Consider the following 57671-nt stretch of genomic DNA (forward strand, 5'->3'; position numbering starts at 1 on the left):
GTGTTGCCGTAAAACACGCGGCGCGGGCGGGCCCAGTAGATGGCGCCGAGGCACATCGGGCACGGCTCGCACGAGGTGTACAGGTCGCAGTCGGTGAGCTGGAAGGTGCCCAGCTCCCGGCAGGCCTTGCGGATGGCGTCGACCTCGGCGTGGCAGGTGGGGTCGTTGGTGCTGGTGACCTGGTTGTAGCCGCGGGCAATGATGCGGCCGTCCTTGACGACAACGGCGCCGAAGGGGCCACCGTGGCCGGCCTGCATCTGCTCGACGGAGAGGCGGATGGCCTCGCGCATGAAGTCGGGGTTGGGGGAATCCATAGGAGAAAGGGGAAATGAACCGGCAAAAATACGCTGCCGACGGGCAACTATCCGCGCCCGGACTCCGAGTTTGAAACTGGCACTTAAAACAGGCCGGCTGGTACTGCGCAAAGCAGCAGCTCGGCTGCCCCACAACCAAACCCCTTTCTTCCTCCCCAACCAAACATCCTCCGTTATGAACCAACCATCTACTCTCGGGCGACTGTTCGGGCTGGTCGCCGGGCTGCTGCTGAGCCTGGTCGCCCGCGCCGACCACCTGCGCCCCCACCTGCTGCTGGGCGCCCAGCTTACCGGCGACCAGGAGGTGCCGGCCGTTGCCACGGCGGCCCGGGGCGTGGCCAGCTTCACGCTCAACGCCACCCGCGACACCCTGTTTATCACGGGGGCCTTCAACGGCCTGAGCGGGCCCGTCACGCAGGCCCACGTACACGACGGAGCCCGCGGCGTGGCCGGCCCGGTCGTTACCAACCTGCTGCCGTTCATCACCGCCAACCGCCTGCGGGGCTTCCTCACCGGCGCCGACATCGACCGGGCCAAGCTCAGCAAGTACCTGCGCGGCGAGTATTACATCAACGTGCACACGGCCGCCAACCCCGCCGGCGAAATCCGCGGGCAGATCGAAGTGGAGTCGGATGCGGAGTACGCGGCCACCCTGAGCGGCGCCCAGGAAGTGCCGGCCGTCACCACCAGCGGCACGGGCCTGGGCACCTTCAACCTAAGCCAGGACCAGACCCGGCTGCGGTTCAAGGTGGTGGTGGCGGGTCTGGGCAGCGCCATCACCAACAGCCACTTTCACACCGGGGCCGCTGGGGTCAGCGGCCCGGTAATCGTCGGCACGGAGTCCTTCCGCACCGGCAACGTCATCGAGGGCGAAATCACGCCCACTGCGGCCTTCCTCACGGCCTTGGCCGCCGGGCAGATTTACTTCAACGTGCACACGGTCAATAACCCCGGCGGCGAGGTGCGCGGGCAGGTGCTGCCCACCGTCCGCTCCCTGCCCCACGACGCGCGCCTCACCGGGGCGCAGATGGTGCCGGCCGTCGTCACTGCCGGCCACGCCGTGGCCGTGCTGCGCCTCAACACCACGCTCGACACCGCCCGCATCGTGGTGGCGCACACGGGGCTGAGCGGCGCGCCCACCGCCGTCCAGTTTCACGCTGCCGAAGCCGGGCAGCCCATCAGCGCCAGCACCCTGTTTGCCTCGGCGGCCCTCACGCCCACGTCGGGCAACCTGCTGAGCTTCTTTCTGAGCGGGCTCACGCCGGCCGGGCTCAACCTGCTGCTCAGCGGCGGGGGCACGGTGGTGTTTACCACGGCCGCCAACCCCAACGGCGAAATTCGTGGGCAGATTTACCGGTTGGCGCGCGAGGGCTACAGCTTCGTCCTGAACGGCCAGCAGGAGGCGCCCAACCCCGTGAGTAGCAGCGGCTACGGCGCCGGCTTCGTCTCCATCGACCGCGACCAGACCAATGCCCACTTCGCCCTGGTGTGGGGCGGGCTGAGCGGCCCGGCCACCAACGCCCACTTCCACACCGGCCTGTTTCGGCAGGCTGGCCCGGTGGTGTTCAATCTACCGCCGTTCTTCAATAACACCACCAACCCCTTCGAGGCCAACGGGTTCTGGACCGCCGCGGCCGCGCAGCCCTTTAATCTGCGCCGCTCCCAGCAGTTCCGCCGGGACAGCATGTACGTGAACCTGCACACGGCCACCAACCCCGGCGGGGAGATTCGCGGGCAGGTGTTTCGCGGGGCCCGCAACCTGAGCCGGGTGCTGGCTACGGAGCCCGCGGCCCTGGTGGCCGGGTCGTTGGCGGCCTTCCCCAATCCCGTGCGCGAGCAGTTGCAGCTAATTTTTGAAGGCCGGGTTGCCGCGCCGGGCACTATTCAGGTGACGGATGTGTTAGGCCGCCGAGTTCTTTCGCAGACCGTGCGGATGCAACCCGGAGCCAATAATCCGACTCTTGGGGTTAGTGACTTGAAGGCCGGAATATATTTTGTCACCATAAATGTTTCTGGCACGAAGATTGTCACTAAATTTGCGAAAGAATAGTTTTTAGGTGTTTTGGTTGTGGAAAAGAGGGCGGCTGTTAGCTGCCCTTTTTTTATTGCTGATAATTAACACTTTAGCCGATTTGCGTGGTGCCCGGACGGGCTGACGGGCTGCTCCTGGCCGCGGATTCAGGCCTGCTTAGGGCTTGGCATAGAAGTACTCCTGCCGCGGGGCGGGGCTGCCGTGCTGGCGGAGTTGCGCTTCCTGCGCCCGCAGTTCCACCCGCCGGATTTTGCCGCTGATGGTCTTGGGCAGCTCCGCGACAAACTCCAGGATGCGCGGCATCTTGTAGGGCGCCAGCTGCTGCCGGGCAAAGACAAACAGCTCGGTAGCCAGGGCTTCGGAGGGCGAGGAATCGGGGTGCAGAATGACGAAAGCTTTGATTTCGTGGCCCTTGATGGGGTGCGGCGAGCCGACTACGGCCGCCTCCACCACGGCCGGGTGGTCAATCAGCGCGCTTTCCACCTCGAAGGGGCCCACGCGGTAATCGGAAGATTTGATGACGTCGTCGTCGCGGCCCACGAACCACACGTAGCCGTCGGCGTCGCGGTAGGCTTTGTCGCCGGTGTAGTAGAGGCCGTGGCGGAACACGGTGGTGGCGCGCTCCGGCTCGCCGAAATATTCCTTGAAGATGCCGTTGGGCCGGGCCGGGTCGAGGCGCACCGCAATGTGGCCTTCCGCCAGAGCGGGCAGTTCCCGGCCCTCGTCGTCGGCAATGACGATGTCGTACATAAACGAGGGGCGGCCCATGGAGCCGAAGCGCACCGCGCTGCCGGGCAGGTTATACACCATGGCGGTGCTCTCCGTCTGCCCGTACCCGTCGCGGATCAGCTGGCCGGTGCCGCGCTGCCAGGCCTCGATAACTTCGGGGTTGAGCGGCTCACCGGCGCTGACGCACTCGCGGAAACGGAAGCGGTAGGCCGTGAGGTCTTCCAGGATGAGCAGGCGCAGCACCGTGGGCGGGGCGCAAAAGGTGCTGACGCCCTCGCGCTGCAGGGCCCGCAGCAGGGGCGGGGCCGCGAATTTGCCGCCCTGCCGGTACACCAGCAGGGCGGCGCCCACGCTTAGCGGGGCAAAAAAGCTGCTCCAGGCAAACTTGGCCCAGCCCGCCTGCGAGATGTTGCAGTGCAAATCGTCGGGGCCGACGCCGATCCAGGCGGCCGTGCTCAGGTGCCCGACGGGGTAGGAGAAGTGGGTGTGCGTGACGACTTTGGGCAGGCCCGTGGTGCCCGAGGTGAAAAAGAGGAACAGCGGGTCGTCGGCGCGGGTGGGGGCGGCCGCGGCCGTGGCGGGCAGCTCCCGGGTTTCGGCAAAACCGACCCAGCCCGGCCGCGCGCCCGGGCCCACCAGCATTTTCAGCGGTATCTGCACATCCAGCGCGGCTTCGGCCTGGTCGATTTTGGCGGCGTTATCGGCATCGGCCACGACCACGGCGGGCAGCAGGCGGCCGAAGCGGTACTGCAGATCGGCCACCGTCATGATGGTGGCGGTGGGCACGAGCACCTGCCCGCCCTTGATGCCGGCCAGGTAGGTAAACCACAGCTCGGCCACCACGGGCACCATCAGCAGCACGGCCTGCCCGGGCAGCACGCCGCGCCGGCGCCAGTAGTTAAGCAGCCGGTTGGCGTGGGCGCTCAGCGCCGCGTAGCGGTAGCTTTCCACCGGCCCGGCCTCGTCGCCCACCAGGCGCAGGGCCTCTTTGTCGGGGTGCGCGGCCGCGTGCAGGCCCTCGAAGATGTCGGCGGTCCAGTTGAACAGTTCCGGCTTGGGAACGGGCAGCCGGGCCAGCTCGTCGTAGCGGCCGGCGGCGGCCAATTGCTGAAACTGCTGGAAATACGCTTTCATGCGAACGGGAAGGGAAGGCGCAGAACGAAACAGGGCGCGGCCGCCCGAAGCCGGCCGCGCCCACCGCGGGGGGGCGGCCCGGGGGGTTAATGTACGACTCGCAGGATGTAGTTGGGCGCGTCGGCGGGGCTGGCTTCGTCGCGGAAAGCGCCCACGCGGCTGGGGCCGTAGCCCAGGTTCACCTTTACCCATTCGTCGCGGGTGGGCAGCAGGGCCAGCACCTCCTGGCGCAGCGCGTCCAGGGCGGTTTGCAGGTTGTCGCGCTGCTGGGCTTGCTCGTCGGTGGTCTGGTCGAAGCTGCCGGTGGGCGGCCGCTGCTCGAAGGGGCTGGTGTCGGGGGCGGGCAGGGCGGTTTCGGCCTGGTGCGAGCGGGTGGCCACGGTCAGCTGGCGCAGCTCCTGCTCGGCGGCGAGGTAGGCAGTGACTTTCTCCTCCAGCGGGAGCAGGTTGGGGTCGAGGTAATCGAGGTTGGAGGCCATAGTTGAGAGAAAAACGAGGTCGGTAACTGAACGGAAGGCGCCGGTGGAAGGATACAGCGGGGGCCGGAGCACCCCGTCGGGCGGCTAGGGCGCGGGGTCGGGGCGGGGACGGTTGCGCTGGCACTTCTCGCCGCAGTACTTCACCTCGTCCCAGCTGCGGGCCCACTTCCGGCGCCACGCGAAGGGCCGCCCGCAGGTGGCGCAGATCTTGGTGGGCAGCGTGGCTTTGGTGTAGCGCGGAGTGGGGGGGGCGGGCATGGGCAGGCGCGGCTGGGGGCGTAATTCCTATACTCGGTGGCCGGGCGGCGCGTTGTGGCTACCTTTGCGGGCTTTTTCCGTTTCCCCACCCGCATGAATCGTTTACTCCTGATGCTGCTGGCCGTCAGCATGGGCGCGCTGCTGCCCGTGCAGGCCGCGCTCAATACGCGCCTGGCCCGCGCCACCGACGGCCCGGTGGTGGCGGCCCTGGCCTCGTTTGCCGTGGGCACGCTCACCCTGCTCGTCATTGCCCTGGCCGCCGGCATGCGCCTGGGCAGCATCGCCGAAGCCGTGCGCAGCCAGTCGCCCACGGTGTGGCTGGGCGGCGTCATCGGGGCCTGCTACGTGGGCTCCGTCACGGTGCTCACGCCGCGCCTGGGCGTGGCCCTCACCTTCGGGCTGCTCATTGCCGGGCAGCTGGTGCTGTCGGTGCTCTTTGATCATTTCGGTCTGTTCGGCCTGCCGATGCAGCGCCTCTCGCCGGGGCGCGTCGCGGGCGTACTTTTGCTGCTCATCGGCGTAGTCCTGATCCGCCGCTTCTGAGCAGATAACCCCGGACCACCGGCTGACCTGACCATGGCCGCCGGCGCTTGACCCGCCCACTGGCCCTACCAACTGACAACCCCCATGGCTTCCACTTTCGACCCCATCGGCGCCGCCCTGCTCGACTACGTGGCCGGCCAGACGGCCGCCACCATCACCGTGCACAGCAACGTGGCCGAGGACGAGCCGCTGCCCGCCAAGTATTTTTTTCGCACGCTCTGGGAGATGCCCGCCCTGGAGCGCACCGCCCTCGACCAGTGCCGCGGCCGCGTACTCGACCTCGGGGCCGGGGCCGGGGCCCACGCCCTGGAGCTGCAGAGCCGGGGCTTCCAGGTGAAGGCCGTCGACGTGTCGCCGGGCGCGGCGCAGGTGATGCAGCAGCGCGGCGTGCAGGAAGTGGCCTGCCACGACGTGTTTGAGCTGAGCACCCGCCACGACGAGGCCCGCTACGACACCCTGCTCATGCTTATGAATGGACTGGGCGTGGTGGGCACCCTGGAGGGGCTGGAGCGGTTTCTGGCCCTGGCGCACCCGCTGCTGGTGCCCGGTGGGCAGATTCTGGCCACCTCGGCCGACATCAGCTACCTTTACGAGGACGAGGACGGCGCCCTGGTGTTCGACCTGAACGCTCCGTACTACGGGCAGGTGGATTACCAGATGAGCTACCAGGAGCAGACCGGCCCCGCGTTCCACTGGCTGTTTGCCGACCCCACCATCGTGCAGGACTACGCCGAAGCCGCCGGCTACGAGGTGGAGTTTGTCGACGAGGACGAAAACCAGCAGTTTCTGGTGCGCCTCACGCGCCACTAGCCGCCCTGGCCGGCGAAACATCTGCTCCCGGCGCCGGTTACCTGCCTTTCGGGCGGGCGCGGGCCGGCCGCGCCCCCATTCCCTGCTGCATGATCTACGCCAAGCATTACCCCATTCGTTGGGCCGACCTCGACCCGAACGGCCACATGCGCCACTCGGCCTACAACGACTACGCCGCCCAGCTGCGCCTCGACTACCTCAGCGACGCGGGCTTTCCGCTGGCCCAGTTTGCCCGGCTCGGCATCGGCCCCATTCTGTTTCGCGAAGACACGCGCTTTCTGAAGGAAATCAGCCCGAACGAAACCATCCGCGTCGATGCCCAGCTGGCCGGCCTGAGCGCCGACGGCAGCCGCTGGCGCATCGTGCACACCGTCTATAAGCAGGACGGGCGCGAGTCGGCCACCATCACCGTCGACGGGGCCTGGCTGGATCTGCGCCAGCGCAAGCTGGCCGTGCCGCCCGCCGAGCTGGCCGAGGCCCTGGGGCAGCTGGCGCGCCACAGCACCTACGCCACTATCGAGCGGCGCCCCCCGGCGGAATAGGCCCGCCCCGGCCCGGCAGATTCGGCGCGCGGTTGGCTTACGCCGGGCCGGGCGGCTTTGCGGGAAGCCGGCTGCGGGCCAAAACGGGACGCGGGGTTCAGCTCGTGGCGGCCTGCTGGCCCTTGCGCACGGGCTGCGGCGCGGCCGGGGCGGCGCCCAGGGCCCGGGTGATGCGCGCCAGCTGCTGGCGGTGGTGCAGCACGTGGTCGAGCATGAAATCCAGCGTCTGCTCGATGGTGAGCATGCCGGCGCGCGGGTGCTTGAAGATGGCCCGGTGCGCCAGCCGGCTCGGAAACTCGTTGAGCAGCTGCTCCAGCTGCCGCCGGGTGGCGGCCCATTGCTGGCGCATGTCGGCCAGCGGGGGCAGGGCGGCGGCATCTGCCGGGGTCAGGGCGGCCACGCGCGAGGGGGCTTTGAAGCGCAGGCCCGGCAGACGCAGGGCCAGCCGCAGCAGCGTCGAGCGCAGCTTCATGCCGAGCGTGGCCTGGCCCAACTGCTGCTGCTGCTCGCGCAGCTTCTGCTGCAGGTACTGCCCGATGGCCACTTCCGAGGCCAGCAGGTGATGCACCACGTGCGCGGCCGACCACTGCCCGGCGGCCGGGGCCGAGTAGGCCCGCTCGCCCAGGTGCGCGGCGGCTTGCAGGAGTTGTTCGGTGGCACTTTCGAGCTGCTCGAAGCGCAGGTGCAGGCGGTGATTCATGGGAAGGCAGCGGGGGAGAAGCGGGGCGGGCGGGCAAAGCTCGGTCTAAAAGGTACACCTTTGCGCCCGAATGTCCCTGCAGTCGTCCTCCGCCCCCGAGCGCGTCGTCGTCCGGCGCCTGACCGGTGCCCTGTTTCTGGGCTACCTGGTCTACCTTTTCAGCACCCCGTACACGGCCCTGTACTACGATTCGCTGACGTACTGGGAGCTGGCCAGCCAGTACTACTACGCCACCAAGAGCTTTAAGCTGCTCTCGTTCACTTCCAGCGTCCGGGGGTATCTGCTGCCGCTGCTGCTGTTTCCGGTGCGGGTGGTGGCCTACCTCACGCTCATCCCCCCGATTCAGTTCACGCGGGTGCTGGGGGCCGCGCTGGCGGCGGGGCTGTTTGGCTGGGCGGCGCCGGCGGTCTGGCAGGCGGTGGTGGCGCCGGCGGCGCTGAGCTGGCGGCGGCGGCTGGCCTTTGCCGGGCTGGGCTTCGTGTTCTGGCGCGACTACTTCAACTTCCCGCTCACCGACTTTCTTTCGCTGGCCGTTATGCTGGCTGCGGTCTGGCTGCTGATTCGGCGCGGGCAGCGGCCGGGCTGGCTGCTGCTGGCCGGGGCGCTGTGCATGGCCGCCGTCAACATGCGGCCGGTGTACGCGGGGGCGGCCGGCCTGCTGCTGCTCGGCGGCCTGGGCCTGGCCCGCCGGCAGGGGCTGGGCTGGCCGCGCAGCGGGCGGCTGGCGGGGGCGTTTCTGCTGGGCCTGGCCCTGGTGGGCGCGCCGCAGCTGGTCATCAATGCCCGGCACTACGGCCAGTACACACCCCTGGTGCTGGCCTGGAAAAACCCCGCCGCGCCGCAGAGCCTCTACCTCTCGCAGCTGAGCTGGGGCCTGGCCGTGCAGAAGTACGAAACCACCATCGACCCGGCGTACCCCAACGCGCGTATCATTTACGTGGACGAGGTGGGCCAGCGCATCATGGACGAGGAGCAGATTTCCTTTGTCTACGGCCTGCGCGACCTGAACCACTACCTCCGGGCCGTGGCCCGCAACCTGCCCGACGTGGCCGCCCTCTACGCCCGGCACTTCTTCAACGGCCTCGACCTGAAGTACCCCACGCCCTACATTCGGCAGGTGTACGGCCCCACGCTGCCCCTCTCGCTGCTGAACTACACGGTGCTGTTTCTGGCCGGGCTGCTCCTGCTGGGCCGGCGGCACCAGCGCCCCACCGGGCCGCAGTGGCTGGTGCTGGCGGTGCTGGTCGGGCCCTGCCTGGTGGCCATTCCCACGGCCATCGAGTGCCGCTTTTTCATCCCGATCTACCTGCTGCTCTACGCCGTGCTCTGCTTTCAGTGGCCCGCCGACTGGCGACGCTGGCTGCGCTGGCCGGTGGCGCTGGCCTACGTGGCCTTCGTGCTGCTGTGCCTGGTCGTGTCCTCAAACTCGCTGTGGCACATGAGCAACGGCCCGCGCCTGCTCTGGCCTTGAACCACCAATCGATGATGCTCTAACAAATGGCCCGTCGAATATCCCGCTTGTTACAGCCCTGGTAACCAACCGGGGATTATTGAGCCCATTTGTTACAGCGTTAGCAACAAAGGGTATACTAAACAGCGAGTTTGTTCCCGGCGTAAGGGCTTGCTACCAACAGTCTTCCGCGCAAGCGCAGCCTCGGCTCCAGCTTGGTAACTTCGTCCGCCGCCCGTCATTTCCGTTGCGCTTGCCCGATTCCGCCATCCATCAGCCGAGCCGCCCCGCCTGGCGCCACTACCTGCCGCTGGCGCTGCTGGTGCTGGCCGGTTACCTTCTCTATCTGCCGCTGACCAGCTACCCCGGCCTGGTGTATGACGCCGAGCTGTACTGGTTCATAGCTATTTACTTCCACAAGGCGGGCAGCCTCTCGCTGCTGCACTTCCACGACGCCATGCGCGGCTACGTATGGCCGCTGCTGCTGCTGCCGGCGCGGGTGGCGCAGTTCTACTCGGGCCTGCCGCCGCTGCTCTTCACCCGCGTGCTGGGCGCGCTGACGGCGGCCGGGGGCTTTGGGCTGCTGGGGCCGCTGCTGTGGCAGGCCGTGCGGGCGCAGGCCGCCCCGCTGAGCTGGCGTCGCCGGTTGGGCTTTGCCGGCCTGGGCTTCCTGCTGTGGCGCGACCATTTCAATTTCCCGCTCACCGATTTTCCGGCGCTGGGAGCTTTGGGCCTCGGCCTGCTGCTGCTCTACCGCCGGCCCGGGCGCCTGGCCCCGGCGCTGGCGGCGGGGCTGTGCCTGGCCGCGGCCACCAACCTGCGCCCGATTTACCTGGCCGCGGTGCCGTTCTTCCTGGCGCTGCAATGGACGCTGCTGCCCACCGGGCTGAGCCCGGGCCGCCGCGCCGGGGCGGTGGCCGCGCTGCTGCTGGGCGCGGCGCTGGTATTGGGGCCGCAGCTGCTCATCAACCAGCGCCATTTCGGCCGGGCCACGCCGCTGGTGCTGGCCCAGGACGCCAACATTGCCCCCGGCACGCTCTACCGCTTCAAGCTGCTGCGGGGCCTGAAGTTTCAGAAGTACGAAACCAGCATCGGCGCCGATTACCCGCAGTCGGTGCTCTTCTTTTTCGACCCCGCCGGCCGCCGCTTCGTAGAGCGGGAGCACGTGCAGGAGTTTCGCTCCACCGCCGAGTACGCCCGCCTGGTGCTGCGGCATCCCGGCTTCTTCGCCGGCCTTTACCTGCGCCGCCTCTTCAACGGCCTCGATGTGCAGTACCCCACGCCCTACATCCGGCAGGTCTACACGCCCACCTGGGGCCTGGCCGCGCTGAATTATTCGGTCTGGTTTGCGGCCGCGCTGGTTGCGTGGCACCGCCGCCGCGGCCTCAGCCCGCCGTTGCGGCTGACCCTGGTCGTGCTGCTGCTGCCCTGCCTGCTGGTGCTGCCCACCGACGTGGAATGCCGCTACCTGCTGCCGTTGCACCTGCTGCTCTACGCGCTGGTCTGCTTCGGCTGGCCTGCGGAGTGGCGGCCGGCTCGCTTCAGCCGGCGCCGGTTGGGGCTGGTGGGTGCGGCTTACGCGGTATTCCTGACGTTGTGCTTTGCCACCTCGGCCGCCACGCAGGCGCAGTTGGAGTACGGCGGCCGCTCGTTGCTGGGCCAGCAGCTGCCCGCTCCGAAACCGTGAGTTTTGACCTCAGCCCTGGCGTCAGGTTCTCGCCGAGGGCGTAGAGGTTTGGGCAGACGATGCCGAGGTCTGCCGAACCCAAAAACAGAAAGGCCCGGAGCCGTAAAGCTCCGGGCCTTTAATCGTCCACAAAATCCGTGAAATCCGGAATAATCCGCCGAATCCGTGGGCTATTTGCGGTACAGCACGTCCTTCACCGCCTTGATCGTGCGGGCTACGTTCGGCAGCGCGGCTTCGATGAGGGTGGGGGCGTAGGGCAGCGGCACGTCGGCCGAGGTCACGCGGCCAATGGGGGCGTCGAGGTAGTCGAAGGCGTAGCGCTGCACGTGGTAGGCCAGCTCCGAGCTGATGGAGGCCAGCGGCCAGGCTTCCTCCACCACCACCAGGCGGTTGGTTTTCTTCACCGATTCCACCAGCGTAGCGTAGTCGATGGGGCGCACCGAGCGCAGGTCGATAACCTCGGCTTCGATGCCTTCCTTGGCCAGCTCGTCGGCGGCGGCGTACACCACTTTCATCATCTTGCCGAAGGACACCAGCGTGACGTCCTTGCCCGGCCGCACGATGTTGGCTTTGCCGATTTCGAGAATGTACTCCTCTTCCGGCACCTCGCCCTTGTCGCCGTACATCAGCTCCGACTCCATGAAAATTACCGGGTCGTTGTCGCGGATGGCGGCTTTGAGCAGGCCCTTGGCGTCGTAGGGGTTGGAGGGCACCACCACTTTCAGGCCGGGGGTGTTGGCGTACCAGTTCTCGAAGTTCTGCGAGTGCTGCGAGGAGAGCATGCCGGCGTTGCCGGTCGGGCCGCGGAACACGATGGGGCAGGTGTACTGCCCGCCCGACATCGACATCATCTTGGCGGCCGAGTTGATAACCTGGTCGATGGCCACCAGCGAGAAGTTGAAGGTCATGAACTCGATGATGGGGCGCAGGCCGTTCATCGAAGCACCCACGCCGATGCCGGCAAAGCCCAGCTCGGCAATCGGGGTGTCGATGACGCGCTCGGCCCCAAACTCGTCGAGCATGCCTTGGCTTACTTTGTAGGCGCCGTTGTATTCGGCTACCTCTTCGCCCATCAGGAAAATGCTCGGGTCACGGCGCATTTCCTCGGACATGGCTTCGCGCAGGGCTTCCCGGAATTGGATGGTCCGCATGTAGATGTCAGGAAAGAAAAAGTCGGGTCAATGAAAACTTGCGCCGGCTCATGGCTGAACCGGCTCGTAAAGCTACAACCCCCGGCGGGAGTGGGCAAATTCGGGCCGCCTCGCGGGAAATAGCAAACGTTTGCGGCGGGTAAAAGCCAGCTGCAACGGATGGAGCAGCTGCTAGGCTAAGGGTGCCAGAGCCCGGCAGACGGCCCGCCGCCGCAAAGCGTGGGCGTTACAGCTTCTCCAGTCGCAAGGCGTCGCCCGCCCCGGCTAGCCGGTACACGTGGCCGGCACATTTGATAAAGCGGACTGCGGGAGCCAGCTGCACGGTATTGCCCGGCGACGTGAAGGCGCCTGTTTTGTACCAGATCAGCAGCGTGTCGCCGGACAAGGCTTGGCGGACAATCCGCGTCTGCTGGGCCGAGTTGAGGGACCAAATCTTTAATTGTCGGCCCGACAGATCCATTTGCAAGGCCGTATCGGCGCTGCCGGGGGCTTTGTGGGCGGCTAGGCAGCTGGTCAACACAACTGGAAGGAGCAGGCAGAAATGTCGCATCAGCGGAAAGGTTGTCTGCGCGGTTGAACGCCCATACAGCGCCTGACATTGCTCGGCTGGTCCGCTTACTGCCGCAGCGCCTCGGTAAACACCTTGTTGGTGGCGTAGTCGCGGAATTCCAGGTCCTCCACGGCCCGTTGGGCGTAGCTGCGGTCGAGCTGCACGGCGCGGCGCAGAAACTGGCCCACGTCGCCGGGGCGCTGGGCGCGGGCGGCCACCACGGCCAGGCAGTAGTAGGCCTGGGCATCGTTGGGCTTGAGGGTGAGAGCCTGCTGGTAGATGTCGGCGGCGCCCTCGTAGTTTTCCTTCATCAGGTAGATGAGGGCCTTGTTCATCACGTTCTGGTAGGCCTGCGGGTCGCCGAAGGCGAGGCTGCGCAGGGCATCGTCGGTCTGGCCGATTTCGATTTCCAGGGCGGCTTTGTCGGCAAACACCTTGTCGAGCACCAGGCGCGGGCCGCCGAGCTTAATGGCGTAGTCGTAGTTCTGCAGGGCTTCGAGCCGGTCGCCGGCGCGGTGCCAGGCCGTGGCCACGTGGTAGAACATTTCGGCCGTAGGGTTGCGGTGGGCGGCCAGGGTGAAGTTGGTGGCTGCCCGGCGCTGGTAGGCCTTGCGCACCCGGTCCGACACTTCCTTGTCGGCCCGCTCCAGCAGCACCACCCCGAGGTTGTGGTAGGCTTCCCAGCTGCCCGAGGTGGCCACGGCCGTTTCGTAGATGCGCTGCTTTTCGGCCAGCAGCGGCGTGAGCGTGGCCGAGTAGCGCAGCTCCTCGGGCGTCAGGGCGTCGGCCTCCACTTCCTTCTCCACGATTTTCTTGGAGAGAATATAAATCTCCGACTGCAGGCGCTTGGGCGCCGAGTACTTCACGGCCACCGTGCCGAAGCGCATCACCGGGTAGATGTACTGCTCCAGGTAATCGAAGTAGCTGAGGCGGTGCAGGGCTTTTTCCTTGCCGGTCCAGCCACCGGGCGCGTCGTTGATGATGTCGATAACCGAGTCCTGCTGGGCCGGCTTCAGGGCCGAGGCCTGCACCTTGCTCACAAACAAATCCCAGCGGCGGTGGTAGGCCTGCGTCTCGAAGCGCACCGACCGCAGCGAATTCAGGTAGGAATCGGTGTCGAGGCGCTTCTGGTAGTACTTCAGCAGCGCCTTCACGCGCTTGTCGGCCAGCTGCGCGTCGTGTGAGTCCAGCGAGTCGGGTGAGTGGCCGGCCACAATCATCACCCGCTCGGTGCGCTGGTTGGCCTCGATAAATTCTTCCAGGGCGGCCACGTTGGTGCCCAGGTAGTTGCGCACGGCCGACTGGCCCTGGTCGAAAAAGAAGGGCAGCACGCGGGTGCCGCCGCCCTCCAGGCTGGCCGCTTCGGGCAGGTACTGCACGGGCAGCACCTCGCGCACCACCAGGCGGCTGGGCTGGGCCACACCCCGCGCCAGCACGATTTCCTGCTCGGCCTTGAGCACCTTGCCGTTGGGCTTGAGCTGGCGTACCTGCGGGCGGGCCAGCAGCTGGCCGGGGTTTTTGCGCGGCTCGAAGCGGAAAGCCACCGGCTTGCGGATGACCAGCAGGCTCTTGTCGGCGTCGTCGTACACGTACTCGCCGAGCTGAAAGCGCACGGTGCCCACGGTGTCTTCGCGCAGGCCGTTGTCGTAGCGGTAGCGCAGGGGCAGCTCGTACACGGCGCCCTTGTGCAGGTGCGCGGCGGGCACTTTAATGGTCAATTCCCCGAGCACCTGGTCGCCGTTGGCCTCGAGCACCGGCGGGTGAGGCTGCACTTGCTGGCCGCTCTGGGCAACCCGTAGCATGCGCGGCAACGTACAAGCAGGAAGCCAAGCCGTTGAAATAAGCGTAATTAGCGGGACCAGCGCGCGGCGCGAAACATTCATGCAACTCAATTCAGACGGCAAAATCAGCACCCTTAACGCAGATTGCGGCGGCTCGGACACGTAACCAACGAACTTTACGGCGTCCGGGATTTGCCCGAATGCCGGCAGCAAGTTAACTTTTCAGCACCACTGCCCTGAACCCCACCCGGCTATGAAACGGATTACCGACTTTATCGAACAGCAAAGTTTCGGCGTGTGCAGCGCCATGGGCAACCGGCTGGGCTTCTCCACGCGCAGCGTCCGCCTGTCCTTTGTCTACGCTTCGTTCTTCACGTTTGGCTCGCCCATCGTGCTCTACTTCGCGCTGGCGTTCTGGATGAACATGCGCCGCGCCTTGCGCCAGCAGCGCAGCACCGTGTGGGATTTGTAAGCCCCGCGGCTTTCGACCTTGACCCTGGGCCCGGCTGGCTGACGTTGTTACGTCGTCCGGCCGGGTTTTTCGTTGCGCCCCGGCCTTTCAGCCGACAACTTGACCCGCCGAGGGCGTCGAAGAAACGCTGAAGGCGCCGCGTGCGGACGCTTTAGGGCAGCAGCTCGCTGAAGCGGCGCTTGCCCTGCGCGAAGTAGGCCCAGACCAGGCTGCCATTGTAGGTGCCGGGCCGCTGGGCGGCGCGCAGGTGCGGCTTGGCCAGGGCGCGGCGCTGCCGCCAGTAGCCCAGCTTCTGCCAGAAGTGCCAGTGGGCGCGCAAAATGGCCTGGAAGTCGCCGGTCTGGCCTTTGGCCAGCAGCTGCGCGGCGGCGGCGAGGTCGAGCAGCGTGCGTTGCAGCAGCGTGGGCCACAGCTCGCCGGGCGCCAGGTTTTTGTAGAGCAAGGCCAGGCCGTTGCGGAAGTTCAGGTAGGTTTTGCGCGGGTTCGACTTGTGCAGCGTGCCGCCGCCCACGTGGTACACCGTGCTCCCGCCGTGGTACCACACCTCGTGGCCGGCGTTCCAGAGGCGCCAGCACAGGTCGATTTCCTCCATGTGGGCGAAAAACGCCGGCTCCAGGCCTTGCAGCGCGTGCCAGGCTTCGGCCCGCACCAGCATGCAGGCCCCGGTGGCCCAGGCCACGGGGCGCGCATCGTCGTATTGTCCCTGGTCGGTTTCCAGCGTGTCGAAGAGGCGGCCGCGGCAGAAGGGGTAGCCCAGGCGGTCGAGGTAGCCGCCGGCGGCGCCGGCGTACTCAAACTCGGTTTTGGCGTGGAAGGCGCGAATCTTGGGCTGCACGGCCGCCGCGGCGGGGCGCTCGGCCAGCAGCTGCAGCTGCGGGCGCAGCCAGCCGGGCGTCACCTCCACGTCGGAGTTGAGCAGCACGTAGTACGCGTAGCCGGGCAGCTCGCGCAGGGCATGGTTGTAGCCCTGGCAGAAGCCAAAATTCTCCGCCAGGCGCAGCACCTGCACCTGCTCGGGATAGTGCGCCCGCAGCCAGGCCACCGAGTCGTCGGTGCTGGCGTTGTCGGCCACCACGATGCGGGCCGCGTCGGAATGGGCCAGCACCGACGGCAGAAACTGCTCCAGCCAGCGCCGCCCGTTCCAGTTCAGGATGACCACGGCCACGCCGGCGGCGTAGCCGGTGGCCGGCAAGCTGCTAGAGGCCAAATCCGCTCAGGTCGAGGCCGGGAATGTTGGGCAGCAGGCCCTGGGTGCGCGACTTGAGATGCTCCTTGCCCTTGTCGCCGGCTTCGTCGAGCACCTTGTTGACGGCAGCCACCACCAGGTCGGCCAGCATGTCGCGGTCCTGCGGGGTGAGCAGCGTTTCGTCGATTTCCAGCTTGAGCAGCTGGCGCTTGCCGTTGGCGGTGGCGCGCACCATGCCGCCGCCGGCTTCGGCCGTGGCCGTAATGTGCTGCAGCTCGTCCTGGGCTTGCTTTACTTTTTCTTGCAGGTCTTTCAGGCGACCCATCATGCCCATCATGTCGAACATTGCGGAAGTGATTTTCGGGGAAAAGCAGGAAAACAACGGCGCCGGGCCCCGGCCAACCCGCGGCCCGGCGCTGTCTTGGAGGCGCAAAAGTACGCCACGCCGCCCGACTGGCCTACGGGCCCCGCCTCAGCGCAGCAAGGTGACGGTGGCGCGCTGCACGATGCGCTGCCCCGTTTCGTCGACGGCCTCGAAGCGGTACGAAAACACCTGCGGCGCGGCCAGCGTGCCGCGGATGCGGCCGTCCCAGGTCTGGGCGCGGTCGGTGGCGCGGAATACTTCCACGCCGTTGCGGTCGTAGAGCGTGAAGCTGAAGGCCTTCAGGAAGCGGCCCTTGATTTCGAGCACGTCGTTCAGCCCGTCGCCGTTGGGGCTGAAGGCCGTCGGAATGGCCACCAGCAGCTTGCGGGTGACGACGACGACGTTGCTGAACACCACCAGGCCCGCGGCCGAGGTAGCTTCGAGGCGGTAGCGCAGCACCTGCCGGTCGGCGGGCGGGGCGGGGGCCTGCACGGGCTGGGCAGTGGCGCTTAGGGCCGAGCTGCTGAGTTCCTGGCCGGCCTCGTCGAGCAGGAGCAGGCGGTAGCGCCAGCCGCTGCCCTGCCCGGCCGGCTCGGCCCAGGTCAGGTCGATGCGGTTGCCTTCGCGGTCGGTGGCCACGGCGGCCAGCACCGGCGGGCAGGCGCTGGGCCCGTCGGCCGAGGCATTGCCGCAGGGGTCGGTGAGGCGGCCGGCGTAGCAGGGCACCTGCGCGGGCGTCACCAGCCCGGGCTGATCCACCACCGGGCGCTGGCGGGTGAAGGGCAGCTCCGTGGTGGTGGTGCCCACGGTGCGGCGCAGCAGCAGGCGGCTGGCGGTATCGGCGGCCGCGCTGAGCGGGGTGATTTCAACGCTGTTGTCGGGGCGGAACGAGGCCGTCAGGCGCGGGGCGGGCGCGGCCTGGGCCGCCACCGTTGTCACCGGGCGCTCGGCCGAAACCGACGCGGCCGCCCCGCTGCGGGCAACCACCTGGTAGCGATAGGTCACGCCGCAGGTCACCGTCTGGTCGATGTACTGCCGGGCCGTAGCCGCCACGGTAGTCAGCGGCTGCCCGTCGCGCAGCAGGTCGTAGGCCGTGACGGTGCTGCCGGCGGGCTGGCTCCAGCTGAGCGTGTTCTGGCGGTCGGCCGATGTCGCCTGCAGATCCACGGGGCACAGCACCGCCGAGGACTGGTTGAGCAGGTTGCAGGCATCGGTGAGGCGCAGGCGGTAGCAGCTGCTGAGCGGGGCACCGGACAGCTCAAACGTGGTGCTGGTGGCAGGTACGGGCGTACCGGCGCCGGCATCGGGTTCCAGCACGTAGCGGAAGCTCGGGTCGTTGACCAGCCCGCTGAACGTGAAGGCCAGGCCCGTGGGCAGCACCGCCAGCCGCTGCAGCACCGGGGCGCCGGCGGTGGGCGGCGCGCTGAACGTCACTGGGGTGCTGCCCTCGCAGAGCAGCACGTCGGTGTAGTTGGCGTACACGGTGAGGCCGGTGGCCCCGGCCGGCACCGTGTACGCCGCCCCGGTGGGCTGCGTCAGGGGCTGGCGCGGGCCGTTGCCCAGCTGGATTTCGTAGCGGATGTTGGCCTGGGCGTTGGTAACGGCCACGAACACCTGCGTGAACGGCGCGCCGCAGTAGCGCACCTGCACGGCCGGCACCGGCGGCGTGCGCACCTCGAAGGAGCGGGAGTACTGCAGGCCCAGGCGGGCCGGCGGGTAGCCGTTGCCGCCCGCCGGAAAGGGGTTGGGCCGCTGCTGCAAAATGACGAAAGGCCCCGCGCCGGGCACCGTCAGCGTGGTGACGGTGTCGGTATTGGTGCCGGTGCAGCCGATGCCGTAGCGGATGTTGGTGCGCGGAATGCCCTCGTTGCCGCAGTAGCGGACGCGAATCTGGGTGCCGGCGCAGAGCACCGTGGGGCCGCTCTGGCCATTCAGGTCGAGCCGCTGGCCGCTGGTGCTGTACACCTGAAAGCAGTTGCCGGGCACGCCCACGTCGTCGAGGGAGCATACCTGGCCACGGGCGGCCCCTGCGGCCAGCGCCAGCAGGCACCCCAGCAGTCCGAAACGGCGAAGCATCATGGCGAGACCAACGCGGGCTGGCCGAATTTCATATATCATCAGCGGCAATCTAGACGAAAGCGGGCCGGCGCCGGGCGCGGCTAGGCCCAGGCGTACGCGCGCACAAATTGTGCCGCGGCGTGCAGGTCGGGGTAAAGCACCCGGTCGCGGGCAATAAAGGGTGTCTGGGCCTGAAACGCGGCCACCACCGCTTCCAGGGCCGCGGACGAGCGGGCCGGGCGGCGGAAAGCCAGGGCCTGCACCGCGTTGAGCAGCTCGATGCCGAGCACCTGCTCGGTGTTTTCGATGACGCGCAGGGCCTTGGTGGCCGCGTTGGCGCCCATGCTCACGTGGTCTTCCTGCCCGTTGCTGCTCACGATGCTGTCGACGGAAGCCGGGGTGCACAGCTGCTTGCTCTGGCTCACGATGCCGGCCGCCGCGTACTGCGGAATCATCAGGCCGGAGTTCAGGCCCGGCTCGGCCACCAGGAAGGGCGGCAGGCCGCGCTGCCCGCCGATGAGCTGGTAGGTGCGCCGCTCCGAAATCGAGCCCAGCTCGGCCACGGCAATGGCCAGGAAATCCAGCGACAAAGCCAGGGGCTGGCCGTGGAAATTGCCGCCGGAGAGAATGGCGTCGCTTTCGGGGAAGATGTTGGGGTTGTCGGTGACGGCGTTGCACTCGGTCTCGACCACGCCGGCCACGTGCTGCACCGCGTCGCGGGAGGCGCCGTGCACCTGGGGCATGCAGCGGAAGGAGTAGGGGTCCTGCACGGCCGTTTTCACCTGCTGCTGCAGCTCGCTGCCGGCCAGCAGCTCGCGCAGGTGGCGGGCCACGGCCAGCTGCCCGGCGTGGGGCCGGATGCGGTGCAGGCGCTCATCGAAGGGCTCGGGGCGGCCGTCGAAGGCTTCGAGGGAAAGGGCGCCGATGACGTCGGCGGCTTCGAGCAGGCGGCGGGCCCGCAGGGTGCAGTGCACCGCGTAGGCCAGCATAAACTGAGTGCCGTTCAGCAGGGCCAGGCCTTCCTTGGCCTGCAGCTCGATGGGCTGCCAGCTGAAGAGGTGCAGGGCGTCGGCGGCGGCGAGGCGGTAGCCCTCAAACTGCACCTCGCCCAGCCCGATGAGCGGCAGGCAGAGGTGGGCCAGCGGGGCCAGGTCGCCGCTGGCGCCCAGGGAGCCTTGCTGGTACACAACGGGGTGAATACCGCGGTTGTAGAAATCGAGCAGGCGCTGCACGGTGCGCAGCTGCACGCCGCTGTGGCCGTAGCTCAGGCTCTGGGCCTTGAGCAGCAGCATCAGGCGCACCAGCTCGGCGGGCACTTCGCCCCCCGTGCCGCAGGCGTGCGACATCATCAGATTGGTTTGCAGCTGGCCGCGGTCCTGGGGCGAGATGCTGGTGTTGCAGAGGGCTCCGAAGCCGGTGTTGATGCCGTAAATGGGCGCGTCGGAGCGTTCGAGGCGGTCTTGCAGGTAGTGGTGGCAGTGCTCGATGCGCCGGCGGGCGTCGTCGCCGAGGGCGAGGGGGCGCTGCTCGCGGAGCACCTGCTCCAGGGTCGGCAGGTCGAGGTAGGTGGCGGGGCTGAGGGTGAACGTGTCGGGCATGGATGGGGCCGGGGTGGGGCAGGGGCGGGGAAGGAGCTGAAAAAGGCCGGGGCCGGGGTGGGCGGCGAAGCGGGCCTGAAACTACTGGTTTCGCGGCAAACCACCGCCGCGGGCCACTGCTGCCGGAGGGCGTAGCTCCCGGGCAGCTCATCGAAAGGTGCAATTCGGAGCCGAGCGGGCAGAAGCCGGGCACGGTACCAAATCAGTATGGGCACGGTATAGGCACTCCCTACCCAGAGCGAATCTGCCCCGGACGACTTTTGCTAGGAAAGTACAGTTTCAGGGAGCCGCCGGCGGCACTGCCCCGGCGCGGCCCCGCGCGGCCGGGGCAGTGCCGCCGACCTGCAAGCGGCCCGCCGGCACAATACCCGGAAGTGGGTATTGTGGGCCGCCGCCCATGGCGCCACCTTTGCCGGTTGCTTTGTGCGGAAGCACTGGATATCTACCTCATTTTTGTTTGTATGGGCAATTTTTCCTCGCTCCAGTCCACCAAGGGCGGGCGCTTACTGCGTCGACTCCGGGGATGGATATTACCCGCGCTGCTGGGCGCGGGCGCGGCTTCGGCGGCGCAGGCGCAGTGCAATTTTACGGTGAGTGCCACCCTGGCCGGGCCGCTGACCCTGTGCCCGGGCAGCAGCACCACGCTCACGGCCGCGGCGACGACGCCGGGCTTCAATGCGGGCGGCAGCGGCTTCGTCGGACTCGTGCGCGCCGTGCTGCCGCTGCCCAACGGGAAGACCATGGTGGGCGGGACTTTTCAGGAATACAACGGGGCAACGGTACCGCGGGGACTGGTGCGGCTAAATGCCGATGGCAGCCGTGATGCCAGCTTTAACCGGGGCCCTATCGGCTTCGATGGCAGCGGCCAGGTACTGACGTTTGCCTTGCAGGCTGACGGGAAGGTGTTGGTGGGCGGCTCGTTTATGACGTACGACGGGCAGGATGTACCGGACCACCTCATTCGCCTCAACGCCGACGGCAGCCGGGACCTGAGTTTTAACGGCACCAACATCGGCCTGGGTAACACCGGCGGCACCGTGGAGGCGCTAATCGTGCAGCCCGACGGAAAGATATTGGTGGGCGGCGGATTTAACACCTATAACGGTGTGGCCGTGCCCTCTGGCGTGATTCGCCTCAACGCCGACGGCAGCCGGGACACCGGCTTTAACGGCAACAATTACGGTGCGAGCGGCAGCGTACATGCGTTGGCGCTGCGGCCCGATGGCAAGGTGCTGGTGGGGGGCAGTGTCAGCGGATACAACAGCCCCACGGTGAGCAACGTGACACGCGGCCTTATCCTGCTGAATGCCGATGGCAGCCACGATGCTACCTACAACACTCACACCGGCATTGCCCCCGGTTTTTACTACGGGGAGGTGTACAAGCTGCTGTTGCAGTCCGATGGAAAGCTGCTGGTAGGTGGTGCTTTCAGCTATTATAACAGCGAAGGGGTACCCAGTGGCCTGGTGCGCCTCAACGCCGACGGCAGCCGCGACCCGAGCTATACCGGAGCAAATCAAGGCTTTACGGCCAATTTCGGCAACGGCTTGGGCATCGTGTATACCTTGGCGCTGCAACCCGATGGCAAGGTGCTCGTGGGTGGCGCGTTTCATGACTACAACCTCGCCGAAGCAAATAATGCGACCGTGGTGCCAAACCACCTCGTGCGCCTGAATGCCAACGGTAGCCGTGACCTGAGCTTTAATGGCACCAACAGTGGCTTCGACAATTACGTGTACGGCGTGGCAGTGGGGCCGGGCGGAAGCGTGCTGGCCGCGGGCTATTATACGAGTTACAACGGGGCGGCGGCTGCCCCCGATTATTTAGTTAGCCTTACCTCGAATGGCAACCTTAATAACGCTGCCGCTCCCGTAGCCGGCGCTACCTACCGCTGGAACACCGGCGCCACCGGCGCCAGCCTCACCGTAACCCAGCCCGGCACCTACACCGCCACAGCCACCACCGACAGCTGCTCGGTGGCCAGCAACGCGGTTACGGTGGGGGCGGCGACGCCCGTGATGGTGACCGTGACGCCCGCCGGCCCCCTGGCCCTGCCCGTGGGCGGCAGCGCCACGCTGACGGCCTCCGCCACGCTGCCGGGGTTTGCTTCGGGCTTCGCCAACGGCACCCAGGTGACAACCAGCCTGGTGCAGCCCGACGGCAAACTGCTGGTCGGCGGCTTTTTCTTTGCCTACAACGGCGACGATGCCGCCCCCAACTATTTGCTGCGCCTGAACGTGGACGGCACGTTGGACAAGACGTTCAACTACGTACCCGGAAGCACCACCACCGGCGGCAACAACTACGTGCAGGCCCTGGCCTTGCAGCCCGATGGTAAAATCCTGGTGGGGGGAGACTTGTCGGCCTACAACGGCGACGCGGCCGCGCCCAACTACGTGATGCGGCTCAACGCCGACGGCACGCTGGACACCAGCTTCAACTACAACGGCGTGGGCGTCGACGGGTCCGTATTCGCGCTGGCCGTGCAGCCCGACGGCAAGGTGCTGGTGGGCGGCGGCTTCGACCGCTACAACAGCAACACGGGGGCGCCCAACCGCCTGCTGCGCCTGAACGCCGACGGCACGCTGGACCAGACGTTCAACTACGTGGCCGGCAACAGCACCAACGGCATTGCCGGGGGCGTGGTGCGGGCCCTGGCCCTGCAAGCCGATGGCCGCATCGTGGTGGGCGGGGCTTTCACCTCCTACAACACGCTGGCAGGTGCCCCGAACAACCTGCTGCGGGTACTCAGCGACGGCACGCTGGACCAGACGTTTAACTACGTGGCGGGTAGCACCACCACGGGGGCCAACAACGAAGTGTTTACCCTGCTGGCTCAGCCCGACGGCAAAACCGTCGTCGGCGGCTTCTTTACGGGCTACAACGGCGCCGATGATGCTCCTAATTACCTGCTGCGGCTCAACGCCAACGGCTCGCTGGATACGGGCTTCAACTACGTGGCGGGCAGCAGCACCACCGGCCCCAGCACCACCGTTTCCAGTTCCTCCGTTTTCGTGCTGGGCCTTGGGCTGCAGCCCGATGGTAAAATCGTCGTGGGCGGCCTGTTTACCGGGTACAACGGCTCGGAATCGGCGCCGAACCGGCTCATGCGCCTGAACGCCAACGGCAGCCTCGACACCAGCTTTAACTACGCCGCCGGTAATACCACCAACGGCGCCGACCTGGGCGTAGACGAAGTGGCGCTGCTGGCCGACGGCCGGATTTACGCCACCGGCGTTTTCACCAGCTACAACGGCGTGGCCACCCCGTACGTGCTCCGCGTCAACGCCGACGGTACTTTGAACAACACGGCGCAGGCAGTGCCGGGCACCATCACCTACGCCTTCAACCCCGGCAATACCAGCGGCAACACCCGGGTGGTAACGTCCAGTGGCTCGTACACGGCCACCGTCACCACGGCTGACGGGTGTTCCTACACCTCGGCGCCGGTAGTCGTAACGGTTGCCACGGCGCAGGATCTGGTCGTGAGCACCGCCGCGGGCATTCCGGCCGGCACCTACAACAACGTGACCGTCACCGGCACCGGCGCGGGCACCCTGCAGGGCGACATCACCGTCAACGGTGCGTTGCTGGTGCAGGCCGGCGGGCAGCTGGCCTCGGGCTGCTTCGCAGTCACCGGCAGCGGCAGCTTCACCGTGGCCGATGGCGCCACGCTGGCCATCTGCTCGCCCCAGGGCCTGAGCAGCACGGCCGGCACGGGCCTGGTGCAAACCACCGGCGCCCGCTCGCTGAGCCCCAACGCCACCTACCTCTACAATGGCACCGCGGCGCAGGTAACGGGCAACGCCCTGCCGGCCACGGTGCGCGAGCTGGCGCTCAGCAACGCCGCCGGCCTGACCCTGACGCAGGGCGTGCAGGTGCGCCGGCGCGTGAACCTGATCAGCGGCAACCTCGCCCTGAACGCCCAGCCCCTGACGTTGCTGTCGGACACCAGCGGCACGGCCCTGGTGGCCAACACCGGCGGGGTGGTGACGGGCAGCACGGCCACCATGCAGCGCCACATCGAAACCAACCCGGCGGCCAACGGCTACCGCCACTACAGCAGCCCGGTCGGCAACGAAACCCTCGCCACGCTGGCCACCGCGGGCTACACGCCCAACTTCAGCGGGGCGGCGGCCTACAACAGCAGCCCCACGCCGGGCCTGGTCACGCCCTTCCCCACGGTGTTTGCCTACGAGCAGGACCGCATTGCCACGACCGTTTCCACCTTCTCGGCGTTCGACAAAGGCTGGGTGGCTCCCACCAGCGGCGCTACGCCCATGGAAGTCGGGCGCGGGTACTCGGTGAATGCCCCGGGCGCGGCCCTGGTTGATTTCACCGGCACCCTCACCACGGGCGCCGTCACGCGCAGCGGCCTGGGCCGCACGGGCGCCGACGGCGGCTGGCACCTGCTGGGCAACCCGTACCCGTCCCCACTCGATTGGAGCACCCTCACGCTGGGCGCGGGGCAGAACCTGGAAAACATGGACGGGGCGATGTACGTGTTTCAGAGCAGCGGCCCCTACAGCGGCTCGTACCGCACGTACCTGGCCGGCGCCCCCGGCGGCAGCTCGCCGCTGATTCCGGCCGGCTCGGGCTTTTTCGTGCACACCACCACCGCCGGCACCCCCGGCACGGTGCGCCTGACCAACGCCAACCGCACCACCACGTTCGGCGCGCAGCCGGCCTTCGGGCGTCCCACGACCGATACGCGGCCGCAAGTGCTGCTCACCCTGGCCGGCGCCGCCGGTGGCCCGACGGATGCCGCTCTGCTGTACGCCGAAAACCGGGCCACGACGGGCCTGGACGCGGCGTACGACGCGGTGAAGCTGCCCAACCCCTCGGGCCTGAACCTGGCGACGCTGGCGGCCACGGGCGACGCCCTGGCCATTGATGGCCGTCCGGCCTTTACGGCCGCCACCGTGGTGGCCCTGCGGGTGCAGGTGCCGATGGCCGGGGCATACACGCTCCGGGCCTCGCAGCTGCTCAACCTAGTGCCCGGTACGCAGGTATTCCTGCACGATGCGCAAACCGGCCTGGACACGGAGCTGCTGCCCCAGACGGTGTGCCCGTTCGTGCTCAGCGGCCTGACGTCGGGCCCGCGCTTCACGCTGGTATTCCGCCCCGGCAGCGTCACGGCGACGGGCCGCGCCCAGCTGGCCGCGCAGGTGCAGGTGTACCCGAATCCGGCCAGTGGCAGCTTCCAGGTGCAGCTGCCCCTCGGCACCACCGAGCTGGGCCTTTACAACGCGCTGGGCCAGCGGGTGCGGGTGCAGGCGGTGCACGGCCGCCACGCCACGATGAACGTCACGGGCCTGGCGCCCGGCGTTTACACGCTGCGCGTACAGGCCGGCACCACGGCCATCAGCAAGCGCGTGGTGCTCAACTAATTCTTCGCTTGTTCACCCGCTCACCGCTCCGCCGGGGGCGGGTGGATGGGCCTTGTTCCAACTCTTATTGCAGCCCATGACCCGCTTTCTGTTCTTCCTGTTTGCAGTTGCTTTGCTCACTTTGCCCGCCCGGGCCCAGACGCCCGGCTCGGGCGGCCCCGAGCCCGGAGCGCCCGAACCAACAGCGGTGCCCCTGGATGGCGGCGCCTCGCTGCTGCTGGCCGGTGGCGCGGCCTACGCCCTGCGCCGTCTGCGTCGCCGCCGCTAACTCCCGCTGGCGGAGCGGCCCGGGGCTGCGTCCGAAGCCCGGCCGGGCGGAAGACGGGCGCCCCGGCGGGTCGCGCACGGCGGCCACCTTTTTTCGCCCAAAAAAGCCCAACAACCGCGTGGTTGTTGGGCTTTTTGCATAAACCACTCGGGCTATCGGCGCGCCGCTACGCCAGGGCCTGCAGCACCGCCACCACTTCGGCGGCGGGCACGGTCTGCTCGGTGCCGGCGCGCATGTCGCGTAGCTTCACCAAGCCGCCCGCCCGTTCCTCCGAGCCGGCCAGAATCATAAAGCGGATGCCGCGCTTGTCGGCGTATTCGAACTGCTTTTTGAGCTTCGAGACTTCCGGGTACAGCTCGGCCGAAAGGCCCGCGTCGCGCAGCTGGCGCAGCAGGGGTAGCACGGTGCTGCGGCCCTCGGCGTCGAAATTGGCCACCAGGCAGAGCGGGGCGGCCACGGCGCCTTCGGGAAACAGCTGCAGCTCCTCCAGCACATCGTAGATGCGGTCGACGCCGAAGGAAAAGCCTACACCAGAGAGGCCGGGCAGGCCGAAGGCGCCGGTGAGGTTATCGTAGCGGCCGCCGCCCGAGATGCTGCCCATCTGCACGTTGTTCACCTTCACTTCGAAGATGCAGCCGGTGTAGTAGCTCAGGCCGCGGGCCAACGTCACGTCGAAGTCGAGGCGCTCGAAGTGCTGGAAGCCGAAGTCCTGCAGGTACTGCTGCACCTCGGTCAGGTCCTGCAAGCCCTTGGCCGGGCCGGCGGTGGCGTCGCTCAGCACCCCGTCCTGCCCGAAGGCGGCGCGCAGGGCGGCCAGCTTCTCGTCGAACGAGCCGCCGACTTCCAGGTAGCCGAACACCTTGTCAATGGCCGCCTGCGGAAAGCCGCGCTCCAGCAGCTCCTTGCTCACCCCGTCGCGCCCGATTTTATCGAGCTTGTCGATGGCCACGAACAGGTCCGACTCGCGGCCCACGCCGCCCAGGGCCTGGTAGATGCCCGAAAGCACGCCGCGGTGGTTGATTTTGATGGTGAAGTCCGTCAGGCCGAGCGTGCTGAGCACCTCGTTGATCATCAGCACGATTTCGGCCTCGCAGAGCAGGGAGTTGGTGCCCACCACGTCGGCGTCGCACTGCACGAACTCGCGGTAGCGGCCCCGGGCGGGGCGGTCGGCGCGCCACACGGGCTGAATCTGGTAGCGCTTGAAGGGCAAGGTGAGCTGGCCGCGGTTCATCACCACGTAGCGGGCGAAGGGCACCGTCAGATCGTAGCGCAGGCCCTTTTCGGCCACTTTGGGCAGGATTTTCTGCGAGCCAGCGGCCAGGTCCTCGGCCGTTACGTCCTTGGCGAAGTCGCCGGAGTTCAGGACTTTAAACAGCAGCTGGTTGCCTTCTTCGCCGTACTTGCCCATCAGCACCGACAGGTTTTCCAGGGTCGGTGTTTCCAGCGGGGCGAAGCCGAATTTCTCGAACACGCGGCGGATAACGCCGAAAATATAGTTGCGCCGGGCCACCTGCACGGGACCAAAGTCGCGGGTGCCTCTCGGGGTACTGGGTTTCTGAACGCTCATTCGTCAGTCAGGGGAAGCTCAAAATGTGGGCGCGAAGGTACGGCCCGCCGGGCACAGGGCCACTGGGTGGCGGGCGGGCCGTAAACAAACCAGGCCCGCCGGTACGCCGGCGGGCCTGGTTTGGCGGCAGTTCGGAGCGTTATTGGATAACAAGCTTCTGCTGGACCACGCCGGCGGCCGAGCGCAGCTCCAGGGTGTAGAGGCCGGCCGGGTAGCCGCTCAGGTTTAACGACCGGCCGGCGGCCTGGGCCGCCTCGGCCAGCGGCAGCTGCTGGTGATGCACCTCGCGGCCCAGCGCGTCGCGTACGCGCAGCTCGGTGGCCGTGGCCGCTTCGGGACCGGTGCCGAGGTGGAATATACCATCCGCGCTCGGGTTAGGGTAGGCCAGTTGCGCATGGCGGGCCGCCGACGCGGCCGTGCCCAGCACGGTGGTGCTCAGGCGGTGTACGCCCAGCGGAGTGCCGGTGCTCAGATCGAGAGCCCCCGACCAGGCGGCGGTGGGGCTGTACACGCACAGGGTCAGGTGGTTGAGCTGGGTTTCCAGCGGCACCCAGGTCTGGCCGTTGTCGCGCGAGTAGGAGGAGCCGCGCAACCCGCTGCCTAAGCTCCCGCCCACCGAGAGGTACTGCCCGGTGCCGGGCACGGCCTGCATCGCGGCGCCGTGCAGCGGCCCGCTGAAACCGGTGACGGCCGTCCAGGTGCTGCCGCCGTCGGTGGTGCGGAACAGGCGCGTGGCCCCGCCGCTAAACGGATCCTGGTAGGAGGCCAGCCCGTGTTGGGCGTCGCGGAAGGTGAGGTTCCAGAGCGGCGTGCCGGCGCCGGAGTTGCTGGCCGTCCAGGTGCGGCCGCGGTCGGGGCTATGGTACACGTACCCGTCGAAGGAGCTAAACCACAGGTGCGAACCCACCACGGCGGGCGGGTTCTGCACCGCCGAGCCCGAGGTCGTAACGGGCACCGCCGCCACGGTTGTCCAGGTGGCGCCGCCGTCGGTGGTGGTGTAGATTTCCGGGGCCGCGCCGGGCGTGAGGGCCGGGGCATTGCCCATGCTCACGCCCTCAGTGGCGCTGAAGAAATGTACGAAGTTGGGGTAGCTGTTGGGCCCGCCGAACTGCTGGCTGCTGGTTTGCTGCTGCCAGGTCAGGCCGCCATCGGTGGTGCGCAAGATGCGGCCGCCGGCCTGTCCGTACCGGGTCGCAATCCAGGCCGTGGTGGGGCTGATGGCCGTCAGAGCGTTTATTTCTTCGGTAGCGTTGAGCACCGAGGGGTTGCGGATGGTCCAGCTCGTGCCCCCGTCGGTGCTCCGGGCCAGGGTGCGGGTTGCCCCGCCGTTTTCGGCGGCGGCCACCCACAGCGTATTGGCATCAGCGGCGTGCAACGCAACCACGTACGAGGGAGCCACAAAGTTGATGGGCTGCGTGACCCACTGCGCCGAAGCCAGCAAGCTGCTGCCGAGGAAACCAAGTGCGAGAAGCGCTGTTTTCACGAAACTGGATAAGCTGGAAACGCCCAATAAGCCGCGCTGCCCCGACCAGGAGTCGGGGCAGCGCGGTTGAGCTTACTGAATGACGAGCTTCTGCTGCGCCACGCCCTTATCCGAGCGCAGCTCCAGGGTGTAGAGGCCGGCCTTGTGCTGGCGCAGATCCAGCATGGCGCTGCTGGCCCGCACGCTGGTGGCATTGAGCGAGGTGCGGTACACTTCGCGGCCCAGCGCATCGGTCACGCGCAGCGCGGTGGCCTGGGGCAGGCTGGTGGCCAGGTTCAGCGTGAACACGCCGTCGTGGCTGGGGTTGGGGTACACCGACAGGGCCTGCTGCAGGACCGCGTCGCGGCGGTTGCCGAGCACGGAGGAGCTGAGCTTGTTTACCCCCGTCCCGGAAAAGGTCGTGGGGTTGATGCCGCCCGTCCAGCCCTCGGTGGCGCTGACCAGGTCCAGGCTGATGTGCTCGGTGGTCGTTTCCAGGTTGGTCCAGGTGGCGCCGTTGTCGAAGCTGTAGGAGGAGCCCGCCTGGCCAAACAGGGACGTGCCCGCCGATACGTAGCCCGTCTTGCCGGGAATGTTGTCGAGGGCCAGGCCCCGCAGCGTGCCGGTGTAGGTGACGGTGGTCCAGGTGACGCCCCCGTCGGTGGTGCGCTTCACTTGTTGGGCCCCGCCCGAGGTGCTGACCACGGCCAGCCCGGCGGTAGCGGAGGCAAAGGAAATGGCCGAAATTTCGTCGTTCAGCCCGGTGTCGCTCACGCTCCAGGTCAGGCCCTTGTTGGTGGAGTAGTACACCCGGCCTTCGGTGGTCGGAAACCAGATGCTGTTGCCGAACACGGCGGGCGGCGTGGTCATGCCGGAGGGGTTGAGCGCGCCCAGCTCGGTGCCCAGCGCCGCCGGAATGTTGGTCGCGCGCGTCCAGGTGGTGCCGCCGTTGGTGGTGGTGTAAATCTCCATGCCGGGCGTGGCGCCGTCGGGGTCGCCCAGGGCCACGCCTTCGGTGGCGTTGAAGAAGTACACGAAGTTGGGGTAGCTGTCGGCCCCGCCGAACTGGGTGGCGGTGGTCTGGGTGGTCCAGGTAGCGCCGCCGTCGGTGGTCTTCAGGATCTTGCCGCCCGCCTGGCTGATGGTGCTGACCCAGGCCGTGTTGGCGTCGAGGGCGCTGACGAAAGTGACGAACTGGCTGGTGCCCAGGCTGGTGCCGGCTCCGGCCGTCCAGGTAGTGCCGTTAGTGGTCCGGGCCAGTTCATAGTCGCCCGTAAACGGGTCGATGGCCAAGCCCCAGGCCGTGGTGGCGTTGACTGCATCCAGCTGCACCACGCCCATGGTGCTGTTGGCAAACGTAATCGGCTGATTGACCCACTGCGCCTGCGCGGCGAGGGTAACGAGGCCGAGGGTGGCCAGCGTCAGTAGTGTTTTTTTCATAGTGAAAAAGAAGATGGAGTTGGTGTTGGGGGGGCACTCAGGACCAGCGGCGGCAATAGTTCGTTGTTCGGTAAGAGTGCGAAGGAGCGAAATTGGTTGTTTCAGACCAATAATTTTTTCGACGTTGAACAGTATTTTATTTGTATTCGGCCCGGGCCATGCCCGCGCCCCGGCCCCGCCCAGCGTTGGCCGGCCGGCTACCGGGCCGCGCCCCGGCGGGCCTGGTAAATAACCGAGGCGGCCAGCGGGGCCTTCAGCGCCGCCCGGATGCCGGAGCGGCCCAGGGCCTGGTTGGTCCAGTCGTTGCAGGTGCGCAGGGCGTGGTAGCGGCCGCGGGCGCGGAAGAAAAAGTCCTCCGACGAATAGCCCGCCGCGTTGCGCAGCTGCCAGCGCCCCGCCGAATCGGGCGCGAAGGACTGCTCCACGTAGCCCGCGAGGCGCTGGTACTGGGCCACCGAAATGCGCAGCGGCACCACCCGCGGCCCCGCTTGCGGCCCGTGGCGGTAAAAATCGACGTGGACCAGGGTGCGGCCGGGCAGCAGGGCCCCCAGCACGGTGCCGGCCTTGGGGAAGTGGCCGCCGTAGGACTGCAGGTAGAACTGCTCGTTGCCCCAGCCGAAGGCCACGTATTCGTACTGACCGAACCGGGCCTGCCACTGCGGCTGGCCCAGGCGCTGCAGCCAGTCCTGCCCGGTGCGCGGCTCGCGCAGGGGCAGCACCACGTCGGTGTGGAAGCCGTTCGACACCACGTAGATGGGCACGCCGTCCGGGGTCGGGCGAAAATCGGCGTGGCGGGGCACCAGGGTGCCGCCCAGCAGCAGCAGCACGAAAACGGCAAAAGCGGGCATCAGCAGGCGAAAGGCGCGGCTCAGCAAACGCATACGCAGCGGGGTGAACGGCTCGCCGGTGGTGGCGGGCCCTGTTCATCCGCCGCGGCCGGCTTCGTAACCCACCTTACCGCAAACAGCCGGGCCCCGCACCACGATGGGCGGGGCCCGGACCGGCGGGCAAACCCGGAAATAACGGTGGCGCTAGAGCTGCACCGGGCGCGAGGCCGTCAGGCGCTGGCGGTGGGCTGAGGTCAGCACGAAGCGGCCGGCGTTGCCCACCTTGGCCACGCGGCTGGCCGGGGCCGGCTCGGGCGTGCCCAGCAGCTGGCCGGCCAGCGGGGCGCCGTAGGGCATCAGTTCCACGGTGCCCAGGGCCAGGTGCGGCTGCCGGGCCGATACGGCCACCACCGGGCGCATGGGCTCGTAGCCGAGCACGGTGGGCTGCAGGCGGTAGCGGCCGAAGGGCACGTGGTGGAAGGCAAACGAGCCGTCGGCGCGGGTGGCGGCGGTGGCTACGTAGGCCCCGTCGGCGGCGCGCAGCAGCACCACGTTGGCCTGCGGAATGGCCTCGTGCGAGCCGCCGTCGCGCAGGGTGCCGGTGAGTTGGCCGCGGGTGGGGGCTTCGGGAGCCGCGGCGGGGGCGTAGAGGGCCACCGAGGCCAGGGCCAGCACCGAGAGGAATAAGCGGAAAGGAGCGAAGGTTTTCATAGCAGCAGAAAGGGTCGGAAAGGCGGGTTGGGAAACGGAGCGAATCAGGGGCCTGGGCGGGCAGCCGCGGTACTGCCTCGGCGGGGTCGGATGATTCGTGGATGGCTTGGCAATCAGGGTATTGGCGGCAGCCGGGGTGTTGGTCATCCAACGCTACAAAGGTAGCCCGGGCCCCCGGTGCGGATCAATCGCACGATGATGTGGGACGGCTCGAAACCAGCGTTTGCAGCGGCTGAAGGCGGTTTTTCGGGGCTGCAAAACGGCTGGTTGCTCGTTCTGTCACCAAGTCCCGGGTTGGGCCTGACATGCTTGGGTGATGCCCGGCCACAAAAGAAGCCGCCGGAGCAAGCATTGTCGGGCACCTCCACTGCCAAGCCTGGGTTACACTCATTCACCAGCACCCGGAATCCTACGTGTAAGGCGCCGCGACGATGCTCAGTCCGGCAGCTCTGTGTTTATGGTTATCAGTGGCGGGTTGTCAGTTGTCTGGGCGGGCAACAACCCGGCTACGATGCGTCAGCGTATCCTCTGACAATTGACAACGAACCACTCCATTACCCGCCGAAGCCGCCCCCGCCGCCCTGCGGCTGGTTGTCGATTTTCTTGGAAGGCTTGGTGTTGCCCAGGAACCAGGAGAAGCCCAGGTAGCCCACCCGCGACTCCCACTTGTTGTAGGACGTGGCCGCGTACTGCGTCTCGGGCGTTTGCACGAAGGATTCGGAGCGGTTGCGCAGGGTGTTGAACAGGTCCGACACCCGCAGCGTCAGCGCGGCCCGGTCGTTGAAGAGGCGCTGGCGCAGGGCCAGGTCAATCGAGCCCTGCGGGGCGAAGCGGCCCTGCGAGGTCAGCACGGCGGCGCGGTAGTTGCCGGTCAGCTGCACGTCCAGCTTGGGCGTGGGCGTGAAGGAGTTCATCACCCGGGCCGTGCCCGACACGGTGCGGCGGCTCGATTCGTTGCCCGTGGCGGCCGTAACGCTGGTCTGGAACAGGGAGCCGTTGGCCGTGAGGCGCCACCACTTGGCCAGCGGCTGGTTGATGCTCATCTCCGCGCCGTAGCTGTACGCCTTGCCGAAGTTGTCGGCGTACTGGGCCGTAATGAGGGCGCCGTTGCCGTAGAGGCGGCTGGCCATGCTGTCGATGGCCGTCAGGCGCTGAATGGCGTTGGTGGTTTGGCGCACAAACAGGGTCGAGGTCACGTTGGCCTGGCCCAGGGTCAGCTGGTGGCCCAGCTCCAGGGCGTTGATGTACTCGGGGCGCAGCGTCGGGTCGCCGATGCGGTAGCTGCGCTGGTCCTGCCACAGCGGGAAGGCCAGCAGCTGCATAAAGTTGGGGCGGTTCAGGCGGCGCGAGTAGCTCAGCTGCAGGCGCTGGTCGTGGGCCTTGATGTTGCGCACGAGCGTGCCCGAGGGAAACACGTTCAGGTACTCGAGGCGGAAGGGGCCGCGGCCGTTTTCCACCTCGCCGCTGGTGTTGGTGTACTCGGCCCGCAGGCCGCCCTGCACGCTCCAGGGGCCCATTTCGTGCTGGTAGGTGGCGTAGCCGGCCTGGGTGTACTCGCTGAAGTCGTAGGCGTAGGAGCGGGGCGCCACGCGGTCGAAGCCGCCGTCGGGGCGCTGCTGCAGGAAGTCCCCGGTGCCGCTGTTGGTCTGAAACTGGCCCTTCAGGCCGGCGTCGATGCGGGTTTTCTCGCCCAGCGGGTGCACGTAGTCGACTTGCCCGGCCACCCCGTGCAGGTTCACCAGAAACTGCTGCTTCCACTGCAGCAAATCGGTGGTGGCGCTGCCTTCGGTGTTGCGCTGGCCCACTACCACGTCGGCGTGCAGGTAGGTATAGGTGGTGCTGGCCGTCAGCTCCCGGCCCTTGTGGGCCTCCCAGGTGCGGCGGTAGTCGGCCGATGCGTCGGTGTTGTCGACGTTTTCGCGGCTGGTGAATTCGCTGTTGATCTGGCGGGTGCCCTCGGCGTTGGTGATGGTGGCGGCCTGGGTGCCTGCGTTGAGGCCGCGGTTGAAGTTGGGCTGCACCGCCACCGTCAGGCTCTGGTTGGCCGGCAGCGTCAGGTCGAAGCCCAGGCGGCCGCCGTAGTTGCGGTTGTGCCGCACGTTGGTGCCCCGCTGAAAGGTCGTCACCCGCTCGCCGAGCAGGTAGGCGTCTTGGTCGGTGGTCGAGCGGCTGCGGAAAATCATGTCCCGCCCGTCGGCCGAGGCGAAGTAGTTCAGCTTGCCGGCCCGGCGGTTCAGGCTCAAACTGCCGTTGTACTTGTCCTGGGTGCCCAGGGTCAGCGCCGCCTGGCCATTCCAGCCGTCTTTCTTCTGCTTTTTCAGGATGATGTTGATGACCCCGCCGGCCCCGGCCGCATCGTAGCGGGCCGAAGGGTTGGTCACCACTTCCACTTTCTCGATGCTGCTGGCCGGAATCTGCTCCAGGCGGTTGCCGCCCCCCCCGTTGGCCGCCCCCGAGGGCTTGCCGTCGATGAGGATGGTGATGTTCGAGGAGCCGCGCATGCTCACCGTCCCGTCGGCCGACACGGCCACCGAGGGCACATTCTGCAGCACGTTCACGGCCGTGCCGCCCACGCTCGTCAGGTCCTTCTCCACGTTGATGACCTTTTTATCGAGGTTGTCCTGCACGGCGGCCCGCTCGCCGGTCACCGTCACGCCCTTCAGCTGCGTGGTGGTGGGCTGCAGGGCCACGCTGCCCAGGTCCAGCGTCCCGGTGGGCCCCACCGTCACCGGCCGGCGCAGGGCCTGGTAGCCTAGCACCGTGGCGCGCAGGGTGTAGGTGCCGGCGGCCACTTTCTCCAGCCGGAAGCGGCCGGTTTCGCCGGTCTGCGCGCCCGTCACCAGGGCCGAGTCCTGGGCCCGAAACAGCACGACGTTGGCGAAGGGCAGCGGCTGTTGGTTGCTGCCGTCGAGCAGGGTGCCGCTGATGCTGCCCGTGGTCTGGGCCTGTACCGCCAGCGGGGCAGTCAGGGCGAAGGAAGCAGCGCAGCAGGTTTGGAAGAAGGAGAGCGTATTCATGGCGAGGAGCGGAGAGTAAGTGAGCTGACGTTACGTCGCACGAAAGGAACCTGTGAGTGGCTAGTACTGTGCAAAACAAGGTACATGGCCGAAAAAAAGGCGGATAAATCCGCGGCAAGGCAATCAAGGACTATCCGAGGGCGGGATAGGAGCCGCCCGGGGTCCGGCGGAGTCAGCTGGCCAGCGAGGGGCAAGCCGGACTCCACCGGAGAGAAGAAGCAGCGGAGAAGACCCGCTGACGGCCGGGAATGCGGGGGCGGCACATGGCGCGGGCGGCTTAGGGCTGGGTAGCCAGGGCCACCATGGTCGCCGTTTTGGTCGAGGCCGTGGCGCTCAGCGGAATCAGGGCGTAGGTGCCCAGGTCAATCAGGTCGCGGCCGGCGGCCAGCGTTACGGTTTCGTGGAGCGGTTGGTAGCCAGGTACTTCCACGTGCAGGGTGTAGTGGCCGAAAGAGGCGCGGTCGAGGCGGAATTCGCCGTTATCGGCCGACATGGCACCGGAAATCAGCTGCTCGTTGTCCTGGCGCATCAGGGCCACGGTGGCTTGCTGCAGCGGGCGGCCGGTGTACTGATCGAGCAGCACGCCGGTAAACGAGCCGGTCAGCTGCAGGGTGGGCCGCACCGGGTTTTCGGCCAGATTGGCCGTGGCGGGTTGGGAAACGGAAGCGGCGAGGAGGCTGGCGCCCAGCAGGGCGCGGTTCAGCAGGGAGAACAACATGGCTTTGGAAAAGGAAAGGTTACACGAACGGGTAAGGCCGTCGGGCAGCCGTGGCCGCGGATCCACGTGTTGCTGTCAGGTAGGCCGACTGCGGCAGAAAAACAGACGAGTCGCTGGAAGTCAAGGGGCTGGCAGGGCTCATCACCGGGGCCAGGCGGGGTTGGCAGCGGGCTTTGGGGGCCGGCGCCGCCCGGTTCAGAACCGGGCCTCGCGCTGGTGGGATGCTTTCAACGGTTCAAAGGTAATTACAGGTACTTTGTAAAGCAAGGTACTTGGTAAGTTTTTTTGTTGGCAGGTTTCAAAGCTCAGAAAGGCAGGGGAAGCGGGCGTGTGCAGGGGTAGATGGAAGCGCAACAAAGACCGTTGCCCGGCGTCGGAAAAAAGCCGGCGGAACCCGCGACGCGCAGCCGGGGCTGCTGGTCGCACGAGCGGGAGGGAGTCGGCCGGCGGCCGCGGTTCCGCCGGCCTTTCACTCACTCATTCACTCGGGTTACTGACTACGAAACGATTCGTAGGTTGCACGAAGTATTGAACGAGCTGAATATTTTTTTCGGGCTCGTTCCGGCGGCCCCGGCAGGGCCACCCAAAAGCAGTGTCAGCGAGTGGCTAAGCGGCTTTCGGGGGTATAGATGGCGGCCGGAAAGCAGGCGTTGCCTGGAAACAAAAAAATAACCGCCGGCCCCTGCAGGGGCCGGCGGTTCAGTGAGTTAGCGGCGAAAATTATTTGCTGCCCGCGGGTACTTCCTGGCCGTTGCGGAAAGTCTTTTTCTGCTGCACGGTTTTGCCGTCGGCCGCGAAGTAGCTCCACACGCCGGTTTCGCGGTTGCTGCGGTACTGGCCCTGCACTTCCGCGGTGCCGTCTTCGCGCAGCTGGCGGTAGGCGCCCACCTTGTTGCCCGATTTCCAGGTGGTTTCGCTGCGCAGCTTGCCCGAGGGGTAGTATTGCTGCTCCAGCCCGCTGGCGCGGCCCCCCTCGTACAGGAGCTTGCGCTGCACCTGCCCGTTGGGGTGATACGTCAGCTGCTCGCCCAGCAGGCGGCCGTTGGCGTAGGTTTCCTTGCGCTGCAGCTGCTTGCCGCCGGGGAAAAACGTGCGCCAAGTGCCGCTGCGCTGCCCGTTTTTGTATTCCTGCTCCTCCTTGGTGCCGCCCTCCTCAAAGTATACCGTGACCTTGCGGTCCTTGCCGGCATTGGCGTATACCACGTCCTGCTCGGGCTTGCCGGAGGCGTAGAAGTAGTGCGCCGTGCCGCTCAGCACGCCGCCTTTATAGGTCTGGGTGCTCTTGACGGTACCGGTTTCATAATAGGTCTTCACCGGGCCTTCCAGGTTGGCGGTGCCCGGGGCCAGCTGCTGGGCCCGCTTGGTCAGGTCGTCGCCCAGCTGATTGGTTACGGCGCGGGTGGCGGCCGCGGCGGGCACGTAGTTGCCTTCGCTGCGCAGCTTGCCCGAGGGGTAGTAGGTGTTGATGGTGCCGCGGCCGGCTTTGTCCATGCTCACGTCGGTTTCCAGCTGGCCATTCGAGTACCAGGTTTTGTAGCCGCCCGCCAGCAGCCCGTTGCGGTAGGTGCCTTCGCTTTGCACCTGCCCGTTGGGGAAGTAGGTGCGCACGAGGCCGTTGGGCTGGCCGCCGGCGTAGGTCATTTCCACCTGCGGCTTGCCCGAGGCGTACACCTGCCGCACCACGCCCGTGGGCTGGCCCTTTTCCAGGGTGGTTTCCAGCTTCAGCTCCCCCGAGGGGTGGTACATTTTGATCGTGCCGCTGGGCTGGTCGTCGAGGTAAGAGCCCTCCTGCGCGAGTTTGCCGGTGGGGTAAAAGGTGCGGAACGGCCCCTGCCGCTGCCCGTCGCGGAAGGTCACTTCCAGCCGCCGCTGCCCGCTCTCGAAAAACTCCACGTAGGCGCTGTCGGGCTTGCCGGCGCGGTAGCCGGTCTGCACTTCCAGCTTGCCGGAGCGGTAAAAGCGCTTGTAGCCGCCTTCCAGCACGGTGTCGCGGCCCACCAGGGCGTGGTATACCTCGCGCCGCTTGGTGCGGGTAGTGTCGTAATACGTCGTCAGAAGGCGCGGGCGCTGGGCCAGCGCCTCGTGGGCGCCGAGCGTGAGCAGCGTCAGCAAAAGCAACAGGATTCGATTCATGCCCGCAAAAACGCAGAAATTCTGCCAAACGTGCGAACCACGGATTTTACGTCGGTTCCCCCCCGCCGTCATTGCGAGCAGGAACGACCAAGCAACCGCCGGAAGGCGTAACCAATGCTTCCTCCAGTAGTGCTGCCGTGCCGATACCAACCAAAAACAGCACCGCCCGAACCTGCAGACGCAAGTTTCGGGCGGTGCTGTTTGTAGAGTAGTAGGGACGTCGTCCAGGACCGATTGCCGCGCTTGACTACGTCGACCTTCGGTTCGCTCGCCATGACTGCCAGTGCAGCCATGGGCTCAACTCAACGGAACCCGGTATTACAATTTCTCAAACACCAGCGAGCTGGCGCCGCCGCCGCCGTTGCAGATGCCCGTCACGCCGATTTTGCCGCCTTCGTTCTTCATCACGTTCAGCAGCGTAGTCACGATGCGCGCGCCCGAAGCCCCCAGCGGGTGGCCCAAGGATACGGCCCCGCCGTACACGTTTACCTTCGTGCCTTCCAGGTTCAGCAGCTTGTTGTTGGCCAGAGACACCACCGAGAAGGCCTCGTTGATTTCGTAGAAGTCCACTTTGTCGGCCGATACGCCGGCGTTTTTCAGCGCCTTCGGAATGGCCAGCGACGGGGAGGTGGTAAACCACTCCGGCGCCTGCTCGGCGTCAGCGAAGCCCAGCACCTTGGCCAGGGGCGTGAGGCCCAGCTCCTCGGCCTTTTCCTTGCTCATCAGCAGCACGGCGGCCGCGCCGTCGTTCAGGGTCGAGGCGTTGGCGGCCGTCACCGTGCCACCCTCCTTGATAAAGGCGGGCTTCAGGCCGGGTACTTTGCTGAAATCAACTTTCAGGTACTCCTCGTCGTCTTCCACCACCACGGTCTTGCCGCGCTGCTCGATGCTGACGGGAATAATTTCGTCCTTCTTCTTGCCGGCTTTGGCCGCGTTGGCGCTGCGGGTGTAGCTTTCGATAGCAAAAGCGTCCTGCTCCTCGCGGGTGATGCCCATTTCCTTGGCCGTATTCTCGGCCGCGTTGCCCATGGCGTAGTTGTGGTACGGGTCCCACAGGCCGTCCTTCATCAGGCCGTCAATCATCTGCCCGTGGCCGTACTTGGCACCGAAACGGGCTTTGTCGAGGTAGTACGGCACGTTCGACATGCTTTCCATGCCGCCGGCCAGCACCACGTCGGCCTGCCCGAGCATGATGGCCTGGGCAGCCATCATAATAGCCTTCGAGCCCGAGGCGCACACTTTATTCACGGTCGTGCACTCCACCTCGTAGCCGAGGCCGGCCTTGAGGGCCGCCTGCCGGGCCGGGGCCTGGCCCAGGTTGGCCGAAATCACGTTGCCCATGATGACCTGCTGCACGTGCTTGGGGTCCACGCCGGCTTTTTCCAGCGCCCCTTTCAGCGCGATACCGCCCAGCTCGACGGCCGTCAGCGAAGCAAGGCTGCCCCCGAAGGAGCCGATAGGCGTGCGTACGGCCGAAATGACGTAGACTTCTTTGGTCTGCATGATGGTAAGTAGGGTAGGGTTGGGAATGAGTTCGGGGCTGGAAACCGGGCGGCCCGTCGGGCCGGCACCGCACCAAAAGTAGCAGGATTTTTCGGCCCTGCGGCGAAACTGCCTAACGTTTGTTTGCCTGCTGATAACCGCAAAACTACCAAGCGGGTTTCCGCGGATCGGGGCGACGGGTGGCGCGGTGGGGCAGCTGCTGCAGATACTGCTGCTCGGCGGCCTGCAGCGCGTCGAGCACTTGGCGGGCCTGCGCCTCGTTGAGGTTGCCGGCCGGCTCGCGCTGGCGGGTACCCAGGCGGTTGTCCTCGGCGGTAGCGGCTTCGGCGCTGGGCGCTTTGCCGGGCGCGGTGCCGCTGCTGCCCGCGTCCAGGCCGCGGGTGGTGCCGCCGGCCGTGCCCTGGGCCATTTCCTGCGAAGTGCCCTGCCCCGGCGCCCGCCCGCCGCCGGCCGGGGCCGTGGTGGTGCCGCTGGCATCGGGGGCGGTCTGGGCTTTTTGCTGCGGCTGACTGCCCGGTTTGGGCTGGTTTTGCCGGCTCTGGCCGGGCGGCGGGGGAGGGGGCGGCAGCTGCGGCGGCAGGCGGCGGCCGAGCAGCGGGCTCAGCAGCTCGTAGTTGTAGCGCGCCGCCGCGTTGGCCGGGTTGTCCGTCAGGGCCTGCCGCAGCAGCGCCACCGCCTGCGGGTAGTTGCCCTCAGTAGCAGCCAGGACGCCCAGCTGCTGCCGGGCCACGCTGCGCAGCGCAGCCGAAGCGCTGCCCAGCACTTGGCCGTAAGCCTCCCGGGCCGCCGCCGATTGGCCCGATTGCGCGTACGCGTGCCCGAGGTCGAGCTGCAGTTGCGCGGAGCGGCTGCCCAGCTCCCGTGCCCGGGCAAACGCGGCGGCGGCCGCCTGGTAGTCCCGGCGGCGGAAGGCCGCCGTGCCCCGCTGCTGGGCCTCGTTGGCGTGCTGCACGCGCTGAAACGCCTCCCACCAGCTACCAATAAAGAGTAGCAGTAACAGCAGGGCCGGCCGCATCATGGCTTGATAACGGTAACGGTGAGGACCACGTCCAGCGCCAGCAGCAGCAGCGCGGCCGCCAGGGGGTAGGTGTAGCGGTTGTCGGCCACCGTCACGGTGCGCACCTGCTGGGCCTGGCCCTCAAGGCGGCTCAGGGCGCGCAGCAGCAGCGGCATTTCGTCGCGCTGGTCGGTCAGCTCCACGTAGATGCCACCCGTCGCTGCGGCCAGGCGGCGCAGCGGGGCGGCCTGTAGGCGTGTGACGACGGGCTTGCCCTGGGCAGTGCGCAGGTAGCCGCCCGGCCGCGGAATGCGGCCGCCGGCCGCCGTGCCCACGCCCACCGTGAACAGGCGTTGCCCGCTGCGGGCCAGGTCGCGCAGCACGGCTTCCTGGCTTTCCCCGAAGTCTTCCCCGTCGCTGACGAGCACCAGCGCCGTGGCGCGCGGGGCCGCCCCGGCCGAATCGGCGCCGCTGGCGGCCGCGCGTGCGAGGGCCAGGTTCAGCGGCTGGGCCAGGTCGGTGCTGCCCGGGGGCACTAGGCGGGTATCGAGGGTGCTGAGCAGCAGCAGCAGCGCATCCTGGTCGTAAGTAAGCGGGCAGTGCACGTAGGCTTCGGAGCTGAACACGATCAAGCCGATGCGGTCGGCCGGGAAGCGGCGCACCAGCTCCTCCAGCTCGGCCCGGGCTTTTTGCAGGCGCGAGGGGGCCACGTCGTCGGCATCCATCGAGCGGGAAAGGTCGACCAGCAGCCACAAATCCTTGCCGGCGGTGCGCACAGCCCGCTGGGTGAGGCCGTAGGCGGGGCCCAGCAGCGCTGTCAGCAGCAGGGCAAAAGCCAGCAGGCGGGGCAGCAGTTTCCAGCCCACGCGCCAGCCCGACTGACTCAGGGGCCGCGCCAGGCGAACGGTGCGCTGCACGTAGCCCAGGTACAACAGCCCCGCCGCCACGGCCAGCGCAGCCTCCCATTGCGACCAGGAATACAGCCAATTAAGCATAGCGGGCAGCCGATGGTTGGGCCGGCAGGAAGTCAAAGATAAGGCCCTGGCGAGGCCGTAGGGCATAATTTTTTTTGTGGGTGGGGTTGGTTTGGCAAAAGTCGCTTGTATATTTGCTGCCCCGAAGGGTAAACGGCCCACGGGATAACGCCTCAAATACGGAGAGGTGGGTGAGTGGCTTAAACCAGTAGTTTGCTAAACTGCCGTAGCTCTAAAGGCTACCGGGGGTTCGAATCCCCCCCTCTCCGCTCTTGGAATTCTGAATTATGAACGCTGAATTCTGAATTGACTGGATTACCCACAATTCAGAGTTCAGCATTCATAATTCAGAATTTTTTTTCGGGGTGTAGCGTAGCCCGGTATCGCGCCTGCTTTGGGAGCAGGAGGCCGCAGGTTCGAATCCTGCCACCCCGACCACTTGTGTAAGCCGTCTGCCCGCCCTGCCGCGGTGGGCGGCTTCTGCTGTTTTTGGGCCCCGTTAGCTCAGTTGGATAGAGCATCCGCCTTCTAAGCGGACGGTCAGGAGTTCGAATCTCTTACGGGGTACTGCAAGGCTGCTCTTTGGAGCAGCCTTTTGCATTTCCGGGGCCACCCTACGGCCCGCCCGCAGCGCCGCCGACCTACCGATAGTTCGACGCCCGTGCAACCAATCCGGCTCCCGGCCAGTCTACTTAACTAGCCGGCGGCAGGCTTTGCTTTTGTTGGGAAAACAGGGGTATTGTGCCCGTTTACCGTTTTTAAAGCAAAGTCATTACCTTGCGGTGCCTCACACCCAGGCAACACCATCCTCAGATTCCTTCCACTCAACACCTTCACCATGAAGAAAACCCTACTCACCCTGGCCTGCGCGATGCTACTCGGGGCCGCTGCAAATGCCCAAACGACGCCGCCGCAACCGTGGACTATTGTTTCGGTTGGTTCAGCGGTGCCTACCAACTACATCACGGAGGACATCGTGACGGTAAACCCGGCTACGGTATGGGTACTGTACCGCGAGGTTTCCTCGGGGACGACGGCCCTGCCGGTGCGCACGTACGCCCGCACCATTGACGGGGGCACGACCTGGACGGGCGGCGCCCTCAACATCCCGACCGACCTGAACGTGTCCAACATCACCGCTATCGACGGCAACACGGCCTGGATTGCGGCTTTCTCGACGACCAGCAACAAAACCCAGCAGGGCGTTTACAAAACCACCGACGGCGGCGTAACCTGGACCAAGCAAGGCACGGCCACCTACTCCCAGGCTGACTCGTTCCCGAACGGGGTGTATTTCTTTGATGCCAACAACGGCGTGACCTTCGGCGACCCGCAGCCCGCCGGCATCGGCCAGCGCATGGAGATTTACACCACCACCAACGGCGGCACCAACTGGACGCGCAACACCACCAGCGCCCCGGTGGTTAACAGCAACCAGGAGTACGGCCTTGCCGGCTCGTTCTTCGCGCTGGGCAATACCATCTGGCACGGCGGCGTGAGCGACGACGGCTCGGGTCCGGCTTCGGGCCAGGGTGCCCGTCTGTACAAGTCGACGGACCGCGGCCTGACCTGGACGGCCGCTGACACCGACCTGCCCTACGCCGTGAGCAACCTGGCCTTCACCAGCCCGAGCCGCGGCCTGCTCTCCAGCGGCTTCGACCTGCTGGAGACCCTCGATGGCGGTGCCACCAACTCTACCCTGCTCTACTCGGGCCACTTCCGCGGTGCCGGTCTGGATGCCGTGCCCGGCCTGAACAATACGTACGTCAGCGTAGGGGTAATCGACACGACCTCGACCCTGCAGTCGGGCTACAACGGCAGCTCCATCTCCTACGACGGCGGCCAGACCTGGAAGGACATGCTGTCGCGCGGCGTGAGCATCAACCAGTACGAAGTGGACATGTTCAGCCCCTCGGTAGGCTTCACGGGTAGCTTCACGCAGGGCACTACGGCTAACCCGAACGTGAACCTGACCGGCGTGACCAAGCTGAACACGGTTATCACGGGCAGCAAAAACGCCGTGGCGCTGCGCGGCGTGCTGCAGGTGTTCCCGAACCCGAGCAACGACGGCCGCTTCACGATGAACGTGAACCTGCCCGCCGCCACCAAGCGCGACCTGACCGTAACCGACGCGCTGGGCCGCGTGGTGAAGCAGATCAAGCTGAACGCTACCGGTGCTGCCGTGCAAAACCAGGCGCTGGATCTGAGCCAGTTTAAAGCCGGTGTGTACACCCTGCGCCTCGTAACCGAGCAGGGCACCGCCGTGGAGAAGCTGGTGGTCAATTAAGCGGACTTCTTCCGCGCTCAAGCCCCCGTTCAGCCCCGCTGAACGGGGGCTTTTTTTATGGTATTGCGGCTGATAGGGCCCTAGATTCGACGCGCTGGCAGCTGGCCCGGAACGACCGAAGCCGCCGCTGCCGGGCCGGGCGCCGGCCGCCGGCCCGGCGCGGCCGGCCGGGGGCGGGGCAGCCGCAATAAATCCCCCCGAAAACCCCGCAAAACCTAGTTGGAAAGGGATGTTTCGGTATCTTCGCGTGTTATACAGGACTGAACATTAACCGCTGCTACATGAGCGAAACTCAAGAGAAAAAAGCCCCCGCCGCCTACTCCGCGGACAGTATTCAAGTACTGGAAGGGCTGGAAGCCGTGCGCAAGCGCCCGGCCATGTACATCGGCGACATTGGCATCAAAGGCTTGCACCACCTCGTGTGGGAAGTCGTCGACAACTCCATCGACGAAGCGCTGGCCGGGCACTGCGACACGATTGACGTCACCATCAACGAAGACAACTCCATCACCGTCCGCGACAACGGCCGCGGCATTCCGGTGGATTTTCACCAGAAGGAAGGCCGCTCGGCACTAGAGGTCGTGATGACCGTGCTGCACGCCGGGGGCAAGTTCGACAAGGACAGCTACAAAGTATCGGGCGGCCTGCACGGCGTGGGTGTGAGCTGCGTGAATGCGCTCAGCAACCTGCTGCGCGTGACCGTGTACAAGAACGGCCACGTGTACCAGCAGGAGTACGAGCGGGGCGCGCCGCTGTACCCGGTTAAGCAGATCGGCGACACGGAGGAGCGCGGCACCCAGGTCGAGTTCTGGCCCGACGACTCCATCTTCACCGAAACCGTTTACCGCTACGAAACCATCGCCGCCCGCCTGCGCGAGCTGTCGTACCTGAACAAGGGCATCCGCATCAACCTGCAGGACAAGCGCGAGGTGGACGAGAACGGGGTGATGCGCGGCGAGCAGTTCTACTCCGAAGGCGGCCTGGCCGAGTTCGTGCAGTACCTCGACGGGGCCGAGCGCCGCGCCCTGATGCCCAAGCCTATCCACGTGGTAAGCGAGAAGGGCAACGTGCCGGTGGAAGTGGCCCTGCAGTACAACGACTCCTACCAGGAGCACGTGTTCAGCTACGTCAACAACATCAACACCCACGAGGGCGGCACCCACGTGGCCGGCTTCCGCTCGGCCCTCACGCGCACGCTGAAGGCCTACGCCGACAAATCGGGCCGCCTGGCCAAGGAGAAGATTGAAATTTCGGGCGACGATTTCCGCGAGGGCATCACCGCCGTTATTTCGGTGAAGGTGCAGGAGCCGCAGTTCGAAGGCCAGACCAAAACCAAGCTGGGCAACAGCGAGGTGAGCGGCGCGGTGAACACCGTGGTAGGCGAAATCCTGGCCCAGTACTTGGAGGAAAACCCCAAGGAGGCCATCCTCATCGTGGACAAGGTGATTCTGGCCGCCAAGGCCCGCATTGCCGCCAAGAAAGCCCGCGAGATGGTGCAGCGCAAGACGGTTATGGGCTCGTTCTCCTTGCCCGGCAAGCTGGCCGACTGCTCGGAAACCGACCCGCAGATCTGCGAGCTGTACCTGGTGGAAGGGGACTCGGCCGGTGGCACCGCCAAGCAGGGCCGCAACCGCGCCTTCCAGGCCATTCTGCCGCTGCGCGGCAAGATCCTGAACGTGGAGAAGGCGCAGGAGCACCACATCTACGAAAACCAGGAAATCCGGAACATGATTACGGCCCTGGGTGTGAGCTTCGGGGTGCCGGCCGATCCGGAAAAGGGCATCGAGAAGGACGAGAAGGCGCTGAACCTCTCCAAGCTGCGCTACCACAAGGTCATCATCATGACCGACGCCGACGTGGACGGCTCGCACATCCGCACGCTGATTTTGACCTTCTTCTTCCGCTACATGCGCGAGCTGGTCGACAAGGGCTACGTGTACATTGCGCTGCCGCCGCTGTACCTGGTGAAGAAGGGCAAGGAGGAGCGCTACTGCTGGACCGAAGTGGAGCGCCAGGCCGCCGTGGACGAATTGGCCAAGGGCCGCCCCGAATCGGTGGGTATCCAGCGCTACAAGGGCCTGGGCGAAATGAACGCCGAGCAGCTCTGGACGACGACCATGCAGCCGGAAACCCGCTCGCTGAAGCAGGTGACGGTGGAATCGGCCGCCGAAGCCGACCACCTGTTCTCCATGCTGATGGGCGACGAAGTGGCCCCGCGCCGCGAGTTCATCGAGAAAAATGCCAAATACGCCAAGCTGGACGTGTAAGCGTCGAGCGAGTAGAAAAGCCCGCCTTGCGCGGGCTTTTTTATTGGTTAACATTGATTTTATAAGAACGTCATGTCGAGCCCCGCGAGACATCGCGCGCGCTGCTGCCGGATAGCAAATAGTACTGGGCATCAGCACGCGAGATGCTTCGCTACGCTCTGCAGGAGGGACTAAGGAAACCGAATACCATGCGACAACTCATATCCTCCGGCTCGCCCTGGGAAGGCCCGGTGGGCTACTCCCGCGCCGTGCGCGTGGGCAACGTGGTGGAAGTGGCCGGCACCACCGCCCAGGACGGCGACATCACCCCCAGCGGCGACGCCTACGCCCAAACCAAGCGCATCCTGGAAAAAATTGCCGACGCGCTGGCCGAAGCCGGCGCGACCATGCAGGACGTGGTGCGTACCCGCATCTACGTGACCGATATCCGGCACTGGGAGGCGGTGGGCCGGGCCCACGGCGAAGTGTTTCACCTTATCCGGCCTGCCAGCACCATGGTGGAGGTCAGCGCCCTGATTGACCCGCGCCTGCAGGTGGAAATTGAAGCCACGGCCATTATTTCGTAACTCTGCGCAACCCCGCGCCGGCTGGCCCGAATACGCGGGTAGTTTTCCGCCTTTATGAAGCTGTTTAAGTCCTCGGACCTCATCCGCAAAAGCAAATACATCAGCCGCGACCTGAGCTGGTTGCGCTTCAACTACCGCGTGCTCGACCAGGCCCGCGACAGTGGCCGCTCGGTGCTCGACCGGCTGCGCTTCCTGGGCATCACGGCTTCCAACCTCGACGAGTTTTTCATGATTCGCGTCGGGTCGCTGTATAATTACCTCGACTACGGCAAGCTGCGCGTCGACTACTCCGGCCTGCGCGAACTGCCGTTCCGCCGCAAGCTGCTGGACTTCGCGCACCGCTTCGTGCACGACCAGACGCAGACCTTCACCCAGGAGCTGCGGCCGCTCTTTACCAAGAGCGGCTTCGACATCCTGGGTGTCTCGGAACTGACGGAGGTGGAGCAGAAAAAGGCCGACGGCTACTTCAAGAACACCGTCTTCCCGCTGCTCACGCCGATGGTGTACGACTCCTACCACGGCTTTCCGCTGATGATGAATCAGCTGCTGGTGTTCGGGGTGGTGACGCGCATGAACCCGGAGGGGCCGGAGGAAGGGCAGGAGCGGCTCACGTTCGTGCAGATTCCGGCCAACCTGGCCCGGTTCTTCGAACTGCAGCGCAAGGACCGGGTCATCTTCGTGCCCATCGAAGAAATCGTGCGGGCCAACCTGGAGAAGCTGTTCCGCAACGTGGACATCCTCTCGGCCACGCTGATGCGCATTACGCGCAACGGGGACTTCACGCTGGAAGAGTCGGACGACATCGACGTGGACTTCATCCAGGAAATTCAGCTCGGCCTCAAGACGCGCAAGCGCGGCCGGGTGGTACGCTTAGAGGTGGAGCCCGACGCCTCCAACCTGCTGATGAACGTGCTGAAGGAGCGGTGGAAAATCGACAACGGCAACGTGTTCGTCATCAACGGCCTCATCGACCTGAAGGGGCTGAACCAGATCGTGCGTCACCCCAGCTTCCGCGACAAGCTGCCGCGGTCGATGTCGCCGGTGCAGCCGCTGAGCTTGCCGCCCGGCGCCGACGAAAACCTGTTTGAGTACCTAAAGCACCACGACGTGCTGCTGCACCACCCCTACAACTCGATTGACCCGGTGGTGAAGCTGCTCGAACAGGCCGCCGAAGACCCGCACGTGCTCGGTATCAAGCAAACCATCTACCGCCTCGCCGACGATTCGCGCGTGTCGGCGGCCTTGCTGAAGGCGGCCGAGAACGGCAAGCACGTGTCGGTGCTGTTCGAGGTAAAGGCCCGCTTCGACGAGGAGCGCAACATTCGGGAGGGCACCAAGCTGGAAAAAGCGGGCTGCTTTGTCATCTACGGCGTGTCGAAGTACAAGACGCACACCAAGATGGCCATGATCATCCGCAAGGAAGGCGAGAAGGTGACGCGCTACGTGCACATCGGCTCGGGCAACTACAACGAGGCCACTTCGCGCTTCTACACCGACGTGAGCCTGCTCACCACCAACGACGTGTACGGCCACGACGTGTCGGAATTCTTCAACGTGATTACCGGCCACTCGCAGCCCGACGACTACGAGTACCTCATCACGGCGCCCAAGGACATGCGCCAGCAGCTCATTCAGCTCATCCGCGACGAGGCCCGCAACGCCAAGAAGGGCCAGCCCGCCGGCATCGTGATGAAGATGAACTCCCTGGAGGACCGCGACGTCATCGATGAGCTGTACAAGGCCTCCAAAGCCGGGGTGCCTATTCGCCTGATCGTGCGCGGCATCTGCTGCCTGCGGCCCGGCCGGCCGGGGCTGAGCGAGAACATCGAGGTGCGCAGCATTGTGGGCGAGTTTCTGGAGCACACGCGCCTGTTCTACTTCCACCACGCCGGCCACCCGAAGCTCTATTCCGGCTCGGCCGACGTGATGGTGCGCTCCTTCGACCGCCGCATCGAGGCACTGTTCCTCATCGTGAATCCGCAGCTGATGCGCGAGGCCATCAACATCCTCTACTTCAACCTCAAGGACAACTACAACACCTACCTCATGCGCGAGGACGGGGCCTATATCAAGCGCCAGCCGGCGGAAGGCGAGCCGCTGTTCAACGTGCATAAGGAGTTCTACTTCAAGAACTACGGTCTGATGAGTGACTCCGCGCTGTACGACGACTACCTGGTGAAAAAGTCAGCTGACGTGCCGGACGGCGAAGCCGTGTCGCCCTCGGAAGACAGTCTGATTGCCGGCGAGGAAATCGTGCTGCCCGACGAGGACGTGGAAATCAACGGGGTGCTGGAGCTGCCCACGCTGGTGGAAACGCCCGCTGAGCCGCTGGCCCCCGGCCCGATTCCGCCGGTCATTGCCGAGGACGTGGAGAACGTGTAAATGCCAAAAGGACAGGGGCGGCTCACCCCGCTGTCATTGCGAGCGAACCGAAGGTCGACGTAGTCAAGCGCGGCAATTCTTGCTGCAGTAGCACCGCCGAGCCACTTCCTACCAACCGAAAACAGCACCGCCCGAAGACGTTCGTACGACGTTTTCGGGCGGTGCTGTTCGTGCCGCGGGAGGATTGGCTACGCCTTCCTGCGGAGGCTTCGGCTGCGCCGCGCAATGACAGCCAGTGCAGCCGCCCGGCTTACGATTCCGAATCGTTCTGAATGGTCAGGTAGGGGACGCGCAGGGTGTGGTCCGTCACGGGGCGGATTTCCTCGAAGTGGTCTTCAAACAGGGCCTGCAGCATGCCGTCCTTCAGGCCGATATCGGGCACGAGCATGTCCTTGGCGCCCGACCACTCCATGGCCGACAGGTAAATCTGCCCGGCGGGCACGATGACGTCGGCGCGGTCGGGGTTGAGCATCAGCAGGTTCACCCGCTCGTCCATGCTCAGCCCGCGCAGGCGGGAGAGGATGTCGCTGATGCGCTTGCGGGGCAGAGGCTGATCGGCGGGCAGTTGGGCCAGGGAGTAGATTTTGTTGATGTTGCCGCCGGTGCCGATGGCGCGCGTCACGTGGAAGCGGCGCGAGTTGTCCTTCACCCACTGCTCCATGCGCTGCCAGGTGTCCTGCAGGGCCTCGCCGGGCTGCCCGTTTTGCTGCAGCCGCCGGATGGAACCCACCTCGAACGACTGCGAGGCAATTTTCTTCCGGTCGGAATACAGGTTGAACTCGGTGCTGCCGCCGCCCACGTCGATGTGCAGGTAGTGGCGCTTGTCCTCCAGCAGCTGCATAATCACGCGGTTGACGTACGCCGCCTCGGCCTCCCCGTCGATGATCTGCACCTTGATGCCCAGCTCGCGCTGCATGCGGTCGGCAATGGCCTGGCCGTTGTCGGCGGAGCGCATGGCGGAGGTGGAGCAGATCAGGTAGTGGGCCACGTCGTGTACCTCCATCAGCAGCTTGAGCGCGTGCATGAATTTGACGAACTTCTCCTCCTTTTCGGGTGAGATGTGGCCGGTGGCAAACACGTCTTCGCCCAGGCGCAGGGGGTAGCGCACGTATTCCACGCGCTTGAGGCGGTAGGCGCCCTCGTACTCCAGCACGGCGGAAATCTGACAACGGACGGCGTTGGAGCCGATATCAATGGCGGCCAGTTTCAGCAGCGGGTATTCCATGCGCGGGAGTGAAGTGACGGGAGAAGTGCGGCAAAGATAAAAAGCCGGACTAAAGCCCGGCCTTTTCTGTTATTCGGCATGCCGAAGAAATTGCTTGCGCGCCCGGTTACTGGTCGATGCGGAAGCCCAGGCCGAACTGGATCAGCGCAGCTTCCTCCACCGAGTGCTGCACCGATACCGACAGGGCGAAGGTTTCATACACCGGCGCGATGTAGAAGCCGCCGCCGTAGCCGCGGTGCCAACCGCCCGGCGCGTCGCCCTTGTAGTACACTTGGCCCTGGTCGTAGAAGCCGAACACGCCGTAGTAGAAGGGCAGGATGGAGGTGTTGGCGTAGCCCAGCGAGAGGCGCAGCTCCGTGTTCAGGTACAAGGAAGCGTCGCCGGTGAAGCGGTTGCGCACGTAGCCGCGCAGGCTCTGGCGCTGGCCCAGCTGGGTGAACTTGTAGAACGGAATTTCGTCGTCGGGGCCGTAGTTTTTGCCGCCGCCGCCCTTCACGGCCAAGGTTACCGGGATGCCCAGGCGGGCGGTGGCCAGGTACTCGGCAAAGGCTTCGGTGAGGCCGAAAGTGCGCTGCTGCTGATTCAGCTGGTGCCAGGTGGTGTGCTCCCCGTACAGGCGCACGCCCTTGCGGGCGAAGAGCTTCCGGTCCCGGAAGTCCAGGTCGACCACGGCCTTGCCGCCGAGCAGGCGCTGGAAATCGGTGTTGGGCACCAGGTCGGAGGGCGTGGGCTGGGCTTTCAGCTGGCCGATGTAGCTGCCCGCGGAAAAGTCGCTCTGGTACTGCTCGTACACCGGACCGATGCGCACCAGGCTCTTGCCGCGGAAGGCCCGCTCGAAGAAGGCTTCGGTCTGGTAGCCGCGGTACCGGGCGCGGTAGAACCGGTCGTCATACAGGTCGTCGTTCTTGCCGGTATTGTTGCCCAGCCCGAAGAAGTTGTAGAAGGGGAAGAAGTTGCCGTAGGTGGCGCGGGCGCCGAAGTCCCACTTGCCGATGAGGTAGCGCCAGCGCACGTTGCCGGTCAGCTGCCGGTTGCCGCCGGTGGTGTACTGCGCGTCGATGCCGTAGCGGACGCGGTAATCGGGCTTGCGGAAGCCCTGCTTCACCCAGTCAAAGCCCGCGGCCAGGCCGAAGCCGTCGTTCTGGTTGTAAATCAGGCCGCCGCGCGGGGCGTAGCCGTCGTACTCGAAGGCGTCGCGGTCGTAGCGGTTGATGCCCAGGGTAGTGGCGCGGCGGTCGGCGGTGCCGGGGCCGGCTTTCAGCTCGGTATTGGGCACGTCGTACACCTCGGTGCGGCCGCCCGTGGCGTTGTCGGCCACCACGTCGCCGCCCTCGCCGCCGATAATGCGCACGCGGATGCTGTTCTTGCCCTCCCCGCTGACGTTGAACACGTCCTTGCCGTCGAGACCGTAGAGGCGGATGTCGCGGGTTTCACCCTTCACGAAGGTGCGGTCGAAGAAGGGCTGGCCCTTGGCCGCGCCGTCGTCGTTTTTCTTGCTGACCTGCACGCGCACGTTGCCGTCGGGCAGGCGCTGCACGGTGAAGACCTCCGCCTTGTTGGAACCCACCACGTCCACGTCGCGGGCCAGCATCAGGTAGTACTCGTCGATGGCCTGGGGTAGCTCCTGGATGCGGCTTTTCAGCTTGCGGTTGATGTCCTGGCCCGAAATGCCCTGGATTTCCTTGGGCAGCTGGGCCGTGGCCGAGTCGATGGCCGTGGGCGTGATGCGCCGCTGCAGGTACTGGCCGATCTGCTTCCAGTCTTCCCGCGTCAGGCTCTGGAGCAGGGCGCGGTCGAGGTGCCGGGCGGGCCAGTTCAGGCTTTCCAGGTCGTTGAACTTCAGCTGGAAATCCTCGATGCTGGGCACGGCCCACTCGCGGTTGGCAATCCAGGTCAGCGCCCCGTTCCAGAGCGTGAACGACTGGTCCCGGTCGCGGGGAATGGGCTGGAATACCGAGCCTTTGCCCTCCTTGTACTCGGCCCACTTCCAGTTGTCCTCGTGCTTGCCAAAGTCGGCCACCAGCATGTCGAAGGCGCGGGCGCGGCCCAGCTGCCGGGCGTCGACGCGGTTGTCGTGGTCCTTGTATAGCTGCCGGAACATGCTGAACGAGCGGCGCACGTTGTCGGCGCCGCCGAAGCCGGCAAGGTTGTCCTTTCGGTCCCAGGGGTCATCTTCCAGCGTGCCGAGCAGGCCGGCGTACCGCTCCCGGTAGGGGCCGAGCTGCTGGTTGTCGGGCAGCACGAACAGGCGCGGGCGGGCGTGCAGAATGTCGGTGCGGTCGAGCAGCGGGGAGATGACCAGGGCTGAGTAGGGGTGGGCCGTGGGCGTGATGTCGCGCAGAATGTCGGCCGCCACCGAGCCGCGCAGCTCCGGCGGCAGAATCTTGGTCACGTCCTTATCGACCGAGCGGAAGGTGTACTCCGAGGAGTCGGCCGCAACCATCTTCAGCGAGGTGGTCTGGCGTCCGCCACCGCGGCCGGTGGGGCGCAGCCCGCCTTTTTCGGTGTTCAGGTCGAGCACCGGCACGGCCACCGGCTGCGTCCACGACGTGCGGTACACCGGCCCCACCATCGTTTTCTGCAGGCCGTGGGCGCGGTACTGCGGGCCGGGCGTCACGGTAGCCGTGGGGCCGCTGGGGGCGTCGGGCTTGGGCGCGGCCACGCCTCTCGGGGCCGCGGGGCAGTCGGGCAGGAAGGCGTTGGTGGGCACGTCCTGGCTAGCGGGCAGGCAGGCCGACTGAAACAGCGTGGCCGCAAAGGCCTCCTTCACCGCGTCATTGCTCTCAAAGCGCAGCATCACCGTCTTCACCGTACCGTCGGGGTAGTAGTCGAGGCGGGTATAGCCGGCGTCGGCTTCGTTGTAGAGCGAGCGGGCGTTGCTGCCCACCGGCTCGGTGTGGGCAAACGAGCCGCTGACGAGGTGGTAGTTTTTCTCGAATGGCGTGAGCTGCAGGCTGAAGTCGTGGGCGGCGGCGTAGATGACGCCGGGATGCTCCTTCAGGGTGCTCAGCAGCGTTTTCTTGAACTCCTGGTAGCCCGGCGAAGCCATGTCGCGCGGGGTGCCCACGTTCTGCCGGTAAGCCGCGTTGATGGTACCAAAGACCGGTGGCGAAAGGTGGCGCTTCAGGGGCTGAAAGCCGCCGTAGGTGCCGTTGCTGAGGGCCGGCTGGTGGCCCACCAGCAGCACGTTGCGCCCCTTGGTATCGTCGATGACGTCCTGAATCTGCTCCCGAAACTCCTCCGTCGACATGGTCTTGCAGTCGGTATCGGGAGCTTCGGGCCGGTCGAAGGGGTGCGAAAACCAGGGCGTGTTCAGCGCTACCAGGCGCACCAGCGGGGCCACGTCCACGATTTCGGGGCCGGGGCAGCCGTTGCTCGGGATGAAGGCGTTCTGCCCGCCCAGCTGCTGCTCGATGTATTTTTCCAGCCGCCGCACGCTTTTCTGCCCGTCGCGGCCGGAGTTGTTCCAGTCCTTGTCGCCGGGCACGAAGTAGATGCGGCCGCCCGGCAGGCCTTTCACCAGTGCCAGCAGCGCGTTGGCCCGGCTTTCCAGCCCGGCGCGGGTGGTGTCCTGCTTGTCGGACAGGCCCGCGTTGCCCACGATGTCGCCCAGGTGGACGACGGTAAAGGGCGTGGTTTCCTGCTCCAGGGTGCGGCGCAGGGCTTTCAGGCGGGCCTCGGGTACCGGGCCGGCGGTGTTGCCGAGCAGGTACACGTGGTGGGCCGGTGGGGTTGATTGGGCATGGGCGGGCAACGCTGCCGGCAGCAACAGACCCGCGGCAAGCAGCGGGCGGTAGAAATAGCTCATTGGCAAGGAAGGTAGGACGGAAACCCGCCGGCTGCGGCACCGGCCGGGTATACCGTTATCCTACGCGAAAATCCCGTCCCGGGATTAAAGCAGGCTTAATCTGCCCGGGCCGGGTTAGTGCTCCGCCTGCGCCAGCAGCTGCTGCACCACCCGCGGCACGCCCACCGTAGCCGGCTCGGCCACCACCTGCACCCCGCGCCGCGAGGTGCCCGGCTGGCCCGGGTCGATAAGGTAGAGGGGCCGGCCGCTGGGCAGGTAGTGCAGCAGCCCGGCCGCCGGATACACCTGCAGCGACGTGCCCACCACCAGCATTACGTCGGCCGTGGCGCACTCTTCGGCCGCGCGCTCAATCAGCGGGACGGCCTCGCCGAACCACACGATGTTGGGCCGCAGCTGGTGGCCCCGCTCGCACACGTCGCCCATTTCGATGCGGTCTTGGTCGAGCGGGTACACCAGGTCTTCGTAGCGGGAGCTGCGGGCTTCGTTGAGCTTGCCGTGCAGATGGATGACGTGCCGGGAGCCGGCCCGCTCGTGCAGGTCGTCCACGTTCTGCGTGACGATGACCACCTCGTAGGCCTGTTCCAGCGCCACCAGGGCGCGGTGGCCGGCGTTGGGTTGGGCCTGCCGGGCGGCGGCGCGGCGCTGGTTGTAGAATTCCTGCACCAGCGCCGGGTTGCGGGCCCAGCCTTCGGGCGAGGCCACGTCCTCCACGCGGTGGTTTTCCCACAGGCCATCGGAAGCGCGGAAGGTAGCAATGCCGCTTTCGGCGGAAATACCGGCCCCGGTAAGCACAACGACTTTTTTCATAGCAGGCTATTCTACGAATACCGGAGAAAAAATGCAGGTAGACGCCTGTCTATCATATAGCACTACCTTCTACCCGCTCGGGTAGAAAGCAATAACAATCTGTTGCTCTGCTTCTACCCATAAGGTAGAAGCAGAGCAACAGATGAGCTATGTCTTCTACCATCCTGGGTAGAAGAGCAGACAAAATAACCTTGTGCTTCTACCTAAGCAAATGCGCGGTGGTGGACGCCGTTGGCCGCAGGTACGGCGGCCCTTTCGTTATTGCCAGCGCTTCAGCTGGTCGGCGCCGAATTCCCATTCGGGCGTGTCGAATACCCCGTTCGGGGCCGCCAGCCGAAACCAGGCGCCCAGTTGAGGCTCGGCCGTGTTGCGCAGCACGTGCAGGTCTTGGGCGGGCATGTAGCTCTGGGCCAGCAGGGCGTAGCGGGCGTGAGTACCGGGGTGTTCAGCCACGTCGAGCACCGTCACGGCGTGGCCGGGCGAACCGCCCTGCACGAACACGTCGCCGGGCTGGGCCTGAGCCAGCGGCACCGGCCGTAGCTCCCGGCTCAGCGACAGGGTGCCGGCGTAAGTGAAAATCACGTCGAGGTAGCGGCGCAGGGCGGCGTGCGTGGGCGTTTCGGCCTGGCGCGGGGCCGGCACCACGTCCTCGCCCTGCACCCGAAAGCCCTGGCCCGCCACCCAGTCGCCAAACCAGATGTCGTGGCCGCTGGTCAGGTGAAAGTGGATGCTGCGGAAGCTGCGGGTAAACTGATACTCGGCCCGCAGGCGAATGGCCGCGTCGGCGCACTGCTGCAGGTCGCGCGCGCCGGTATCGATGTCGATAACGGCCGCGTGTACCGTTTGCGGGTTCTTCAGCCGGCCGTCGTGCAGCCGCACGGCGGTGCCGCGGGGGCGCAGCGGCAGGCCGCCCAGCCATTCGCCGAAGGAGCCGGGGGGCGCGGCCACGCGCCGGCAGCCGGCCGGCGGCGCAAAGCGCGCCCGCAAGGCGGCCTGGGAGTTGTAGGGCCGGCTAAGCCAGTCGTAGCGCGGCGCGGCGGCCAGCGAACCTAGGATAATCAATCTGCTCATCATGTGCTCGTAGATAACCAGCAACGCGGTCCGGCCGCTTTTCTTGCGCCCGCCGGGCCGCCTGAGCTGCGTGGACAGCCAGCGAAACGAACGTTCTGCTCATCTAGCGTCCGTTTGCCGAACCGCAGAAAGGCGTAGCCAGGCATCTCTGCAAGCTCCCGTTACGGATTGCGTCGTACTTGCTCCACCGCATGCGGGCTCAACAAGCTTCGCTTAGAGGGAATAACAATCGTGAGCAGCCGCTCCTGCCCCTCAACTTTGGCGTAGATGTGCAGGCTGTCGTGGGTAAGCCAGTCGAATTTGAATCCGGTGGGATGATAGGGGCCGCCTTGCTGACTATCAAAGGTTCCCAGTTCTTTTTCGTACCCCATCCCGAACCACGGGTCATACTCCAGCAGTACAGCGGTACGGTCATGATCATCCCGGAAGCCCAGGTTCTGCACCTCTACCCGAATCGACAGGGCCGCTTGCCCGGGCACCTGAGCCGTCCACTGCCGGGGAGAACTGGCCAGGTAGAACAGGGCCCACAGGCCCAGGCCGACCACTAGAACGACAAGGCTGGCGACGGTTAGAGCGGAGCGCATGGGGAGGCTGGCGTTGGAAATGAGGGGGTACGCATTCAATACAGCGCGGCGAATAGCCCCACGAAGCAACAGAGGGGTTGTGGTCGGCTCAGCATTCTATATCGCGTGTTGGCAACATTCCACACGCTCTAATCGGCGGGGGCGCTCAATCCGCGTCGTCACCCGTGGGCTGGGGCTGACCCGGCACCGCTTGGTTCAGCCGCGCCTTGTGCTGCCGCCAGTCGGGCATAAACTGGTCCATCAGGCCCCAGAACCGGGCGTTGTGCAGCCGCTCGTGCAGGTGGGTCAGCTCGTGGACCAGCACGTAGTCCAGGCATTTCGGCGGCTTTTTGATCAGCTCCAGGCTCAGCCAGATGCGGCGGGCGCGGGTGTTGCAGGTGCCCCAGCGGGTGCGCATCTGCTTCACGCCCCAGGCCGCGGCCCGGGCGCCCACCACCGGCTCCCAGCGGGCCAGCAGGGCCGGCAGCTGCTCTTTCAGCCGGGCGCGGTACCAGCGGGCCAGCACCTGCTGCCGCTCGGCGGGCGTGCTGGCGGCCGGGGCATAAAGCTCCAGCAACCCGGTTTCCGGCAGCTCCACCCGGGGGCGGCCCTCCGTGGCGTGTACCCGCAGCTGGTGGGGGCGGCCCTGGTAGTAGTGCGTTTCGCCGGTGCTGTAGGTTAGCTCGGCTGGCGGCGCCTGGGTGGCAAAGCGCGCCCGGTGCTTCTCGATCCAGGCCCGCCGGGCCTCGATGAACGCGTGAATGTTGGCCTCGGGCAGGCGCAGCGGCGCGGCCACGCGCACCCGGCCGTGGGGCGGGTACACCGTCACGCGCAGGGTGCGAATGGCCTTGCGCACCAGCTCCACTTCCAGCCCGGCAATCTGTACGGTCTTGCTCATTGCTATTGCTGCGGGCTGCGGCCGGGTTCGAAACACCTCCACCGGCTTCGTTTCCTGCTTCAGCGCCCGGCCGCAGCCCGCAAAAGTACGCCACGCAAAAGCCCCGCCGACGAGCTTGCGTCAGCGGGGCTTGCGAGATGAAAGCCGGACCGGCTACTTGGTCGTTTTCTTGGCCGTGCCGGTTGCTTTTTTGGCCGCCGGCTTTTTGGCGGCGCCCTCGGTTTTCTTGGCTGCCGCTTTGGTCGTCGTCTTGGGGGCCTTGGCGGCGCCGTCGGCGGCCGGGGCCGCTTTCTTGGCCCCGAAGCGGCCCTTGGCGGGCTTGTCCGGGGTGGCGTCGGCCAGCTCGATGCAGCGCGCCAGCGTCAGCTCCCGGGGCTCCTCGCCCTTGGGAATCTTCACGTTCTTGCCCGCCGCCACGATGTAGGGCCCGTACTTGCCGTTGACCACCTGCACGTCGGCGCGGCCTTCGCTTTCAAAGCTCTTGATAACCTTCTCGGCTTCCTGCTTGCGCTTGGCGTTGATCAGCTCCACGGCTTCCTCGGCCGTCACGGTGTGCGGGTCCTGGCCCTTGGCCAGGGAGTAGAACTTGCCGTCGTGGCGGATGTAAGGACCGAAGCGGCCCACGGCGGCGGTCATGTCGGCCTCCTCGTACTGGCCCACGTTGCGCGGCAGCTTAAACAGCTCCAGCGCGTCTTCCAGCGTCAGGCTTTCGATGAACTGGCCTTTGCGCAGGTTGGCGTAGGCGGGCTTCTTGGTTTTGTCCTCGTCGATTTCGCCCAGCTGCACGTAGGGCCCGAAGCGGCCCAGCTTGGCGTAGATTTTCTCGCCGGTTTCGGGGTGCAGGCCCACTTCGCGGGTGGTGCCCACGTCGGCGCGCTCCACTTCCTTGCCGCGCTCCACCGTTTCGTGGAAGGTGCCGTAGAAGGCCGCAATCATTTCCTCCCAGCTTTCC

At 66.4% G+C, this 57671-nt stretch carries 43 protein-coding genes and 3 tRNA genes (2 of these 46 cut by a window edge); 16 read left to right on the forward strand and 30 right to left on the reverse strand.

The window, feature by feature from the left end; translation table 11 throughout:
• On the reverse strand, positions 1–314 hold the 5' portion of the coding sequence (locus DLM85_RS02005; protein ID WP_111477473.1) for a nucleoside deaminase. The gene continues 163 nt to the left of window position 1, outside the view; 314 of the gene's 477 nt are visible here — the first part of the coding sequence; it begins with the start codon at positions 312–314; the stop codon falls past the left edge of the window.
• A 175-nt stretch (positions 315–489) separates the two neighbouring features.
• Here DLM85_RS02005 and DLM85_RS02010 point away from each other — a divergent pair, with 175 nt between their 5' ends.
• Entirely contained in the window at positions 490–2364 is a 1875-nt protein-coding gene (locus DLM85_RS02010) for a CHRD domain-containing protein (protein WP_165821971.1), read from the forward strand.
• A gap of 138 nt (positions 2365–2502) precedes the next feature.
• Here DLM85_RS02010 and DLM85_RS02015 read toward each other — a convergent pair whose 3' ends face one another.
• The 3 genes from DLM85_RS02015 to DLM85_RS02025 all read right to left on the reverse strand — a co-directional run bounded on the left by DLM85_RS02015 (position 2503) and on the right by DLM85_RS02025 (position 4946).
• A complete protein-coding gene (locus DLM85_RS02015) occupies positions 2503–4209 on the reverse strand; it encodes an AMP-binding protein (protein ID WP_111476393.1) in 1707 nt (568 codons plus the stop codon).
• 86 nt (positions 4210–4295) lie between these two features.
• Complete coding sequence (locus DLM85_RS02020; RefSeq protein WP_111476394.1) at positions 4296–4688, reverse strand: hypothetical protein; 393 nt, start codon at positions 4686–4688, stop codon at positions 4296–4298.
• 84 nt (positions 4689–4772) lie between these two features.
• On the reverse strand, positions 4773–4946 hold the full coding sequence (locus DLM85_RS02025; protein WP_111476395.1) for a DUF2256 domain-containing protein: 174 nt from the start codon (positions 4944–4946) through the stop codon (positions 4773–4775).
• A gap of 93 nt (positions 4947–5039) precedes the next feature.
• Between DLM85_RS02025 and DLM85_RS02030 the strand changes: the two genes are divergently transcribed.
• The 3 genes from DLM85_RS02030 (at position 5040) to DLM85_RS02040 (ending at position 6841) form a co-directional block, all read left to right on the forward strand.
• Positions 5040–5489, forward strand: coding sequence for a DMT family transporter (locus DLM85_RS02030; protein ID WP_111476396.1), 450 nt, complete (start codon positions 5040–5042; stop codon positions 5487–5489).
• Positions 5490–5573: 84 nt separating this feature from the next.
• Entirely contained in the window at positions 5574–6299 is a 726-nt protein-coding gene (locus tag DLM85_RS02035) for a class I SAM-dependent methyltransferase (RefSeq protein WP_243635844.1), read from the forward strand.
• A gap of 89 nt (positions 6300–6388) precedes the next feature.
• A complete protein-coding gene (locus tag DLM85_RS02040; RefSeq protein WP_111476398.1) occupies positions 6389–6841 on the forward strand; it encodes an acyl-CoA thioesterase in 453 nt (150 codons plus the stop codon).
• A 97-nt stretch (positions 6842–6938) separates the two neighbouring features.
• Here the strand turns inward: DLM85_RS02040 and DLM85_RS02045 are convergent, their stop codons facing one another.
• Entirely contained in the window at positions 6939–7541 is a 603-nt protein-coding gene (locus DLM85_RS02045; RefSeq protein ID WP_111476399.1) for a DinB family protein, read from the reverse strand.
• 70 nt (positions 7542–7611) lie between these two features.
• Between DLM85_RS02045 and DLM85_RS02050 the strand changes: the two genes are divergently transcribed.
• Both DLM85_RS02050 and DLM85_RS02055 read left to right on the forward strand, forming a co-directional pair.
• On the forward strand, positions 7612–9012 hold the full coding sequence (locus DLM85_RS02050; RefSeq protein ID WP_111476400.1) for a hypothetical protein: 1401 nt from the start codon (positions 7612–7614) through the stop codon (positions 9010–9012).
• Positions 9013–9244: 232 nt separating this feature from the next.
• Positions 9245–10678, forward strand: a complete 1434-nt coding sequence (locus DLM85_RS02055) for a hypothetical protein (RefSeq protein ID WP_111476401.1) — start codon at positions 9245–9247, stop codon at positions 10676–10678.
• 170 nt (positions 10679–10848) lie between these two features.
• Here the strand turns inward: DLM85_RS02055 and DLM85_RS02060 are convergent, their stop codons facing one another.
• From DLM85_RS02060 to DLM85_RS02070, 3 genes are all read right to left on the reverse strand, one after another.
• The gene (locus DLM85_RS02060) at positions 10849–11829 is read right to left on the reverse strand and encodes a pyruvate dehydrogenase complex E1 component subunit beta (protein ID WP_111476402.1); all 981 of its coding nucleotides are present in this window, start codon (positions 11827–11829) and stop codon (positions 10849–10851) included.
• Between the two features lie 226 nt (positions 11830–12055).
• Positions 12056–12379: a hypothetical protein gene (locus DLM85_RS02065; protein WP_207890944.1), complete on the reverse strand. Its 324-nt coding sequence runs from the start codon at positions 12377–12379 to the stop codon at positions 12056–12058.
• A 65-nt stretch (positions 12380–12444) separates the two neighbouring features.
• Entirely contained in the window at positions 12445–14181 is a 1737-nt protein-coding gene (locus DLM85_RS02070; RefSeq protein WP_165821972.1) for a tetratricopeptide repeat protein, read from the reverse strand.
• 232 nt (positions 14182–14413) lie between these two features.
• Here DLM85_RS02070 and DLM85_RS02075 point away from each other — a divergent pair, with 232 nt between their 5' ends.
• Positions 14414–14632, forward strand: a complete 219-nt coding sequence (locus DLM85_RS02075) for a PspC domain-containing protein (protein ID WP_111476405.1) — start codon at positions 14414–14416, stop codon at positions 14630–14632.
• A gap of 151 nt (positions 14633–14783) precedes the next feature.
• Here the strand turns inward: DLM85_RS02075 and DLM85_RS02080 are convergent, their stop codons facing one another.
• From DLM85_RS02080 to hutH, 4 genes are all read right to left on the reverse strand, one after another.
• The gene (locus DLM85_RS02080) at positions 14784–15839 is read right to left on the reverse strand and encodes a glycosyltransferase family 2 protein (protein WP_243635845.1); all 1056 of its coding nucleotides are present in this window, start codon (positions 15837–15839) and stop codon (positions 14784–14786) included.
• Positions 15829–16164, reverse strand: coding sequence for a YbaB/EbfC family nucleoid-associated protein (locus DLM85_RS02085; RefSeq protein ID WP_111476406.1), 336 nt, complete (start codon positions 16162–16164; stop codon positions 15829–15831). The genes DLM85_RS02080 and DLM85_RS02085 overlap by 11 nt, the downstream gene beginning before the upstream one ends.
• A gap of 126 nt (positions 16165–16290) precedes the next feature.
• On the reverse strand, positions 16291–18261 hold the full coding sequence (locus DLM85_RS02090) for a T9SS type B sorting domain-containing protein (protein ID WP_165821973.1): 1971 nt from the start codon (positions 18259–18261) through the stop codon (positions 16291–16293).
• An 80-nt stretch (positions 18262–18341) separates the two neighbouring features.
• Entirely contained in the window at positions 18342–19838 is a 1497-nt protein-coding gene (hutH, locus tag DLM85_RS02095; RefSeq protein ID WP_111476408.1) for a histidine ammonia-lyase, read from the reverse strand.
• A 461-nt stretch (positions 19839–20299) separates the two neighbouring features.
• On the opposite strand from hutH, the gene DLM85_RS02100 reads away from it, so the two are divergent.
• Complete coding sequence (locus tag DLM85_RS02100; protein WP_165821974.1) at positions 20300–25228, forward strand: T9SS type A sorting domain-containing protein; 4929 nt, start codon at positions 20300–20302, stop codon at positions 25226–25228.
• A 76-nt stretch (positions 25229–25304) separates the two neighbouring features.
• On the forward strand, positions 25305–25496 hold the full coding sequence (locus DLM85_RS02105; protein ID WP_111476410.1) for a PID-CTERM protein-sorting domain-containing protein: 192 nt from the start codon (positions 25305–25307) through the stop codon (positions 25494–25496).
• A 166-nt stretch (positions 25497–25662) separates the two neighbouring features.
• On the opposite strand, the gene hisS is transcribed toward DLM85_RS02105, so the two are convergent.
• The 11 genes from hisS to DLM85_RS02160 form a co-directional block, all read right to left on the reverse strand.
• Positions 25663–27063 carry a histidine--tRNA ligase gene (gene hisS / locus DLM85_RS02110; RefSeq protein WP_111476411.1) on the reverse strand — a complete coding sequence of 467 codons (1401 nt, stop codon included), beginning with the start codon at positions 27061–27063 and terminating at the stop codon, positions 25663–25665.
• Positions 27064–27202: 139 nt separating this feature from the next.
• A complete protein-coding gene (locus DLM85_RS02115) occupies positions 27203–28546 on the reverse strand; it encodes a T9SS type A sorting domain-containing protein (protein WP_133256845.1) in 1344 nt (447 codons plus the stop codon).
• 72 nt (positions 28547–28618) lie between these two features.
• Positions 28619–29965 (reverse strand): T9SS type A sorting domain-containing protein, encoded by a 1347-nt coding sequence (locus DLM85_RS02120; protein WP_111476413.1) that lies wholly within the window; start codon positions 29963–29965, stop codon positions 28619–28621.
• Between the two features lie 197 nt (positions 29966–30162).
• Positions 30163–30846, reverse strand: coding sequence for a TIGR02117 family protein (locus DLM85_RS02125; protein WP_111476414.1), 684 nt, complete (start codon positions 30844–30846; stop codon positions 30163–30165).
• A gap of 150 nt (positions 30847–30996) precedes the next feature.
• Complete coding sequence (locus DLM85_RS02130) at positions 30997–31503, reverse strand: carboxypeptidase regulatory-like domain-containing protein (RefSeq protein WP_165821975.1); 507 nt, start codon at positions 31501–31503, stop codon at positions 30997–30999.
• A 554-nt stretch (positions 31504–32057) separates the two neighbouring features.
• Entirely contained in the window at positions 32058–34520 is a 2463-nt protein-coding gene (locus DLM85_RS02135) for a TonB-dependent receptor (protein WP_111476416.1), read from the reverse strand.
• A 277-nt stretch (positions 34521–34797) separates the two neighbouring features.
• Positions 34798–35238, reverse strand: coding sequence for a carboxypeptidase-like regulatory domain-containing protein (locus tag DLM85_RS02140; protein ID WP_111476417.1), 441 nt, complete (start codon positions 35236–35238; stop codon positions 34798–34800).
• A gap of 720 nt (positions 35239–35958) precedes the next feature.
• Positions 35959–37371, reverse strand: a complete 1413-nt coding sequence (locus tag DLM85_RS02145) for a toxin-antitoxin system YwqK family antitoxin (RefSeq protein WP_133256846.1) — start codon at positions 37369–37371, stop codon at positions 35959–35961.
• Between the two features lie 318 nt (positions 37372–37689).
• Positions 37690–38874 (reverse strand): acetyl-CoA C-acyltransferase, encoded by a 1185-nt coding sequence (locus DLM85_RS02150; protein ID WP_111476419.1) that lies wholly within the window; start codon positions 38872–38874, stop codon positions 37690–37692.
• A 145-nt stretch (positions 38875–39019) separates the two neighbouring features.
• Positions 39020–39892, reverse strand: a complete 873-nt coding sequence (locus DLM85_RS02155; RefSeq protein ID WP_111476420.1) for a tetratricopeptide repeat protein — start codon at positions 39890–39892, stop codon at positions 39020–39022.
• On the reverse strand, positions 39889–40866 hold the full coding sequence (locus tag DLM85_RS02160; RefSeq protein ID WP_165821976.1) for a vWA domain-containing protein: 978 nt from the start codon (positions 40864–40866) through the stop codon (positions 39889–39891). Before DLM85_RS02160 ends, DLM85_RS02155 begins: the two co-directional genes overlap by 4 nt.
• A gap of 160 nt (positions 40867–41026) precedes the next feature.
• Between DLM85_RS02160 and DLM85_RS02165 the strand changes: the two genes are divergently transcribed.
• The 7 genes from DLM85_RS02165 to ppk1 all read left to right on the forward strand — a co-directional run bounded on the left by DLM85_RS02165 (position 41027) and on the right by ppk1 (position 48347).
• Positions 41027–41114 (forward strand) — tRNA-Ser (locus DLM85_RS02165).
• Positions 41115–41206: 92 nt separating this feature from the next.
• Positions 41207–41283, forward strand: a tRNA-Pro gene (locus tag DLM85_RS02170).
• Positions 41284–41338: 55 nt separating this feature from the next.
• Positions 41339–41412: transfer RNA gene (locus DLM85_RS02175), tRNA-Arg, on the forward strand.
• A 271-nt stretch (positions 41413–41683) separates the two neighbouring features.
• Positions 41684–43132 (forward strand): T9SS type A sorting domain-containing protein, encoded by a 1449-nt coding sequence (locus DLM85_RS02180; protein ID WP_111476422.1) that lies wholly within the window; start codon positions 41684–41686, stop codon positions 43130–43132.
• 281 nt (positions 43133–43413) lie between these two features.
• Positions 43414–45399, forward strand: coding sequence for a DNA topoisomerase (ATP-hydrolyzing) subunit B (gene gyrB / locus DLM85_RS02185; RefSeq protein ID WP_111476423.1), 1986 nt, complete (start codon positions 43414–43416; stop codon positions 45397–45399).
• Between the two features lie 188 nt (positions 45400–45587).
• Positions 45588–45965 (forward strand): RidA family protein, encoded by a 378-nt coding sequence (locus tag DLM85_RS02190; RefSeq protein WP_111476424.1) that lies wholly within the window; start codon positions 45588–45590, stop codon positions 45963–45965.
• Positions 45966–46019: 54 nt separating this feature from the next.
• Positions 46020–48347 carry a polyphosphate kinase 1 gene (ppk1, locus tag DLM85_RS02195; protein WP_111476425.1) on the forward strand — a complete coding sequence of 776 codons (2328 nt, stop codon included), beginning with the start codon at positions 46020–46022 and terminating at the stop codon, positions 48345–48347.
• A 250-nt stretch (positions 48348–48597) separates the two neighbouring features.
• Here the strand turns inward: ppk1 and DLM85_RS02200 are convergent, their stop codons facing one another.
• The 7 genes from DLM85_RS02200 to topA form a co-directional block, all read right to left on the reverse strand.
• Positions 48598–49572 (reverse strand): Ppx/GppA phosphatase family protein, encoded by a 975-nt coding sequence (locus tag DLM85_RS02200; protein WP_243635846.1) that lies wholly within the window; start codon positions 49570–49572, stop codon positions 48598–48600.
• Positions 49573–49678: 106 nt separating this feature from the next.
• Entirely contained in the window at positions 49679–53380 is a 3702-nt protein-coding gene (locus tag DLM85_RS02205; RefSeq protein ID WP_111476426.1) for a BamA/TamA family outer membrane protein, read from the reverse strand.
• 114 nt (positions 53381–53494) lie between these two features.
• Positions 53495–54187, reverse strand: a complete 693-nt coding sequence (locus DLM85_RS02210) for an SIR2 family NAD-dependent protein deacylase (RefSeq protein ID WP_111476427.1) — start codon at positions 54185–54187, stop codon at positions 53495–53497.
• A 258-nt stretch (positions 54188–54445) separates the two neighbouring features.
• Positions 54446–55261, reverse strand: coding sequence for a DUF4846 domain-containing protein (locus DLM85_RS02215; protein WP_111476428.1), 816 nt, complete (start codon positions 55259–55261; stop codon positions 54446–54448).
• Positions 55262–55419: 158 nt separating this feature from the next.
• The gene (locus DLM85_RS02220; RefSeq protein ID WP_111476429.1) at positions 55420–55842 is read right to left on the reverse strand and encodes a hypothetical protein; all 423 of its coding nucleotides are present in this window, start codon (positions 55840–55842) and stop codon (positions 55420–55422) included.
• A gap of 145 nt (positions 55843–55987) precedes the next feature.
• Entirely contained in the window at positions 55988–56719 is a 732-nt protein-coding gene (locus DLM85_RS02225; RefSeq protein ID WP_111476430.1) for a M48 family metallopeptidase, read from the reverse strand.
• Positions 56720–56872: 153 nt separating this feature from the next.
• A protein-coding gene (gene topA / locus DLM85_RS02230) for a type I DNA topoisomerase (RefSeq protein WP_111476431.1) crosses the window boundary here: on the reverse strand, positions 56873–57671 show its final stretch. 1679 nt of this gene lie beyond the right edge of the window; 799 of the gene's 2478 nt are visible here — the last part of the coding sequence; its start codon lies beyond the right edge, outside the window — the gene reads right to left on this strand; the stop codon is at positions 56873–56875.

It is taken from the genome of Hymenobacter edaphi (assembly GCF_003258365.1).
Lineage (GTDB): Bacteria > Bacteroidota > Bacteroidia > Cytophagales > Hymenobacteraceae > Solirubrum > Solirubrum edaphi.

What these genes read in the sequence shown, in the direction of transcription:
- DLM85_RS02010 (WP_165821971.1), top strand. Translation starts at nt 490, where the DNA reads ATGAACCAACCATCTACTCTCGGGCGACTGTTCGGGCTGGTCGCCGGG.
- DLM85_RS02015 (WP_111476393.1), bottom strand. Translation starts at nt 4,209, where the DNA reads ATGAAAGCGTATTTCCAGCAGTTTCAGCAATTGGCCGCCGCCGGCCGC.
- DLM85_RS02020 (WP_111476394.1), bottom strand. Translation starts at nt 4,688, where the DNA reads ATGGCCTCCAACCTCGATTACCTCGACCCCAACCTGCTCCCGCTGGAG.
- DLM85_RS02025 (WP_111476395.1), bottom strand. Translation starts at nt 4,946, where the DNA reads ATGCCCGCCCCCCCCACTCCGCGCTACACCAAAGCCACGCTGCCCACC.
- DLM85_RS02030 (WP_111476396.1), top strand. Translation starts at nt 5,040, where the DNA reads ATGAATCGTTTACTCCTGATGCTGCTGGCCGTCAGCATGGGCGCGCTG.
- DLM85_RS02035 (WP_243635844.1), top strand. Translation starts at nt 5,574, where the DNA reads ATGGCTTCCACTTTCGACCCCATCGGCGCCGCCCTGCTCGACTACGTG.
- DLM85_RS02040 (WP_111476398.1), top strand. Translation starts at nt 6,389, where the DNA reads ATGATCTACGCCAAGCATTACCCCATTCGTTGGGCCGACCTCGACCCG.
- DLM85_RS02045 (WP_111476399.1), bottom strand. Translation starts at nt 7,541, where the DNA reads ATGAATCACCGCCTGCACCTGCGCTTCGAGCAGCTCGAAAGTGCCACC.
- DLM85_RS02050 (WP_111476400.1), top strand. Translation starts at nt 7,612, where the DNA reads ATGTCCCTGCAGTCGTCCTCCGCCCCCGAGCGCGTCGTCGTCCGGCGC.
- DLM85_RS02060 (WP_111476402.1), bottom strand. Translation starts at nt 11,829, where the DNA reads ATGCGGACCATCCAATTCCGGGAAGCCCTGCGCGAAGCCATGTCCGAG.
- DLM85_RS02065 (WP_207890944.1), bottom strand. Translation starts at nt 12,379, where the DNA reads ATGCGACATTTCTGCCTGCTCCTTCCAGTTGTGTTGACCAGCTGCCTA.
- DLM85_RS02070 (WP_165821972.1), bottom strand. Translation starts at nt 14,181, where the DNA reads ATGCTACGGGTTGCCCAGAGCGGCCAGCAAGTGCAGCCTCACCCGCCG.
- DLM85_RS02075 (WP_111476405.1), top strand. Translation starts at nt 14,414, where the DNA reads ATGAAACGGATTACCGACTTTATCGAACAGCAAAGTTTCGGCGTGTGC.
- DLM85_RS02085 (WP_111476406.1), bottom strand. Translation starts at nt 16,164, where the DNA reads ATGTTCGACATGATGGGCATGATGGGTCGCCTGAAAGACCTGCAAGAA.
- DLM85_RS02090 (WP_165821973.1), bottom strand. Translation starts at nt 18,261, where the DNA reads ATGATGCTTCGCCGTTTCGGACTGCTGGGGTGCCTGCTGGCGCTGGCC.
- hutH (WP_111476408.1), bottom strand. Translation starts at nt 19,838, where the DNA reads ATGCCCGACACGTTCACCCTCAGCCCCGCCACCTACCTCGACCTGCCG.
- DLM85_RS02100 (WP_165821974.1), top strand. Translation starts at nt 20,300, where the DNA reads ATGGGCAATTTTTCCTCGCTCCAGTCCACCAAGGGCGGGCGCTTACTG.
- DLM85_RS02105 (WP_111476410.1), top strand. Translation starts at nt 25,305, where the DNA reads ATGACCCGCTTTCTGTTCTTCCTGTTTGCAGTTGCTTTGCTCACTTTG.
- hisS (WP_111476411.1), bottom strand. Translation starts at nt 27,063, where the DNA reads ATGAGCGTTCAGAAACCCAGTACCCCGAGAGGCACCCGCGACTTTGGT.
- DLM85_RS02120 (WP_111476413.1), bottom strand. Translation starts at nt 29,965, where the DNA reads ATGAAAAAAACACTACTGACGCTGGCCACCCTCGGCCTCGTTACCCTC.
- DLM85_RS02125 (WP_111476414.1), bottom strand. Translation starts at nt 30,846, where the DNA reads ATGCGTTTGCTGAGCCGCGCCTTTCGCCTGCTGATGCCCGCTTTTGCC.
- DLM85_RS02130 (WP_165821975.1), bottom strand. Translation starts at nt 31,503, where the DNA reads ATGAAAACCTTCGCTCCTTTCCGCTTATTCCTCTCGGTGCTGGCCCTG.
- DLM85_RS02135 (WP_111476416.1), bottom strand. Translation starts at nt 34,520, where the DNA reads ATGAATACGCTCTCCTTCTTCCAAACCTGCTGCGCTGCTTCCTTCGCC.
- DLM85_RS02140 (WP_111476417.1), bottom strand. Translation starts at nt 35,238, where the DNA reads ATGTTGTTCTCCCTGCTGAACCGCGCCCTGCTGGGCGCCAGCCTCCTC.
- DLM85_RS02145 (WP_133256846.1), bottom strand. Translation starts at nt 37,371, where the DNA reads ATGAATCGAATCCTGTTGCTTTTGCTGACGCTGCTCACGCTCGGCGCC.
- DLM85_RS02150 (WP_111476419.1), bottom strand. Translation starts at nt 38,874, where the DNA reads ATGCAGACCAAAGAAGTCTACGTCATTTCGGCCGTACGCACGCCTATC.
- DLM85_RS02155 (WP_111476420.1), bottom strand. Translation starts at nt 39,892, where the DNA reads ATGATGCGGCCGGCCCTGCTGTTACTGCTACTCTTTATTGGTAGCTGG.
- DLM85_RS02160 (WP_165821976.1), bottom strand. Translation starts at nt 40,866, where the DNA reads ATGCTTAATTGGCTGTATTCCTGGTCGCAATGGGAGGCTGCGCTGGCC.
- DLM85_RS02180 (WP_111476422.1), top strand. Translation starts at nt 41,684, where the DNA reads ATGAAGAAAACCCTACTCACCCTGGCCTGCGCGATGCTACTCGGGGCC.
- gyrB (WP_111476423.1), top strand. Translation starts at nt 43,414, where the DNA reads ATGAGCGAAACTCAAGAGAAAAAAGCCCCCGCCGCCTACTCCGCGGAC.
- DLM85_RS02190 (WP_111476424.1), top strand. Translation starts at nt 45,588, where the DNA reads ATGCGACAACTCATATCCTCCGGCTCGCCCTGGGAAGGCCCGGTGGGC.
- ppk1 (WP_111476425.1), top strand. Translation starts at nt 46,020, where the DNA reads ATGAAGCTGTTTAAGTCCTCGGACCTCATCCGCAAAAGCAAATACATC.
- DLM85_RS02200 (WP_243635846.1), bottom strand. Translation starts at nt 49,572, where the DNA reads ATGGAATACCCGCTGCTGAAACTGGCCGCCATTGATATCGGCTCCAAC.
- DLM85_RS02205 (WP_111476426.1), bottom strand. Translation starts at nt 53,380, where the DNA reads ATGAGCTATTTCTACCGCCCGCTGCTTGCCGCGGGTCTGTTGCTGCCG.
- DLM85_RS02210 (WP_111476427.1), bottom strand. Translation starts at nt 54,187, where the DNA reads ATGAAAAAAGTCGTTGTGCTTACCGGGGCCGGTATTTCCGCCGAAAGC.
- DLM85_RS02215 (WP_111476428.1), bottom strand. Translation starts at nt 55,261, where the DNA reads ATGATGAGCAGATTGATTATCCTAGGTTCGCTGGCCGCCGCGCCGCGC.
- DLM85_RS02220 (WP_111476429.1), bottom strand. Translation starts at nt 55,842, where the DNA reads ATGCGCTCCGCTCTAACCGTCGCCAGCCTTGTCGTTCTAGTGGTCGGC.
- DLM85_RS02225 (WP_111476430.1), bottom strand. Translation starts at nt 56,719, where the DNA reads ATGAGCAAGACCGTACAGATTGCCGGGCTGGAAGTGGAGCTGGTGCGC.